Consider the following 55,709-nt stretch of genomic DNA (forward strand, 5'->3'; position numbering starts at 1 on the left):
ATCCGCCAATACATTGAGCAACAACAGACGCCGCATTAGCCGCCGAAAGGACGCCGACGGCGTCCGCGCTATCCTTCTCCGGCCTAAAGGCCGAGGCTTGCCGCGCACCTGGTCAAGAAGAATTGGAAGTTGTGTGTCCGGCGGAAACCGGAGGCGCCATGGTGTCCGCAAACGCTGCCAGCCGCGGCATCGCATCCACGGCATTGCGCCATGTCGCCTGCGCCAGCGCCATCGCATCGATGCCGCGCAATTCCGCCATCACACGGGCTACGCCCGCCACCTCCGCGGGCGAGTTGCGCGCCTTGTGCTGTTCGCCGAACTGATCGTCAGACAGCCACGCCGGCGCCATGTCGGGTGCGTCGGTTTCCAGCACCAGCGCCTCCAGCGGCAGCTCCGTCGCCAGCCGGCGGATCTGCCGCGCACGGCTGAAGGTGACATTGCCGCCGAAGCCGAGCTTCAGGCCCTGCTCGACAAAGCGCCGCGCCTGTTCATTGCTGCCGTTGAAAGCGTGGGCAATGCCGCGCTTCACGCCCAGCTTGCGCAGCTGCGCGCCAACCTGGTCCTGTGACTTGCGCACATGCAGCAGCACCGGCAGGTCAAATTCCCGCGCGATCTTCAGCTGCTCCGCGTAGAGCCAGGTCTGGTGCTCCGCATCCAGCCCCGCGACGAAGAAGTCGAGCCCGATCTCGCCGATGCCGACAAAGCGCGGGTCGCCCATGCTGGCCGCCACCTCGCGCCGCAGCGTGTCAAGGTCGGCCTGGCCGGCGCCGGGCGAGCACAGCGGATGGATGCCGAGTGCATAGACGCAGCGCGCATCGTGGCGCGCTAGCGCGCGCACGGCATCGAAGTTCCAGACGGCCACCGCCGGCACCACGATGCCGCGCACGCCGGCAGCCTCGGCCGCGTCGGCCACCTGCTGGCGGTCAGCGTCGAACTCGCTGGCGTCGAGGTGGCAATGAGTGTCGATCCACATGGGCCGGCCCGGCTCAGCGTTCCTGGTGCAGGTGCCCGTCGCGCAGCCGCAGCACGCGGTCGCAGCGGCCGGCCAGGTCCAGGTCGTGGGTGACGATGATGAAGCTGGTGCCGAGCGTGCGCGACAGTTCCAGCATCAGGTCATAGACGCCGCCGGCGGTGTGGTCGTCGAGATTGCCGGTGGGTTCGTCGGCCAGCACGCAGGCCGGCTGCCCTACCAGCGCGCGCGCGATGGCCACGCGCTGGCGCTCGCCGCCGGACAGCTCGCCCGGGCGGTGCTTCGCGCGCCCGCCCAGGCCCACGCGCTCCAGCATGGCCTGCGCCACGCCGCGCGCGTCATGCTGGGTCAGGCCGCGGATACGCATCGGCATCGCCACGTTGTCCAGCGCGGTGAATTCCGGCAGCAGGTGGTGGAACTGGTAGACGAAGCCCAGCTGGCGGTTGCGCACCACGTTGCGCTCGCGTTCACGCAGCGCCGTGAAGGGCTTGCCGAGCAGCGCGACGCGGCCGGAGTCGGGCTCATCCAGCCCGCCCAGCACATGCAGCAGCGTGCTCTTGCCCGAGCCCGAGGCGCCGACGATGGCAACCTTCTCTCCGGCATTGACGCGCACGTCGACGCCGCGCAGCACGTCCACATCGAGTTCGCCCTGGCGGAAACGCTTGGTCAGGCCCTCGGCCACCAGCACCGGCGAGCCGGTGCGCGGCTGGTCCGCGGCGGGCGTGGGGGTATCGGCGTGCAACACGGCTTCACTCATAGCGCAGCGCCTCCGCCGGGTTGACGCGGGCGGCACGCCAGCTGGGATAGAGCGTGGCCAGCGTGGCCAGCACAAAGGAAATGATGCCGATGGTGGCGATGTCGTTCACGCGGGGATCCGAAGGCAGTTCGCTGATGAAATAGATGTCGCGCGGCAGGAACTGCACGTGCAGCAGCCGCTCGATGAAAGGCACGATAACGTCGATATTGGTGGCGATCAGCGTGCCGCCGGCCACGCCCAGGATGGTGCCGATAAAGCCGATGGCCACGCCCTGCACGATAAAGATCTTCATGATCGAGCCCGGCTGCGCGCCCATGGTGCGCAGGATGGCGATATCGGCCTGCTTGTCGGTGACGGTCATCACCAGCGTGGACACCAGGTTGAATGCCGCCACGGCGATGATCAGCGTCAGGATGATGAACATCATGCGCTTCTCGGTCTGCACCGCGGCAAACCAGTTGCGGTTCTGCTTGGACCAGTCGCGCAGGTAGAGCTCGCCCGACATGGTGCCGGCCAGCTCGTTGGCCACCTGCGGCGCGCGCTGCATGTCCTGCAGCTTCAGGCGCACGCCGGTGGGGCCGCTCAGGCGGAACAGGGTCTCGGCGTCGTGCATGTTGACCAGCGCCAGCGCGCTGTCGAACTCGAAATGCCCGGACGAGAACACGCCCACCACGGTGAACTGCTTGAGCCGCGGCAGCACGCCCGCCGGCGTCATGGTGCCCTGCGGCGCCACCAGCGTGACCTTGTCGCCGACCTGCACGCCCATGGCGTTGGCCAGCTCGTTGCCCAGCGCAATGCCGAAGCCGCCCGGCGCCAGCGCCGTCATGCTGCCGGCCCGGAACTGGTTGCCGATGTCAGAGACCTTGGGCTCCTGCGACGGCTCCACGCCGCGCAGCAGCACGCCGCGCACAGCGTCGTCGCGGGTCAGCATGGCCTGGGCCGCGACGTAGGGCGCGGCGCCGACCACTTCCTTGTTCTGCAAGGCCTCGGCGGCGGTCTTCTGCCAGTCCGGCAGCGCTGACGGGCCGATCACTTCGATATGCGCCAGCACCGACAGCATGCGGTCGCGCACTTCCTTCTGGAACCCGTTCATCACCGACAGCACCACGATCAGCGCGGCCACGCCAAGGGCGATCCCGAACATCGAGATCATCGAGATGAACGAAATGAAGGTATTGCGGCTGGCGCGCTTGCTTGCGCGGGTATATCGCCAGCCGATCTGCCACTCGTAGGGAAAGTTCAAGAGGATTCCTGTTGTTTCGGGAAAGCGCCGGTGCCCCCCCGGGGGCGCTGGCGGCACTCATGCAGCCTTGGCGGGCGCCGTCCCGGTCACGCCACGGCGTCGCCCGGGACTGGCGCCGGCCAGCCGGGAGTTTACAATCTCGCCACCATGATGACGCACCTGACCCTGATTGTGCCCTTTTCCGTCCCACCGGGCGCCGGCGACGACGGCCGCGACGATGTCGTTCCCGGCGCGCTGCTGCGGCAATTGGAGCTGCCGGCGCTCGGAAAGTTGCTGACCCGGGCCGAGCCCGGCCCGCGCGAGCGGCATGAAGACCCCTTCCTGCGCAGCCTGCCGCAGGAGCGCTGGCTGGCCGGCAAGGCGGGGCTGGACCCGGTCCGGGTGCCGCTGGCGCCCTATATGCGGCTGGCCGACAGTGGCGGCGCCGTCCCCGCCAGCTCCGATGGCCAGTCCTGGACCTGCCTGCAGCCGGTGCACATCCATGCCGCGCGCGATCACCTGGTGCTGATGCCGCCCGCCCAACTGGGCATCCGGCCGCAGGAAGCCACCGCCCTGCGCGCCGCCATCGACGCACTGCTGCTGGAATCGGGCATCGCGCTGGAATCGCCCTGCCCGCAGCGCTGGTACCTGCCCGAGGCCGCATTCGGCCCGCTGGAGGCGACCACGCCGCTGCGCGCGGCGGGCCGCAATATCGATATCTGGATGCAGGCCGGCGAGCGCGCCCGCGACTGGCGCCGCCTGCAGAACGAGGTCCAGATGACCTGGCATGACCACCGCGTCAACCAGGCCCGCGAGGCTGCCGGCGAGGCGCCGGTCAATTCGGTCTGGCTGTACGGCGGCGGCGCGCTGCAGCCGGTGCCGCGGCTGGCCGATACGGTGCTGAGCAACGATCCCTTCCTGAGCGGGCTGGCGCTGGCCGCCGGCAGCCGCGTGCTGCCGGTGCCGGCCGGCCTGGCCGGCGCCACCGGGGTGGAGGGCACGGTGCTGGCCATGCTCGACAGCGCCACCGAAGCCCATATCGCCGAAGACTGGGGCCTGTGGCTGGACCGCATGCATGTGCTGGATGCCGACTGGTTCGCGCCGGCGCTGGAAGCGCTGGTGGCCGGCCAGGTCGGCGCCATCACGCTGGTGCTGGGCGGCGAGAACCACTTTGCCGAGTTCACCGTGCGCCGCGCCGACCTGCGCAAGTTCTGGCGCGGCATGGGCCAGCGCGGCGACTGGCGCGCGCTGCTGTCCGACCTCGCCTATGCCGCATAAATCTGCCTGAAGCCGCCTGACACGCGCCGCCCCTACCGAAACATCACCTGCCGCCCCGCCCATGACCCGGATCGCCATCCGCCAGTTTTCCCCCGAACACGCCAGCTCGCTGGCCGCCGCCGGCCTCCACCCCACGCTGGCCCGCATCCTGGCCGCGCGCGGCGTGGCCCGCGCCGCCGAGCTTGCCACCGACTTGCCCGAACTGGTGCCGCCCGCGGCCATGAAGGGCATCGGCCACGCCGCGGCCTACCTGGCTGACGCCATCGCCGCCGGCAAGCGCCTGCTGATCGTCGCTGACTATGACTGCGACGGCGCCACCGCCTGCGCGGTGGGCGTACGCGGGCTGCGCATGCTGGGCGCACAGGTGGAGTACATCGTGCCGAACCGCTTCGAGTACGGCTACGGCCTGACCCCGGAGATCGTGGCACTGGCGGCCAGGCAGCAGCCGGACGTGATCGTCACGGTCGACAACGGCATCGCCAGCGTCGACGGCGTGGCCGCGGCCAATGCGCTGGGCATCGACGTGGTGGTGACCGACCACCACCTGCCTGGATCTGAGCTGCCGCAGGCCGCGGTGATCGTCAACCCGAACCAGCCGGGCTGCGAATTCCCCAGCAAGAACCTGGCGGGCGTGGGTGTGATGTTCTATGTGCTGCTCGCGTTGCGCGCGGAACTGCGCCAGCGCGGCGTCTATACCCAGGCCACGCAACCGCCGCTGCAGACGCTGCTGGACCTGGTGGCGCTGGGCACGGTGGCCGACGTGGTCAAGCTGGACACCAACAACCGCATCCTGGTGGCGCAGGGCCTGCGCCGCATGCGCGCCGGACGGATGCAGCCGGGCGTGGCGGCGCTGTTCCGTGCCGCCGGGCGCGAGGCGGCGCGCGCCAATACCTTCGACCTGGGCTTCGGGCTGGGTCCGCGCCTGAACGCGGCCGGCCGGCTGGCGGACATGTCGCTGGGCATTGAATGCCTGTTGACCGAAGATGCCAACCGCGCCTGGGAAATCGCCCAGGAGCTGGACGGTATGAACCGCGAGCGGCGCGACATCGAGGCCGGCATGCAGCAGGAGGCGCTGCAGATCCTGGAGCAGCCGCTGGCCGGCCCGGATCCGTCGGCACGCTTTACCGTCAGCGTGTTCAACGACACCTGGCACCAGGGCGTGATCGGCATCGTGGCGTCGCGTCTGAAAGACAAGTTCCACCGCCCCACCATCACCTTCGCCCCCGGCGACGAGACCACCGTCAAGGGCTCGGGCCGCTCGATCCCCGGCTTCCACCTGCGCGATGCGCTGGACCTGGTGTCCAAGCGCCATCCCGGCATGCTGCTCAAGTTCGGCGGCCACGCCATGGCGGCCGGGCTGACCGTGCGCGCAGAGCGCTTTGCCGAGTTCCAGGAAGCCTTCGAGGCGGTCGGCCGCGAATGGCTGACCGACGACCAGCTGGCGCGCGTGATCGAGACCGACGGCGATATCGAGGACCAGTGCTTCAGCCCGGAATTCGTCACCCTGCTGGAGCAGCAGGTATGGGGCCAGGGCTTCCCGGCGCCGACCTTCTGCGGCGAGTTCGACGTGCTGCGCCAGAGCGTGCTCAAGGGCAAGCACCTGAAGCTGCAGCTGGGGCGCGGCAGCCAGCGCTTTGATGCGATCTGGTTCAACCACGCCGACTCGCTCGGTGCCAGCGCGCAGGTGGCCTACCGGCTCGACAACAACACCTTCAACGGCGTCACCCGCGTGCAACTGGTGATCGAGCACGCGCAGTAGCGTGCTCCGGGGAGCGTTAGCCCCGTTTAGCCGCGCGACGGCAGGTAGGCCATCGGGTCGACCGGCTTGCCGTTGCCGCGCACCTCGAAATGCAGCTCGCTCGAGCTGGCGCCCATGCGGCCCACGTCCTGTCCGGCCGCGACCGAGGCGCCCTCGGTGACCAGCGGCTGGTCGAGGTTGCCGTAGACGGTCAGCCAGTCGTCGTTGTGCTTGACGATCACCAGCATGCCGTAGCCACGCAGGTTGCCCACGTGGATGGCGCGCCCCGCGGCGGCGGCGCGCACCGTGCCATTGGCTGGCACGGCAATGCGCAGGCCCTTGCTGGCCGGCGGCGCGTAGCCTCCGGTGACGCGGCCATCGGCCGGCCACTGCAGGCGGATGCCGCTGGCGGGCGGCCTGGACGAGCCGCTGTCGACGCGCGGCGTATCGGTCACGGTCTGGTCGGTGCCGGTGGAGGCCGGGGCGCTGCCACCCGGCGGCCGCACGCGGACCAGCTGGCCCACCTCGATCTGGCTGGGGCTGGTGATGTCGCTGTTCCAGCGGGTCAGGTCGCGCACGCTGCGGCGGTGCTTGCGCGCGATCGAATACAGCGTGTCGCCGCGCTCAACGCGGTAGTAGCCGTCCGGCACGGGCCCGCCCGTGGTACCGCAGCCGGCCGCGACCGCGGCCGCGGCGGCCAGCAGCAGGCCCAGCGCGCGGCGCCGGCCTGGCTCGATGTCATGTCTGGTTTGCGTCATTCGTCCCTGTTCTTTGTCTAGCCGGGGAGCGGCTTGCGACCCGTATTATCGCCGCGTGCGTCGCCCGGCACCGGCGGATAGACCGCGCGGCGGCCATTCCGTTCGGTCCGCGGCCCGCCCGAGGCGGCCCGGAAGCCCCGGGTTGCCGCGCCGATCCGCTATAATTCGGGGTTTTCTAAGCGCAGGAACATCATGGAAGCAGAACGCCTCAACGCCATCTCCGGTGCCATCTCCGATCTCCGTTCCCGGACGGAAGATCTACGGGGGTATCTTTGACTACGATGTCAAAGTAGGAAGGCTGGACGAAGTCAACGGTTTGCTGGAAGACCCCGACGTCTGGAACAACCCCAAGCGGGCCCAGGACCTCGGCAAGGAAAAGAAGGCAATCGAGGGCGTGGTAAGCGTGCTTAGCAAGCTCACCGACGACCTCAGCGGTGCCGAAGAGCTGTTTGAGCTCGCCAGGGAAGAAGGCGACGACGACACCCTCGAAGCGATCGAGGCCGACGTCAAGGGCTTCGAGGAGATCGTCGCGGGCATGGAATTCCGCCGCATGTTCTCTGGCGAGATGGACCAGGCCAACGCCTTTATCGACATCCAGGCCGGCGCCGGCGGCACTGAAGCGTGCGACTGGGCCTCGATGCTGCTGCGCCAGTACCTGAAGTACTGCGAGCGCAAGGGCTTCAAGGCCGAGGTGCTGGAAGAGTCCGAAGGCGACGTGGCCGGCATCAAGAGCGCGACCATCAAGATCGAGGGCGAATACGCCTTCGGCTACCTGCGTACGGAAACGGGCGTGCACCGCCTGGTGCGCAAGTCGCCGTTCGATTCGTCGGGCGGGCGCCATACCTCGTTCTCGTCGGTGTTCGTCTACCCCGAGGTGGATGATTCGTTCGAGGTCGAGGTCAACCCGGCGGACCTGCGCGTTGACACCTACCGCGCTTCGGGCGCGGGCGGCCAGCATATCAACAAGACCGATTCGGCCGTGCGGATCACGCACATCCCGACCGGTATCGTGGTGCAGTGCCAGAACGACCGCTCGCAGCACCGCAACCGTGCCGAAGCCATGTCGATGCTGAAATCGCGCCTGTACGAGCACGAGATGCGCAAGCGCCAGGCCGAGGCCGACAAGCTCGAAGCCGGCAAGACCGACGTGGGCTGGGGCCACCAGATCCGCTCCTACGTGCTGGACCAGAGCCGCATCAAGGACCTGCGCACCAACGTGGAAATGTCCAACACCCAGAAGGTGCTGGACGGCGACCTGGACCCGTTCATCGAGGCCAGCCTCAAGCAGGGACTGTAAGGCAGCACCCGCCGTCCGCCCTGCCGGCGCGGCCGGCGGCGGCACAGCATTCCATCCACCGCTGTACCGCCGCCCGCGCCACACCGGCACGGCGGCAGGGCGACATCTCCGACCGGGGCACCATGAGCGAAGCCAATCACCTCTACATCATCACCGGCGCCTCGCGCGGGCTGGGCGCGGCACTGACCAATGCCCTGCTCGTGCCGGGCAACCGTCTGATCTGCGTGGCGCGCAGCCGCAACAGCGAGCTGGAGCGCATCGCCACCATGAGCGGCGTGCCGGTGGCCTGGCACCTGCAGGACCTGTCGCAGGCCGGCCCCGCCGCGACTTGGCTCGCCAGCGTGCTCGATACGCTCGACATCCCGCCGACCAGCGCCACGCTGATCCTGAACGCCGGCGTGGTCGAGCCGATCGGCCCGGTCGCGCGCCTGCAGGAAAAGACTTTGGTGCCGCACCTGCTGACCAACCTGGCGGCGCCGATGACGATGACCGCTGCGTTCCTGGAGCGCACCGAGAAGTTCGACTGCCCGCGCAAGGTGCTGGCTATCTCCTCCGGCGCGGCGCGCCGCCCGGTCGAAGGCTGGAGCGCGTACTGCGCCGGCAAGGCCGGGCTGGACATGTTCATGCGCTCGGTCAACGCCGAGTACGCCCAGGCCGAAGCCCCGCGCACCGTGCGCGCCGTGGCGCTGGCCCCGGGCGTGATCGACACCGGCATGCAGGCCACCATCCGCAATGCCGATTTCGCCCAGGTGCAGCGCTTCCGCGAGCTGAAAGCCAATGAACAGCTGGCGTCGGCCGAGGAAACCGCCGGCCGCATCGTCGCCTACCTGCACCGCCCGGATTTCGGCAGCACCGAGCTGGACGATCTCCGCAACTACTAAGCCGCACCCATCAAAGCCATCTGAATCCGCGCGCGGCAAGCCGCGCGCGATCCGACAAGACATCATGACTGAACCGAACCGCGCCCAGGCCAAGCCAGCCGCCGCAGACACCCCCGCCGTCGACGAGAACAAGATCATCGCGGAGCGGCGCGAGAAGCTGGCCGCGCTGCGCCAGCAGGGCGTGCCCTTCCCCAACGATTTCCGCCCCTCCCACCAGGCCGCCGCGCTGCAGGCGCAGTACGCCGAGACCGAGCAGGCCACGCTCGAGGCCGCGCCGGTCGAGGTCGCCATCGCCGGGCGCATGATGCTCAAGCGCGTGATGGGCAAGGCCAGCTTTGCCACGGTGCAGGACGGCAGCGGCCAGATCCAGTTCTACATCACGCGCGACAAGGTCGGCGAAGAGGTCTACGCGGCCTTCAAGCACTGGGACCTGGGCGACATCATCAGCGCCCGCGGCGAGCTGTTCCGCACCAATAAGGGCGAGCTGTCGGTGCAGGTGCGCGAGCTGCGCCTGCTGTCCAAGTCGCTGCGCCCGCTGCCGGACAAGTTCCACGGCCTGGCCGACCAGGAAATGAAATACCGCCAGCGCTATGTCGACCTGATCGTGTCGCCGGAAACGCGCAACACCTTCCGCGCCCGCACCAACGCGATCTCGTCGCTGCGCCGCCATATGGCCGATGCCGGCTTCATGGAAGTGGAAACGCCGATGCTGCACCCGATCCCGGGCGGCGCCGCGGCCAAGCCCTTCATCACGCACCACAATGCGCTGGACATGCAGATGTTCCTGCGCATCGCGCCCGAGCTGTACCTGAAGCGCCTGATCGTGGGCGGCTTCGAGCGCGTGTTCGAGATCAACCGCAACTTCCGCAACGAAGGGGTGAGCCCGCGCCACAACCCCGAGTTCACCATGATGGAGTTCTACGCGGCCTACACGGACTACCGCTGGCTGATGGACTTCACCGAGGACCTGATCCGCAAGGCCGCCATCGATGCGCGCGGCAGCGCCGTGCTGACGTACCAGGACCGCGAGCTGGATCTGTCCAAGCCGTTCCATCGCCTGACCATCTGCCAGGCGATCCAGAAGTTCGCGCCGCAGTACACCGATGCGCAACTGGCCGATGCCGGGTTCCTGCGCACCGAGCTGAAGAAGTTCGGCGTCAACACCAACGCGCCGCAGTTCCTCAACGCCGGCCTGGGCACGCTGCAACTGGTGCTGTTCGAGGAAACCGCGGAAAGCCAGTTGTGGGAGCCGACCTTTATCGTCGACTACCCGGTCGAGGTCTCGCCGCTGGCGCGCGCTTCGGACACGGTGCCGGGCATCACCGAGCGCTTCGAGCTGTTCATCACCGGCCGCGAGATCGCCAACGGCTTCTCGGAGCTGAACGATGCCGAAGACCAGGCCGACCGCTTCCGCAAGCAGGTCGAGCAGAAGGACGCCGGCGATGAAGAAGCCATGTACTTCGACGCCGACTACATCCGCGCGCTGGAATACGGCATGCCCCCGACGGGCGGCTGCGGCATCGGCATCGACCGCCTGGTGATGCTGCTGACGGACAGCCCGAATATCCGCGACGTCATCCTGTTCCCGCACCTGCGCCGGGAAGACTGATGCAGGCGGCGTCCGGCAGGACGCCCCACTGCGGAAACCGTGAACGCCACCGCCTGCGGTGACCGCCTGCGGTGGGGTTTTTCTTAGGGTCGCGAAAGGCACTCCAGCGTGTCGATTGTTACAACCCGGTCCGCAACCGCGCCGCCAGGACGACCACAACCCATTGAATCGAAAGGATTTTTCCGCCTACATATATTTACAAAAACAAACGGAAAACGGCACCCGCTTCGGCCACACTGGCTCCATCCCATCGCGGCCTTCGCCGCACCGGAGCCACAATGCAGAGCCAAGCCACCTCGCCAGACCACACCCCTGCACCGCTGCCGCCGCAACGCCGGCTGCATCCGCTGATCGGCGCGGCGGCCGTGGCCGTGGTGATCGCCAGCCTGACCGCTGTCGCCGCCGTGACCGGCGTGCTGCCAATCAGCAAGGCCAACCCGGACCTGCAAACGCAACAAGGTCCGCAGGGCCCGCTGCCAGTCACCGCGGAAACCGCGCCCCCGCCGGGCAGCACCACGCGCCCACCGGTCTACGATGACGGCCAGCCGCGCCCGGCCAATCAGGACGCTGCCCGTTCGTCGCAAACCGCACCGCGCACCGCCCCGGCACGCCAGGCCGCGCAGCGCGACAGCGAGCCGCGCGCCAGCCAGCGCGCCGACACCGAGCGCCAAGCTGCCAAGGGCAGCCCCTACGCCGGCCGTATCGTCGCCGTGACGCCGGTCCAGACCCAGAAGCCCAACACCAGCGGCCTGGGCGCGCTCGGCGGCGCTGTGGTGGGCGGCCTGCTGGGCAACCAGGTCGGCAAGGGCAACGGCCGCATCGTCGGCACCGTGGTCGGTGCCGTGGGCGGCGGCGTAGCCGGCAACCAGATCGAGAAGGCGGTCAGCAAGGACACACATTACGAAGTCCGCGTACGCATGGACGATGGCAGCCATCGCAGCTTCACTTACGAGCAGAACCCTGGCGTGCAGGTGGGCCAGCGCGTGCACCTGGAGAATGGTGCGCTGGTGACCGGGTGACCGCCCACAGCACGCGCCGGCGCATTTAGTGTGCCGTTACAAACCATGGCCGGCTTGTCGCCGGCCTTTTTCATGGTCGCTTTGCTATGATTCTTGGGCGCCACCTCCCGGTGAACCGGAGTCCATACCATGCAGCCAGCCACCCACAACACTTGCAGGACCTGGCAACGGCTTCTCCCACTGGCCGGCGCGCTGCTGCTGGCGCTGTCGCACCACGCGGCGTTCGGGCAGGAACTGCTTGTGCTCGGCGGCCTCCAGTCGACGGAGTCCCTCGGCGAGCGCAGCTACGGCTACGCCTACTCCTACCAGCACAACCTCGGCGAGAACTGGTACGCGACCTTCACCTACCTGAATGAAGGCCATGTCACCAACCATCACCGCGACGGCCACAGCGTCCAGCTTTGGTGGCGCTACCTGGCCCTGGACCGCCGGCTGACGCTGGCCCTCGGTGCCGGCCCTTACCGCTATTTCGATACCACCGACCAGCGCTCGGACGGCACCTACGACAACCACCACGGCTGGGGCGCGCTGCTGAGCGCTGCGGCAACCTGGTATGTGAACGGTGGCCCCTGGATGCTGCAGGCGCGCTACAACCGAACACAGACGTCGTCAAGCATCAAGACCAACACGTTGCTGGTGGGCGTCGGCTACCAGCTCGATCGCGGTGACCGCGGCGGGCCGGTGGTGCCGCCGCCGGGCCGGACAGACAATGTCACGCAGAATGAGCTGACGGCGCTCCTTGGCGGAACCATCGTCAACAGCTTCGATCCACAGACTTCTTTCGCCAAAGCGGTGGAATACCGGCGCGGGCTGTGGCAATACGTGGACGGCACCATCAGCTACATCAACGAAGGAGAAAACGCGGTGCTGCGCCGCAACGGCGTGGCCGCGCAGGCGTGGCTCACGCGCGCGTTCTTCCACGACAAACTGACACTCGGGGTCGGCGTGGGCCCGTACTACGCCATCGACCTGAGCCAGAAAGGGTTGAGCGCAGCCAGCTCGCCGTCGCGATGGTCTGGCCTGATGTCGATGTCGGCCAGCTACCGGCTCGGCGACCACTGGCTGACGCGGCTGACATGGAACCGCACCATGACCGGCTACGACCACGATACCGACGTGATCCTGGCGGGCGTCGGCTACCGCTTCTAAGCAAACAGGCCGGCGGAGCCGGCCTGTTTCAGGGGAGTTCTTGCTTATTGGGATTCTTCGATCCAGGCAGCCTGGATCGCTTCCAGGATCTTCTCGCCGGAACGCTCCGGCACATCGGCAAAGCCATCCAGTTCCAGCACCCAGCGGCGCAGGTCGGTGAATCGCACCGACATGGGATCCACATCGGGATACTTGTCGTACAGGGCTGCCGCGATATCGTAGGTATCGGTCCACTTCATGGGGTTATTCTCCGCTGAGGTCTGCCGGGCCGCTCAGTGGCCTTCCTTGGCGTGGTTGATGGTGTACTTCGGGATCTCGATGGTCAGGTCTTCCTCATCGACGATGGCCTGGCACGACAGCCGCGAATTCGGCTCCAGCCCCCAGGCCTTGTCGAGCAGGTCTTCTTCCTTCTCTTCAGCCTCGTTGAGCGAGTTGAAACCCTCGCGCACGATCACGTGGCAGGTGGTGCAGGCGCACGATTTCTCGCACGCATGCTCGATCGCGATGCCGTGCGAGAGCAGCGCATCGCAGACGCTGACACCCGTCTCGGCTTCAATCACCGTCCCATCCGGGCAGTATTCGACGTGGGGCAAAACTATGATCTGTGGCATCTCGTGTCCTGGTATCTGTAATGCGGTGCAGGCGTGGTGATCAGCCCAGCTCCTGCACCTTGCGCCCCGCCAGCGCGCTCTTGATCGAGCGGTCCATGCGGCGGGCAGCGAATTCGTCGGTGCCGTGCGACAGCTTTTCCACCGCGGCGTGGATGGCGTGGTGGTCGTCGCCGGTGGCGATCTCGCGCACCGTGGCCATCAGCGCTTCCACCGCAGTGCGCTCCTCGGCGGACAACAGGTCGCCATCGGTTTCCAGCGCGCGCTGCGTGGCCTCGACCAGCCGGTCGGCTTCCACGCGCTCTTCGGCCAGCGCGCGGCTCTTCATGTCGTGCTCGGCCTCGCGGAAGCTGTCCTGCAGCATGCGCGCGATATCGTCGTCGGCCAGGCCGTACGACGGCTTGACCGTGACCGAGGCTTCCACGCCCGAATGGGTCTCGCGCGCGGTCACGGACAGCAGGCCGTCGGCGTCGACCTGGTAGGTCACGCGGATGCGCGCCGCGCCCGCCACCATCGGCGGGATGCCGCGCAGCTCGAAGCGCGCCAGCGAGCGGCAGTCGCTGGCCAGCTCGCGCTCGCCCTGCAGCACGTGGATCGCCATCGCGGTCTGGCCGTCCTTGAAGGTGGTGAATTCCTGCGCGCGCGCCACCGGGATGGTGCTGTTGCGCGGGATGATCTTCTCGACCAGGCCGCCCATGGTCTCGACGCCCAGCGACAGCGGGATCACGTCGAGCAGCAGCCAGTCTTCGCCAGGGGCATGGTTGCCGGCCAGCAGGTTGGCCTGCATCGCGGCGCCCAGCGCCACCACGCGGTCCGGGTCCAGGTTGGTCAGCGGGGTCTGGCCGAAGTAGTCGCCCACGGCCTTGCGGATCGATGGCATGCGCGTGGCGCCGCCCACCAGCACCACGCCCTTGACGTCATCGGGGGTCACACCGGCGTCGCGCAGCGCCTTGCGCACCGGCGCCAGCGTTTTCTGCACCAGGTGTGCGGTGATCTGTTCAAAGGTTTCGTCGGTCAGAGCCAGGTGAACGATCTCGCCGGAATCGAGCACGGCATCGATCACGGTACTGTCCGCTTCCGACAGCGCTTCCTTGGCCGCGCGCGCGCGCACCATCAGCAGGCGCATGTCCTGCGCCGACAGCGGCTGCAGGCCGGCCTGCTCGACGATCCAGCACAGCACGCGCTGGTCGAAATCGTCGCCGCCGAGCGCCGAGTCGCCGCCCGTGGCCATCACTTCGAACACGCCCTGCGTCAGCTTGAGCACCGAGATATCGAAGGTACCGCCGCCCAGGTCGTAGACCGCGTAAATGCCTTCCGACGCATTGTCCAGCCCGTAGGCAATAGCCGCCGCGGTCGGTTCGTTCAGCAGGCGCAGCACTTCCAGGCCGGCCAGGCGCGCGGCGTCCTTGGTCGCCTGGCGCTGGGCCTCGTCGAAGTACGCCGGCACGGTGATGACCGCGCCGACCAGGTCGTCGCCGAGCGTGTCCTCGGCGCGCTGGCGCAGCGTGGCGAGGATCTCGGCCGAGATCTCGACCGGGCTCTTCACGCCGGCCGCGGTCTTGATCTGCAACATGCCGGGCGCGTCGACGAAGTCGTATGGGCTGTGCTCGATATTGGCGATGTCGCGCAGGCCGCGGCCCATGAAGCGCTTGACCGAGACGATGGTGTTCTTGGGGTCGCGCACCGCTTCATCCTGGGCCCGGTAGCCGATATGCGTGGTGCGGTCCGGCAGGTAGCGCACGACCGACGGCAGCAGCGCGCGGCCGCGTTCGTCGCCCAGCACTTCGGGAATGCTGCTGCGTACCGCGGCCACCAGCGAGTTGGTGGTGCCGAGGTCGATGCCGACGGCCAGGCGGCGTTGGTGGGGCGCCGGCGACATGCCGGGTTCGGAAATCTGGAGCAGTGCCATGGTAATTCTTCGCTGTCTTGTGCGGCAGGGGAAGCCGCCATGCGGGCGGATCTCGCGCCGGGCGCCATTTTGTCACGGGCCCGGCAAACGTGCCGGTCAGTCTTCCAGCCGGTCGATGGCCTCGCTGGTATCGTGTTCGATCTTCTCGATAAACATCAGTTGCCGCACCGCGCCGCCGGCCGCCTCGTTGTCGCCGGAATCCAGCAGCGCGCCCAGTGTTTCGTGGCGCTCGCGCTTTTCCTGGCGCAACTCGCGCAGCAGCGCATCGAGCCGGTCCACTGCGCGCTCTTCCACCGCTTCCTGCAGCGCTTCGCGCCATTCCATCTGCTGCATCAGGAAGGCCGGCGTCATGACCGTGTTGTTCTCGGCCTGCACATCGACGCCGCGCAGCTTCAGCAGGTAGGTCGCGCGCCGCAACGGCTGCCGCAGCGTACGGTAGGCTTCATTGGCATGCGCGGCCCACTGCATGGCCACGCGACGCTCGGCGTCGCCCGCCTTGGCAAAGCGGTCCGGATGTGCCTGCGACTGCACGGTGCGGTATGCCGCATCCAGCGCGGCCTCGTCGACACCGTACTGCGCCGGCAGGCCGAACAGCGCAAAAAAATCGTCTTTCAACTGCTTCCCCAAGAAAAAGGAGCGGCCGCGCCGCCCCTTTGTCCATTGCCGCCACGGTGCCGCTCAGGCGGGCTTGCGTGCCCACTCGGCCGGCGGTTCGTTGCGGTCGCACTTCAGGCAGTTCACCCGCATGCCGATCATGCCGGCGCGGCCCTGCTCGCTTTGCGTCCATGGCCGCGACTGCCACGGCGGGTCGTGCCGCATATGCTGGCCGTGCCCGCATTCGAGTTCGGCCACCCAGTGGCCTTCCTCGTCCCGGCGGAACCCGACGATGCTGCGCTCCACCGGGGCTTGCTTGCGCTGGCTTGCTCAGACCGTGAAAGACTCGCCGCAGCCGCACTCGTCCTTGACGTTGGGGTTGTTGAAGCGGAAACCTTCGTTCAACCCTTCACGTGCGTAGTCGAGTTCGGTGCCGTCGATATACGGCAGGCTCTTGGCGTCGACGATGACCTTGATGCCGTGCGATTCGAACACCGCGTCTTCCGGCAGCAGCTCGTCCACGTATTCCAGCTTGTAGGCCAGGCCCGAGCAGCCGGTGGTCTTCACGCCCAGGCGCAGGCCCACGCCCTTGCCGCGGCGTTCCAGGTAGCGGGCCACATGCTTGGCCGCCTTCTCGGTCATGGTGATCATCGTTGCGTCTTCCTTCGTCGATGCCGTGGTCAGTGCGACAGAATCAGGCAGCCTTCTGCTCGGCGCCGTGCTTCTTCTTGTAGTCTTCGACGGCGGCCTTGATCGCGTCTTCGGCCAGGATCGAGCAGTGGATCTTCACCGGCGGCAGCGCCAGTTCTTCGGCGATCTGGGTGTTCTTGATCTCCAGCGCCTGATCCACGGTCTTGCCCTTGACCCACTCGGTCACGAGCGAGGACGAGGCAATGGCCGAGCCGCAGCCGTAGGTCTTGAACTTGGCGTCTTCGATCACGCCAGCCTCGTTGACCTTGATCTGCAGCTTCATCACGTCGCCGCAGGCCGGCGCGCCGACCATGCCGGTGCCGACCGCATCGTCGTTCTTGTCGAACGAACCGACGTTGCGGGGGTTTTCATAGTGGTCGAGAACCTTGGTGCTGTATGACATTTTGCTTACCTCTTGCGTATCTTTGCGGGGGTATTGCTTTTTGATCTGTGGCGGGCGCGTCAGTGCGCGGCCCACTGGATCGAATTCAGGTCGACGCCGTCCTTGAACATCTCCCACAGCGGCGACAGGTCGCGCAGCTTGCCGATCTTGCTCTTGAGCAGTTCGATGGTGTAGTCGATTTCCTGCTCGGTGGTGAAGCGGCCCACCGTGAAGCGGATCGAGCTGTGGGCCAGTTCATCGTTGCGGCCCAGCGCGCGCAGCACATACGACGGCTCCAGCGAGGCCGAGGTGCAGGCCGAACCCGACGACACCGCCACGTCCTTGATCGCCATGATCAGCGATTCGCCCTCGACGAAGTTGAAGCTGACATTCAGGTTGTGCGGCACGCGTTGTTCCAGGTCGCCGTTCAGGTAGACCTCTTCCATGTCCGACAGGCCGTTCCACAGGCGGTCGCGCAGCATGCGGATGCGTTCGTTTTCGGTCGCCATCTCTTCGCGGGCGATGCGGAAGGCTTCGCCCATGCCGACGATCTGGTGTGTGGCCAGCGTGCCCGAGCGCATGCCGCGCTCATGGCCGCCGCCGTGCATCTGCGCCTCGATGCGCACGCGCGGCTTGCGGCGCACGTACAACGCGCCGATGCCCTTGGGGCCGTAGGTCTTGTGGGCCGAGAATGACATCAGGTCGCACTTCAGCTTGTTCAGGTCGATCGCCACCTTGCCGGTCGCCTGCGCGGCGTCGCAGTGGAAGATGATGCCCTTCTCGCGGCAGATCTCGCCGATCTGCTCGACGTCCTGGATCACGCCGATCTCGTTGTTGACCAGCATCACCGAGACCAGGATCGTGTCCGGGCGCAGTGCCTGCTTGAACACTTCCATGTCGAGCAGGCCGTTTTCCTTCACGTCCAGGTAGGTCACTTCAAAGCCCTGGCGCTCCAACTCGCGCGTGGTGTCGAGCACGGCCTTGTGCTCGGTCTTCAGGGTGATGAGATGCTTGCCCTTGCCCGAATAGAAGTTCGCGGCACCCTTGATCGCCAGGTTGTTCGATTCGGTCGCGCCCGACGTCCACACGATCTCGCGCGGGTCGGCGCCGACCAGTGCGGCCACCTGCTCACGCGCTTCTTCCACCGCGCGCTCTGCTTCCCAGCCGTACGCATGGCTGCGCGAGGCGGGGTTGCCGAACTGCTCGCGCAGGTACGGAATCATCTTGTCCGCCACGCGCGGGTCCACCGGCGTGGTGGCCGAGTAATCCATGTAGATGGGGAAATGTGGGGTGCTCATCGTTATGACTGCCTTGTTAGGGACCGCTGATCGCTGTTTTGCTGTCGTTGCCTGGGCACGCTCAGGACTGCGCCAGGCTGAAAACTGAATTCACCATTCTGGCCCGGACCGGCTTTTCCTGCTTGTCGGCCTTGCCGCGCGCAGCGGTCGCGACCGGCTGCGCGGCGTCTTCGCGCATGTCGTGCAGCACGGCAGGCTGGCGCTCGCGCTGCTGGTCCACCAGGTTCTTGAGGGAAACGGAGTCGAGGTACTCGACCATCTTCTGGTTCAGCGTGGCCCACAGTTCGTGGGTCATGCAGCGCCCGGAGCCGTCATCTCCGTTACAATTGCCCTTGCCGCCGCATTGGGTGGCATCCAGGGGCTCGTCCACGGCGATGATGATGTCCGCCACGGTGACGTCTTCGGCCTTGCGCGCCAGACTGTAGCCGCCGCCCGGGCCGCGCACGCTTTCAACGATCTCGTGCCGGCGCAGCTTGCCAAACAGCTGCTCCAGATAGGACAACGAGATCTTTTGCCGCTGGCTGATGCCGGCGAGCGTGACCGGTCCCTGGTCCTGGCGCATGGCCAGGTCGATCATCGCAGTGACCGCGAAGCGGCCTTTGGTGGTCAGTCTCATGGTGCAGGGCTCTGGGGGTGATGCCAATACTTGATCGTTTCCGTCAAGTATAAAGGTACCCGACTAATTCAGTCAACTACCCTGCCGCACCGCACCACGTCCCCATCACGCTTCGCGCCCGCCTGCGGCCGTCTCCGGGCCTGCCACGCGCGGCGGCATCACCAGCGACAGCGGGTGCGTCAGGATGCGCCGCCGCACGGCCGCGCTCAGTTCGGCGCGGTCCACGCGCCGCAGGTTGCGTGACCGCAGCGCCATATTGAACGCCAGCGCGAAGCTCACCGCCACGTTCAGCATCCCCATCAGCGCAATGCCCGCCACCGCCAGCCACAGCGACGGCATGCGCAGCGCATCCATCCCCAGCACGCCGATGGCCGCGCCGACCGAGCCGGTCGACAGCGTCACATGACGCACTTCCATATGCGGCCCGAAGAAGCTCAGGATTTCCGGCCCCAACCCCAGCAGCAAGCCCAGCGACACATTGGCGACAATGCCCGACAGGTTACGCTTCCAGAAATCCGCCAGCCGGGTGGCGCCGCGTGCACCCAGCACGTAGCGCAGGCGCCGGTTGTAGGCCATCACGTCATGCACGCGGTGCAGCGCGAACCAGTTGTCGGCCCAGCCCGCAATCAGGCTGGACAGCCACAGCAGCACGCCGGTGAAGGCGGCGTAGAGCGGTGTCGGGCCCAGGATCGAGAACGATTCGATGGTGGCAATCGCCTTGGCCGGCGTGATCAGGTTGGCGCTCAGCAGCTTGTGCGCCAGCCACTGGATCCCCAGCGCCACCGGGAACACCACCGCCAGGTTGCCGACAATCGCCGCCGCGTTGGAACGGATCATGGCGATGGTGTCGTCGACGAATATCTCGCGCCCTTCCGGCCGCCCTGCCCCGTCCAGCCGGTGCGCCAGCGCGGGGCCGGTCATGGCCGGCTGCTTGGTCGCCAGCGTGAAGTGCGCAAAGTGGATGGCCAGGAAGCTGCCGGCGTAGTTGAGCGAGGCCAGCAACCCCTCACTGAACTTGTCCAGGTGCAGGCCGTAGATCAGGAACTTCAGGTACACCGTGGCGACCGAGACCAGGCCGCCGCCGGCTGCGGCGCGCACCAGTTCGGCGTATTCCTTGCGGTCGCGCGTGATGTAGTGCTCGCCGGTCTCGGCCGAGCGCTCCACCACCTTGCGCGCCAGCTGCGCGAACGAGGTGCCGGCCAGGTGCGAGATGCTGCGCCGGGCCTGGGTCGATCGGATCAGTTCCGCCACCAGGTGCGCATGCATGCCGGGCCGGTGGGGCTCGACCCAGGCCGCCAGCAGCAGCTCGATGCGGCTGAGCTGCACCTTCATGCGCTCGATCTGGAACACCACCTCGATCGATACGCCGTTTTCTTCCAGGTCTTCATACACATGGCGGATCGCGGCATGGCAGCCGTCCAGCAGCGCGCGGAAATAGTTCAGGCGATGGCCGAAGCTGTTGTCGTCATGGCGCAGGCCCTCTTCACGCAAGGCCTGGACGGCCTCGTCCAGGCGGAAGAACGGCGTCTCGTCCACGCGCCCGGCCAGGCGCGAACGGATCGCCTGGCTCAGGCCGGTGGCGCGCACCTGGCTGACCAGCACCGCGATGCTGGTGGCCAGCGTCTGGCCCAGCGCATCGCGATAGTGCGCCATGCCCGCCGCTTCGCCCTTGGTGCTGCCGGCCTGCAGCACGCGCGCCAGCCGGGCCAGCAGCTCATCGTCGACGGCCTCGACCCACTCCGCGTCTTTATCACCGACGAACACCAGCGCAAACAGCCCCGCCATGTCGCTGCGGTTGGGCGGCGGCGGCAGGAAGCGGTTCTGCAGCCGGCCCACCATCTCGCTGACGAAGCCCGGGTGCAGGGCCACGCCGGTATCGCAGAACAGTCCGGTCGGGTCGTTCTCGCGCACCAGGCTGCGCACGGTCAGGGCAAAACGTTCGGCCCAGTCGGGATGCCGCTCCAGCACCTGCAGCAGGTAGCGCAGCCGCACATGCTCGGGGTGGCTGCGGTCCGTGCCGGGTTCCTGGCTGCCGGCATCGGCGCCCAGCCCGCCATCGCGGCGGATCCAGAAGCCCAGCTCGATCAGCCAGCCGTTGCGCTCGGCCAGCGGGGCCTCAGGATCGGCCGCGGCCAGGATGGCGTCGAGCTGCAGGCTGGCATTGCGCGATTCGCGCCATTTGCGGAACAGTTTGCGAAGCATGGATTCTCGTGGGATCGGGCCGCCGGCCGCGGCGCTCGTGGCGTCGCGGCGCGGGCCGCAGAAAAGGCGACGGGGCGGGTGCCCGGATCAGCCGGCGTTGCCTTGCAGGCGCTGGCGCAGCTCGGCCACCAGGCCCTCGCAGGCATCTTCGATGTAGTCGAGCACGCGCTCGAAGCCATCGCCTTCGCCGTAGTACGGGTCCGGCACCTCGTCGGCGTCGTGGCGGGTGGCGAAGCTCATCAGCAGGCGCAGCTTTTCGCCGGCATCGGGGCGCAGCCGCGCCAGGCCGGCCAGGTTCTCGCGGTCCATCGCCAGGATCAGGTCGAAGCGATCGAAGTCCGGCAGCCCGACCTTGCGCGCGCGCAGCGCGGACAGGTCATAGCCGCGCTGCAGCGCGTGGCGCTGGGTGCGGGGATCGGGCGCGCGGCCGAGGTGGTATTCATGCGTGCCCGCCGAATCCAGCTCCACCAGCGCGTCCAGCCCGGCCTCCGCCAGCTTGGCGCGCAGCACGCCCTCCGCCGTCGGGGAACGGCAGATGTTTCCCATGCAACACATCAGGATGGCGTATGTCTTCATCGGATCACAACTTGGCGGGAGTGGAATGGCAGGCGCACCGGCCCTCGGCAGGGCCGCCGGCCGGACAGCCCGCAATTCTACCCGCAGCCCTTCAGGCCAGTTGCTTGGCCAGCCGCTCGCCGTGCGCAAACCCGGCCACTTCCGCGGCTTCGCGCGATTTATAGTGCTCGGTGATGCGCGAGGTCTCGGTCAGCGTGCCAGCGGCGCGGATATTGGTGCCGGGGCGGCAGACGCGCACGGTGTAGGACCATTCGCTCTGTGAGCGCTGCCTGACCTGGACCTGCACTTCGTGGGTTTCATAGACCTTCTTCTTCCATTCACCGATTTCGGTCATTGTGGTTCTCCACGGAAAATGGGGGTGCCTGGCTAGTTGACCTCGCCGGCGTCGATCGCCCGCATGGCGCCGGCCTCCGCCAGCGCGATGGCCCCTTCGGGCGTGGGCGCATCGCCCGCAATCGCCTCGAAGCTGGGGCCGGAAGGCTCGCCGAAGGCATCGGCGATGCGCATCTGCGCCGCAAACCCGCCGGCGGCATTCGGGACCGCGCTGACCACGACCGCGTAGCCGCCGTATTCAAACTGGCGTTCCATCGTAGCTCCTTGTCGTTCGCCATCAAGGCAGCTTGGCCGCCACCACCTCCAGCTTCTGGATCGGCGGCGTCCCCATGAACAGCTCCGGCGCCCTGGCCATCAGCGCCGCGGCAACCTTGCCGCCGAGGTGCGCCTCGCGCGCTGACTCATCGGGGAAGGCATCAAAGATGCCGAACATCGACGGGCCCAGCCGCAGCGCGAACCAGGCCGTGGTGCCGGCCTCCTGCTCCACCAGCGCGAGCCCGTCGCGCAGGAACTGCTCAACCTCCTGCTCCTTGCCCGGCCTGGCCTCCAGCGGTACCCACAGCCCAAGTTTTACCATGATGCGCCTCCCGGATCAGGTGTGACGCATTTCACTATAGGCCAGCCGGAGCCGGCACCACGCGTATCAGGCGGGCGGCAGCGCGCCATCTCCGCTGGCGCCGAACACCTGTGCCTTGAGCTTGGCCAGCTGGTCGCGCACCTGCGCCGCCTGCTCGAATTCCAGGTTGCGGGCATGGTCAAGCATAAGCTTCTCCAGGCGCTTGATTTCCTTGGAGACCTGCTTCTCGCTCATGTCCTCGTAGCGGGCCTGCTCCTGCGCCGCCAGCAGCTCGGCCTTGGCATCGCTGACGCTGTAGACGCCGTCGATGATGTCCTTGATGCGCTTGACCACACCGCGCGGCGTGATGCCGTTGGCCTCGTTGAAGGCGATCTGCTTGGCGCGGCGGCGCTCGGTCTCGCCAATGGCCTTCTTCATCGACTCGGTCATGCGGTCCGCGTACAGGATGGCGGTACCGTTGACGTTGCGCGCGGCGCGGCCGATGGTCTGGATCAGCGAGCGCTCGGCGCGCAGGAAGCCTTCCTTGTCCGCATCGAGGATTGCCACCAGCGACACCTCGGGAATATCCAGGCCCTCGCGCAGCAGGTTGATGCCCACCAGCACGTCGAAGGTGCCCAGGCGCAGGTCGCGGATGATCTCCACGCGCTCGACGGTGTCGATGTCCGAGTGCAGGTAGCGCACCTTGACCCCGTTCTCGGACAGGAACTCAGTCAGCTGCTCGGCCATGCGCTTGGTCAGCGTGGTCACCAGCACGCGTTCGCCGGCCTCGACGCGGGCGTGGATCTCGGACACCAGGTCGTCCACCTGCGTGGTCGCCGGGCGCACCAGGATGATGGGATCGACCAGCCCGGTCGGACGCACCACCTGCTCCACCACCTGCCCGGCATTCTCCTGCTCGAACTGCGCCGGCGTGGCCGAGACAAACATCACCTGGCGCATCTTGCGCTCGAATTCGTCGAACTTCAGCGGCCGGTTGTCCAGCGCCGACGGGAGCCGGAAGCCGTACTCCACCAGCGTGGTCTTGCGCGCGCGGTCGCCGTTGTACATGCCGTTGAGCTGGCCGATCAGCACGTGCGACTCGTCCAGGAACATCAGCGCATCCGGCGGCAGGTAGTCGACCAGCGTCGGCGGCGGATCGCCGGGGCGTGCACCGGACAGGTGCCGCGAATAGTTCTCGATGCCCTTGCAGAAGCCCAGCTCGGACAGCATTTCCAGGTCGAAGCGGGTGCGCTGCTCCAGCCGCTGCGCCTCCACCAGCCGGTTTTCCTTGTGGAAGAACTCGAGGCGCTCGCGCAGCTCCGACTTGATCGCCTCGATCGCGCGCAGCACGGTCTCGCGTGGGGTCACATAGTGGCTCGACGGGTAGACCGTGAAGCGCGGGATCTTCTGGCGCACGCGGCCCGTGAGCGGGTCGAAGAAATGCAGCGACTCGACTTCGTCATCGAACATCTCCAGCCGCACCGCCATCTCGGCATGCTCGGCCGGGAAGATATCGATGGTGTCGCCACGCACGCGGAAGGTGCCGCGCTGGAAGTCGGTCTCGTTGCGGGTGTACTGCATCGCGATCAGGCGCGCGATCACGTCGCGCTGGCTGATCTTGTCGCCGGCCCGCAAGGTGAGAATCATCTGGTGGTATTCGGTCGGGTTGCCGATACCATAGATCGCCGAGACGGTTGCCACGATGATGGTGTCGCGGCGCTCCAGCAGGCTCTTGGTCGCAGACAGCCGCATCTGCTCGATATGCTCGTTGATCGACGAGTCCTTCTCGATAAACAGGTCGCGCTGCGGGACGTAGGCCTCGGGCTGGTAGTAGTCGTAGTAGCTGACGAAGTACTCGACGGCGTTGCGCGGGAAGAATTCACGGAATTCCGCATAGAGCTGCGCCGCCAGCGTCTTGTTCGGGGCAAACACGATGGCCGGCCGCCCCATGCGGGCAATCACGTTGGCCATGGTGAAGGTCTTGCCCGAGCCCGTGACGCCCAGCAGCGTCTGGAACGACAGGCCGTCGTCCACGCCCTCCACCAGCTGCCGGATGGCCTCCGGCTGGTCGCCGGCGGGCGGGAACGGCTGGTACAGCTGGAACGGGGAGCCGGGAAATGTGACGAATTTGTCTTCGTCCAGGGCCGGCGCGGCTTCGGCAAGGTTCGACATAAGGGGCGTGGTGGCTGGAGAGGTAGCGGTACGAGTAAGGAAAGAAATAACGAAAGAAGGCGCGGCGAGATTAGGGAAAAACCTCAGGAAAACGGGCGGATACGCTAGAATCTTGGGGTTGACAGCCCCCGCTTCAAGCCACTTCCCGCCGGAAGGGAACGGGGCCTGCCAGCCGCCAGCGCAGTCCGAAGCATTCTACGCCTTCCCGTTTTCATTCATTGCCGACCACGAGATTCCAAATGAGTTTGTTTTCTGCCGTCGAGATGGCCCCGCGCGACCCGATCCTGGGCCTCAACGAAGCCTTCAATGCCGATACCCGCCCGACCAAGGTCAACCTGGGCGTTGGCGTGTACTTCACCGACGAAGGGAAAATCCCCCTGCTGCGCGCCGTCCAGGAGGCAGAAAAGGCCCGTCTGACCACCGCCACCCCGCGTGGCTACCTGCCGATCGAAGGTATCGCCGCCTATGACCAGGCCGTGCAGACGCTGCTGTTCGGCAAGGAATCGCCGCTGATCACCGAAGGCCGCGTAGTGACGGCACAGGCACTCGGCGGCACCGGCGCGCTGAAGATCGGCGCCGACTTCCTGAAGCGCCTGTACCCGGACGCCAAGGTCGCCATCAGCGACCCGAGCTGGGAAAACCACCGCGCACTGTTCGAATCCGCCGGCTTCCCGGTGGTCAACTATGCCTACTACGACGCCCCCAGCCACGGCCTGAACTTTGCCGGCATGGTGGAATCGCTCAAGTCGTTCCCGGCCAACACCATCGTCGTGCTGCACGCCTGCTGCCACAACCCGACCGGCGTGGACCTGTCGCCCGAGCAGTGGAAGCAGGTGGTGGAACTGGTCAAGGAACGCAACCTGATCCCGTTCCTGGACATGGCCTACCAGGGCTTTGCCGACGGCATCGATCCGGACGGCGCCGCCGTGCGCCTGTTCGCGGACTCCGGCCTGCCCTTCTTCGTGTCGAGCTCGTTCTCGAAGAGCTTCTCGCTGTACGGCGAGCGCGTGGGCGCGCTGTCGATCGTCACCACCAGCAAGGAAGAAGCGCAGCGCGTGATGTCGCAGGTCAAGCGCGTGATCCGCACCAACTATTCCAATCCGCCGACGCACGGCGGCACCGTGGTCGCCAGCGTGCTGAACAGCCCGGAACTGCGCGCCATGTGGGAAGAAGAACTGGCCGAGATGCGCGACCGCATCAAGCTGATGCGCCATGCGCTGGTGGACAAGCTGGCCGCCAAGGGCGTGCCGGGCGACTTCTCCTTCGTCAAGGCACAGCGCGGCATGTTCTCGTACTCGGGCCTGACCTCGGCCCAGGTGGATCGCCTGCGCAATGAGCACGGCATCTACGCCGTCGGCACCGGCCGCATCTGCGTGGCCGCGCTGAACAGCCGCAACATCGACGCCGTCGTCGATGCAATCGCAGCTGTGATGTAAAAGCCCTTTGAAATCGCCACACCGCAACAAGTGGCGACTGGCGCAAGCGTCACAAAGCAATGCACAAAAAGCGGCTTCGGCCGCTTTTTGCATTTGTTTGCAATTTTTCAGCCAAATGTCATCCAGAAATCAGCCTTTTACCTTATTGTTTTCCGCAGCAATGGATGTACTTTAAGGTATATGCTGCAGAGCAAGATCGTTAGCACGGTCGTTCGGTTAAGGGCATAATCGGCGCCACGATCCACGGTGTATTGTCAGTACATTAGTACCTGGTAGTACGTACCTCATAGCTAGACCCCAGGCAGAAAAGGCATGCTCTACCAATTGCATGAGTTCCAGCGTTCGATCCTGCACCCGCTGACCGCGTGGGCCCAGGCGACGGCCAAGACCTTCACCAACCCCCTCAGCCCGCTCTCGCTGGTTCCCGGCGCACCCCGCCTGGCTGCCGGCTATGAACTGCTGTACCGGCTCGGCAAGGAATACGAAAAACCGGCATTCGACATCAAGTCGGTGCGCTCCAACGGGCGCGACATCCCCATCGTCGAGCAGACCGTGCTCGAGAAGCCCTTCTGCAAGCTGGTGCGCTTCAAGCGCTATGCCGACGACCCGGATACCATCAAGCTGCTCAAGGATGAGCCGGTGGTGCTGGTGGCCGCGCCGCTGTCGGGCCACCATGCCACGCTGCTGCGCGACACGGTGCGCACGCTGCTGCAGGACCACAAGGTCTATGTGACCGACTGGATCGACGCACGCATGGTGCCGGTGGAGGATGGCACGTTCCGCCTGTCCGACTACATCTACTACATCCAGGAATTCATCCGCCACATCGGCGCCGAGAACCTGCATGTGATCTCGGTGTGCCAGCCCACGGTACCGGTGCTGGCCGCGATCTCGCTGATGGCCTCGGCCGGCGAGAAGACGCCGCGCACCATGACGATGATGGGCGGCCCGATCGACGCCCGCAAGAGCCCCACCGCGGTCAACTCGCTGGCGACCAACAAGTCGTTCGAGTGGTTCGAGAACAACGTCATCTACACCGTGCCGGCCAACTACCCCGGCCACGGGCGCCGCGTCTACCCGGGCTTTTTGCAGCATGCCGGTTTCGTGGCGATGAACCCGGACCGGCACCTTTCCTCGCACTATGACTTCTACCTGAGCCTGGTCGAGGGCGATGCGGACGACGCCGACGCCCACGTGCGCTTCTACGACGAATACAACGCGGTGCTCGACATGGCCGCCGAGTATTACCTCGACACCATCCGCGAGGTGTTCCAGGAGTTCCGCCTGGCCAACGGCACCTGGGCCATCGACGGCAATCCGGTGCGGCCGCAGGACATCAAGAGCACCGCGCTGATGACCGTCGAGGGCGAGTTGGACGACATCTCCGGCGCGGGCCAGACCGCCGCGGCGCACGACCTGTGCGCCGGCATCCCGAAAGCCCGCAAGCAGCATCTGAATGCGGAACACTGCGGCCACTACGGCATCTTCTCGGGCCGGCGCTGGCGCGAGGAGATCTACCCGCAGCTGCGCGACTTTATCCGCAAGTACCACCAGGCCTCGGCCACCAAGTAAAAAAACGCCCGCGATCGCGGGCGTTTCTTCTTGCGGGGCCGGGCCGGGAGGTTCAGTGCTTCTTCAGGTAGCTGAGCAGCATTTCCGAGTGCAGCTCGGCAAAGCGCTCATGCTCCTGCTGCGAGGCCACGTCGCGGCCGATCACGGCACTGATGGTGTAGCGGTTGGACAGCACGTAGTAGCCCAGCGCGGAAATCGTCAGGTAGAACTGCGGCACGTCGATATTGTCGCGGAACACGCCTTGTTCCTGCCCGCGCCGGATCACGTCGGCCAGCACATCCACCACCGGGTTGATCAGCTGCTGCAGCTGCGCCGACTTCTTCAGGTGCCGGGCCTCGTGCAGGTTCTCGCTGTTGACCAGGCGGATGAACTCCGGATGCTCGTAATACCAGTCCCAGACGAAGCGCGCCAGCGTGCGCACGCCCTGGACCGGGTCTTCGTCAACGAGGTGCAACTGCTCCTCGTCAGCGCGGAAATTGGCGTATTGCTTCTCGAGCACCGCCAGGAAGAGGCCTTCCTTGCTGCCGTAGTAGTAGTACAGCATGCGTTCGTTAGTCTCCGCACGCCGGGCAATCTGGTCGACGCGGGCGCCGGCCAGACCCCCCTTGGCGAATTCCTCGGTGGCCGCAGCGAGGATGCGTCGGCGCGTCCCTTCCGGGTCGCGTTTGGTCTTGGGCTCAGTTGACATGGGGTGGCTGGTCGATCGTTGCGCGGATTATGGCATAGGCCGGAATGCGGCAATCCGGCGGTGCGCGCATCATCGCCGTTTCTGCCCGCCGGCGAAATCGGGGATAATCCTTGCGGCGCGATGGCTCGCAGGGGTTCACAGAGATCCCGGTGCCGCAGGGTCGCTGGCCTATTGTCCGCCGCAGGGTTCGGCTGTTATGTCGCCAAACCCTCACAGTGCCCCGCAAATTTCGTGTCTTGACCGTTCTGATCCGGCCTTGGTCCCTGTTTTGTCCCCTGATTTCCTGCCCGTAGTCGTGAATCCCGCCGTCAAGTCCCTCGCCGACCGCATCGAAGCGCTGCTGCCCCAGACCCAGTGCACCAAATGCGGCTTCAACGGCTGCCGCCCCTACGCTGAAGCCATGGCCAACGGCGAAGCCGCCTGCAACCGCTGCCCGCCCGGCGGCGCGGAAGGCATCGTGCGCCTGGCCGCGGTGCTGGGCACCGAACCGCTGCCGCTGGACCCGGAACGCGGCAGCGAACAGCCGCGCGCGGTGGCCCGCATCGACGAGAGCCTTTGCATCGGCTGCACGCTTTGCATCCAGGCCTGCCCGGTCGATGCGATTGCCGGCGCCGCCAAGCAGATGCATACGGTGATCCCTGACTGGTGCACCGGCTGCGACCTGTGCGTGGCGCCCTGCCCGGTCGACTGCATCGACATGGTCCCGGTCACCGGCGAACGCACCGGCTGGGCCGCGTGGTCGCAGGCGCAGGCCGATGCCGCGCACGCGCGCTACCTGGCGCGCAATGCGCGGCTGGTGCGCGAGCGCGAGGAAAACGACGCGCGCCTGGCCGCCAAGGCCGCCGCCAAGCTGGCCGCGGTGCAGGCCGAAGCGCCGGAGAACGATGCCGAGCGCGCCGCGCAGGAACGCAAGCGCGCCATCATCCAGGCCGCGATCGAACGCGCCCGGCAGAAGCAGCAGGCCGCGCAACCGCGCAACACGGAAAATGTCTCGGCTGCGGTGCAGGCCCAGATCGACGCCGCCGAAGCACGGCGCGCGCGCGCAGGGCTTACCAGGCCTGGATCCGACCAGAACGCCAATACCGACCCAGAAGAAAAATGAACGCCGCCAAGTGCCGTGCCATCTTTGAGACGCTGCGCGAAACCAACCCTGCCCCGGCCACCGAACTGGAATACAGCTCGCCGTTCGAGCTGCTGATCGCCGTGCTGCTGTCGGCGCAGGCGACCGACGTCGGCGTCAACAAGGCCACGCGGCGGCTGTTCCCGGTGGCGCATACCCCGCGGCAGATGCTGGACCTGGGCGAAGCCGGCCTCAGCGAGTACATCAAAACCATCGGGCTGTACAAGACCAAGGCGAAGCACGTGATCGAAACCTGCCGCATCCTGGTCGAGCGCCACGGCGGCAAGGTCCCGCCCGAGCGCGAAGCGCTGGAGGCACTGCCGGGCGTGGGCCGCAAGACCGCCAACGTGGTGCTCAACACCGCGTTCGGCGAGCCCACCATCGCGGTGGACACGCACATCTTCCGGGTAGCGAACCGCACCGGGCTGGCGCCGGGCAAGACTGTGCAGATCGTCGAGCAAAAGCTACTCAAGTGCGTGCCGCATGAGTTCCTGCACGATGCCCACCACTGGCTGATCCTGCACGGCCGCTACGTCTGCAAGGCGCGCAAGCCCGAGTGCTGGCACTGCGTGATCGAGCCGCTATGCGAGTTCAGGGAAAAGACGCCGGCGCCGCAGTTGTGACCCGAGGCTAGTCCGGCTCGTGCGCCAACACCAAGGCCAGCTGTAGCGCCGTGCGCGCGACCACCTCCACATCGGGCGCGTAGCCGTGTGTGATCCAGCGCAGGGCGATGTGGACCACCCCGCCCGCCACCCCCGCCGTCAGCAACGGATCCAGCTTGCGTCCCGGCGGCAGCAGCGCTTGCGCCAGCAGCCCGCCGAATTCATCCAGCGACTCCGCCAACGCCCCGTCGACCAGCTTGCTGACGCCGCGGATTTCCACCAGGAACACCCGCGCTGAACGCGGCTCGCGCTGCAGCGCCCCGAAATAGGCGCGCAGCATGGCCAGCGCGCGTTGCTGGCCATCGCCTCCGCCCCCCTCGCCCGCCAGGGCGAGGGTGTGCAGCAAGCGGTGGGTCACTGTTTGAAACGATGCCAGCAGCAAGGCCTCGCTGTTGGCGAACGACTCATAGAAATACCGTTCGGTCAGGCCCGCGGCCTCGCACACGGCCTTGACGGTGGCGTTCTGGTAGCCGCGCTCGCCGTAGACCTGCACGGCCGCGGCAATCAGCTGCACACGGCGCTGGGCACGTCGTTCTTCGGCTTCGGCGCCGCGGTAGCGGCGCGCGGGGGTGAGCTCGGTCGTCATGTGCGCCATTATGACATTCCCTATTGTCAGATTACTTGCCGGATCGCTTCTGACAATCTATGTTGTCAGAAGTGCCACTCGTCCGGATCCGCCATGACCGCCCCAAGTTCCGATGACGCAGTCCTCGATGTCCTGATCGTAGGCGCCGGCCTGTCCGGCATTGGCGCCGCGCGCCAGCTGCAAATGCGCTGCCCCGGCAAGCGCTACGCCATCCTGGAGGCGCGCGAGGCCATGGGCGGTACCTGGGACCTGTTCCGCTACCCCGGCATCCGCTCGGATTCGGACATGTACACGCTGGGCTACCGCTTCAAGCCCTGGCGCGGCGCCAAGGCCATCGCCGACGGGCCGTCGATTCGCGCCTATATCCGCGAAACCGCCGAAGAGGCCGGCATCACGTCACATATCCGCTTTGGCCATCGGGTCGTCAGCGCGGCATGGGACAGCGCCGCAGCCTGCTGGACGGTCGAAGCCAAACGCACGGCGGACCACAGCCGGCTGCGCCTGCGCGCACGCTTGCTCTATGTGTGCGCGGGCTATTACAGCTATGCCGAGGGCCACCGGCCCGAATTTGCAGGCGAAGAACAATTCCGCGGCAGCATGGTGCATCCGCAGTTCTGGGACGAATCGCTCGACTACGCCGGCAAGCGCGTGGTGGTGATCGGCAGCGGCGCCACGGCGGTCACGCTGGTGCCGGCCATGGCGAAGAGCGCCGCGCACGTGACGATGCTGCAGCGCTCTCCCACCTATATCGTGACGCGCCCCGGCGAGGACGCCATCGCCCACAAGCTGCGCCGCATCCTGCCGGAGCGGCTGGCCTACGCCGCCACGCGCTGGAAGAACGTGCTGCTGGGCATGATGTTCTTCCAGCTGGCGCGGCGCCGGCCGGATCGCGTCAGGCAGCGCCTGATCGGCATGGCGGCAGCGCAACTGACGCCAGGCTATGACGTCGGCACCCACTTCACGCCCCGCTACAGGCCGTGGGACCAGCGCCTGTGCCTGGTGCCCGACGGCGACCTGTTCCGCGCGATCCGCGACGGGCACGCATCGGTGGTGACCGACACCATCGACCGGTTTACCGAAGACGGCATCGTGCTGGCCAGCGGCAAGACGCTGGCCGCGGATGTCGTGGTGGTGGCCACCGGCCTGAAGCTGAACATGCTGGGCGACATTGCGCTCACTGTAGACGGCCAGCCGCGCCGCCCCGCCGAATGCCTGGCCTACAAGGGGATGATGCTGAGCGATGTGCCCAACCTGGTGCTGGCCTTCGGGTACACCAATGCCTCGTGGACGCTCAAGGCCGACCTCACAGCCGAGTACGTCTGCCGCCTGCTGCGTCATATGGATCGCCACGCCCACCGCATTGCCGTGCCGCGCGCCCCCGCTGACGTTGAGCCGACCCCGTTCCTGGATTTCACCTCCGGCTACGTGCAGCGTGCCGCCACCGTGCTGCCCCGGCAAGGGCATCGCAAGCCATGGCGCGTGCACCAGAACTACCTGAAGGACCTGCTGACGATTCGGCACGGGCGCGTCGCAGACGGCGTGTTGCAGTTCGATGTCCCGCCTCCCTCTCCCCTGGCACACCGGGCGCACCGGGACAGCCAGGACACCACGAACAAAAACACGGTGCCGGCCGTTGCCGCCAGCGAGGTGCAATCATGACCATCGTCCTGACCGTCTTCGCGGTGCTGATCGGGCTGATCCTGGTGCTGGGCGCGTCGCTGTATCTGTACACGTGGCGCACCGCCCGGCGCATCGAAGCCGCCATGCCGCCGCCCGGCCGCTTTGTCGAGGTGCCCGGCGCGCGGCTGCATGTGGTGGAGCGCGGCCAGGGCCCGGCGGTGCTGCTGGTGCATGGCTTGTCTGGCCAGCTTGAGAATTTTAGCTACGGCATGATCGGGCCGCTTGCCGAGCACTTCCGCGTGATCGCCGTCGACCGCCCCGGCGCGGGCCACTCCACACGCACGCCGGGCAGCGCCGCGGACCTGCCGGCGCAGGCCGCGGCGCTCGCCGCGCTGTGCGACAAGCTTGGCCTGGAGCGTCCGCTGGTGGTGGGCCATTCGCTGGGCGGTGCCATTGCGCTGGCGCTGGCCATCCACCACCCCGATCGCGTGGGCGGGCTGGCACTGATCGCGCCGCTCACGCACCCGCCCAAGGCGATCTCGCCGGTGTTCCAGGCCATGACCGTGCACAGCGCGTGGCTGCGCCGGCTGATGGCATGGACGCTGGTGGTGCCGATGTCGATACGGCGGCGCGAAGCCGTGATGGACATCGTATTCGGCCCGGACCCGGTGCCGGACGACTTCCCGACGCGCGGAGGCGGCCTGCTGGCGCTGCGGCCCTGCCACTTCCTGGCCGCGTCCGAAGACCTGATCGGTGCCGCGCATAGCCTGCCGGCGCTGCTGCACCGCTATGGCACGCTGCGCGTGCCGGTCAGTATCCTCTACGGCCGCGAAGACCGCATCCTGGACTTTGCCGAGCATGGCGAAGCGCTTGTCGCCAAGGTCCCCGGCGCCACGCTGACATTGGTCAGCGGCGGGCATATGCTGCCGGTGACCGCCGTCGATACCAGCGTCGATTTCGTCCGCGACACCGCCGCCCGGCTGCATGTACCCGCGCCGGCCCAGGCGCAAGTCGCCTGATCCACGGAGCCCCGCCCATGGCCACCACCACCGGTTCCAACCCCTACAAGCAGGATGTCTTCACCGCGTTCCAGGCCGTTCGCAAGCTGATGGCGAATGGCAACGACACGGAGCAGGTGTTCCGCATCATGCGCGCACTCAACGGGCCGTCCATGCCCCGCAACTTCAGCCGCCTGCTGAGCACACCGGACGGGCGGCGCATGGTCTACCAGCGCGTCGAGCTGGCGGAGCGCCTGTCCGATCCCGCCTACGTGGCCAGGTTCGCACCGGGCACGGTGGGCGCGGCCTATCGCGCCTTCCTGGAACAGACCGGCTACAGCGCTGACGGGCTGGCCAAGGTCTCGAACCTGGACCAGGAGCCCGTGGTCGAGGACGCCTACATGTGGTTCGGCCGGCGTACCCGCGACATCCACGACATCTGGCATGTGCTTACCGGCTACCGGGCCGATGAGAGCCTTGGCGAAGCCGCACTGGTGGCATTCAGCTATGCCCAGACCGGCGGCAAGGGCTGGGCCTTCATCGCCATCGCGGCGTCGCTGAAGAGCCTGCGCGTGAGCGGCAGCCTGGCCTTTGCGCGGGCCGTGCTGGAGGGCTACCGGCTGGGCCGCCGCGCCCAATGGCTGTTGGGCGAGGACTACGAGAGGCTGCTGCATGAACCCATCGACGCGGCCCGCGCGCGGCTTGGCATTGCCGAACCCCAGCGCTACCTGGCCTGCAATCCCGTGCAGGAGTGGACGGCCTGAAGCCGCCGCCGCGCGCCAGACAAAAAAAAGCGACCACGGCGGGTCGCTTTTTTGTCTGGCACCGTTGGTGCGCAGCGCGTTCAGACGATGCGGCAGGCTTCGTCGAACGACAGGCGCGGGCCGCGCGGGAACAGCTTGTCGGCCTCACCGTAGCCCAGGTTGCACAGGAAGTTGACCTGCCACTTGCCGTCAGGGAAGAAGGCCGCGTTGACCTTGTCGGCATCGAAGCCGCCCATCGGGCCGCAGTCCAGGCCCAGCGCGCGCGCCGCCAGGATGAAGTAGCCGCCTTGCAGCGAGCTGTTCATCAGCGCGTCGCGGGCGATCTTCTCGGCGTTGCCGGCGTACCAGGAACGGGCGTCGGCATGCGGAAACAGCTTGGGCAGCTGGTCGTGGAAGGCGGTGTCGAAGGCGATGATGGCCGTCACCGGCGCCGAACGGGTCTTGTCGACGTTGCCGGCCGACACGCAGTCCACCAGGCGCGCCTTCTCGGCAGCGCTCTTGACAAACACGATGCGCGCCGGGCTGCTGTTGGCAGCGGTCGGGCCGAACTTCATCGCTTCATAGATCTGGTGCAGCACGGCGTCGTCCACGTGGCGGTCCTGCCACACGTTGTGCGTGCGGGCTTCGGTGAACAGCTGCGCCAGCGCGGCGTTGTCGATCTGGGACATGCGCTTCTTTCCTGTACGAGATTTAAGAGAAGGCGCGATTGTACCCAACGCCTTGTGCGCCCCACGACAGCGCCTTTGAGCAACCCGTTCAATTCCCTTGCATATCGGCGCGGGCCGGCGCCGGCGCACTGCCCCGGCGGGTCAGCCACAGCACGCCGGCCAGGATCAGCCCGCCGCCCACGGCCTGCGCCGCGCCGATATGCTCGCCCAGCAGCAGCGCCGCCAGCAGCACCGTGACCACCGGCTCCAGCGTCGACAGCATCGACGCCTGCGCTGCGCCCAGCCGCTGCAGGCCGGCGAAGAAGGTCAGGATCGCCAGCACCGTCGACAACAGCGCGATGGCTGCCAGCGCCAGCCAGCCGCCGGCAGTGGCCGGGAACTGCGGCGGCGCGCCCGCCCCCATCCGCAGCAGGCCGACGGCGCCGTAGACCAGCGCCGCCGCGGTGCAGATCACCGTGGTGGTGGCGATCGGGTTGACGCCGGCAGTCACGCGCGCGCCGACGATGATATAGACCGAATAGATCACCGCCGCCGCCAGCCCCAGCGCGATCCCCAGCGGTGAGCCCTCGCCGCCGCCGACGGTCAGGCCGGCGCCCACCGAACACAACACCAGCGCGATCACCGCGGCAGTGGTCAGCCGCTCCTTCAGGAAGACCGCCGCCAGGATCGTCACGAACAGCGGATACAGGTACAGCAACAGCGCCACCAGGCTGGCCTGCGCATGGTTGAGCGCGCTGAAGAAGCAGAACGACTGGCCGACATAGCCGATGCCGCCCATCGCCGCCAGCGCCAGCACGCGGCGCCACGGCGGCAAGGCGATGCCGCGCGTGCGCATCACCCAGGCCAATGCCGCGGCGGCCAGCATGAAGCGCACCAGCAGCAGCCCGTAGACATCCGCGCCGGCCGCGTAGGCAAAGCGCGCGAAGATCGCCATGGCGCCAAAGGCGCTGGCCGACAGCGCGATCAGCAGCACGCCGGCCAGCTTGTCGCGGGCGTGGTCCGGGGCGGTTTGGGCGGAAGCGGTCATCGAGCGGGCGGAAAGTCGGCGATCCCGCATTCTACTTGGCGCCGCTTGCAACAAGCGGCGCCGCCAGCGCGGGCCGCGGCCCTCGTTTACAATGTCGCCACCATGTTTAATCCCTCCCGAGAAGAAGTCCGCCGGTTCTTCTGCGATGCCTGGCAGAAGCAGCTCACAGGCGGCGTGCTGACCCCGCTGGAAGCCATCGCAATCGACTGGATCGGCGAGCACCCCGAGTACCACGGCCTGCTGCGCGACAGTGAAGGTGCGCTGTCGCAGGACTACACTCCCGAGCAAGGCCAGACCAACCCCTTCCTGCACCTGTCGATGCACCTGTCGATCTCCGAGCAGGTCTCGGTCGACCAGCCGCGCGGCATTCGCCAGGCCTATGAGGCGCTGGCGCGCCGGCTGGATTCCCCGCACGAAGCCCAGCATCAGGTGATGGAATGCCTGGGCGAAATGCTGTGGCAGGCACAACGCACCGGCCAGCCGCCCGACGGCGACCACTACGTCGATTGCGTGAAGCGCCGCGCCAACCGCTAAGTCCGGTACGCGAGACGCATCAAGTGCTGCGTACAATTCGTCACAACCCTCCGATGGGTGCGTGGTAGGCTTTGGGGTCCGCATTTCCCTAGCCGCGTTGCCGTCATATGGCGGCGCGGTGCCCGCAAACCATGCCCCGTATTGCCCTCCCCCGCCGGCGCCGGCTCGCGCCCGCCGGCCGCGCCGTTGCCCCGCTCTGCCTGTCGCTGATGCTGGCCTGGCCGCTGGCCGGCCACGCCGGGGTGGCGCTGCTGCAGCCGCCGCGCGTGATCGACGGCAACCAGCCGCTGACGCTGACGCTGGTGGTCAGCGCCGACGACGCCACGCGCCGCTACCGGATTCCCGACACGCTCGAAGTGACCGCCTCGGGCGACCTGCAGGCGCCGGTGCGGCTGGTGCTGTGGCGCGAAGTCTCGGGCCCGGCCGTGGTCAACCTGCGCCGCGGTGAGCACCGCGCGATCCGCTACACGGTGGCGCTGCCCCCGGCCCTGCGCGGCCAGGTGCGGCTGGATGCCACCGGCATCGACGCCGCGCCGGTACTGGTGACGCTGAACCGCCTGCCGCAGCCCGGCGAACCCGCCACCGCCGCGCCACCGGTCGCCGGCAAGGCACCGGCAGCGAACGGCACCGAGCCGGCCACCGACGCCGCAGAGCCGGCGACCGCTACCGCAGCCGTGCCGGTCTCCCCGGTCACCACCGCGGGCGCCGCCGCACCCGCGCCGGCCGACCTGCGCGACAGCGCCCGGCTGTCGTTCCATGACCCGATGTATTTCATGGTCGGCGCGCATGACGGCGCCAACGCCAAGTTCCAGCTGAGTTTCAAGTACCGCCTGTTTCAGGGCGAGGACCCGGCGTCGAAGCGCCTGTTCGACAACCTGTACGTGGGCTACACGCAGTTTTCGCTGTGGGACCTGTCCGAGCAGTCCAAGCCGTTCCGCGACACCAACTACCGGCCCAGCCTGTTCTATTACCTGTCGGATACCGGCGTGCGCAACAACGTCATCAGCCGGCTGTCGCTGGCGGCCGGCCTGGAGCATGAATCCAATGGCCGCAGCGGCGACGAATCGCGCAGCATCAATACGGTCTTCGTCAAGCCGACCTTCTACTTCGGCGACCAGAACGACTGGCACTGGCGCGTCGCGCCCAAGCTCTATGCCTATGTGGAAAAGGGCGACAACCCCGACATCGCCCACTACCGCGGCTTCATGGACCTGGGCATTGCCTACGGGCGCCCGGACTCATGGGAGTTCTCCGCCACGCTGCGCAAGGGCACGCGCAAGTGGTACGGCAGCGTCGACGCCCAGCTGACCTACCCGATGGCGCGGCTGATCCCCGGCACCGCGGGCTACCTGATGGCGGGCTACTTCGTCGGCTATGGCGAGAGCCTGCTGGACTACAACCACAAGCTGCCGTGGCAGTTCCGCATCGGCTACGCGCTGTCCCGCTGAACCCGCTGAACGGCCAGACCGCTCAGCCGGCCAGCGGCTTGCCGCTGGCCTTGAGCCGCGCATTGGCCACCGCGGCGGCAAACTGGCCGTGGCCATGCCAGCCAGTGGCGCAGCCCAGTTTCTTGCCGTTCTGAAAGAACATGAACACCGGGATGCCATGCAGGCCAAAGCGCCGGCCCAGCCCGGGATGCGCGTAGACGTTGGCATGCAGCCAGTGCAGCGCCAGCGCGCGGACCGGTTCGGGGTTGGCCAGCATGGCCTTCTTGGCCATCTCGCAGTTGAAGCAGTCCACCCCCCAGAAGAACACGCACACCAGCGCGTCGCCGGCCCCGGCTATGGCGGCGTCGATGATGCCGTCATCGACCTCGCGCATGCCGAACGCCTCGAAGGCGCGGTGGTCGAGGTGGGGGGCCGGGGACGACTGCGCCGAGCCGGCGCCTGGTTCAGTGGTCATGCTCGCTCCAGAATGACAAACGCCCGGGCCAGCCGGCACCGGGCGTCAGGTCGCAATCCAGGATGGCACGCCGCCGTCCCGGGCCGGCTTACTTCGGTGCCGCCACCGTCACCAGCGCCGGCCGCAGCACGCGCTCGGCAATGGTGTAGCCGCGCTGGAGCACGGTCACCACGGTATTGGGTTCCTGGTCCGCCGGCACCATCGAGATGGCCTGGTGGCGGTGCGGGTCGAATTTCTCGCCCACCGGGTTGAGTTCAACGATCTTGCCGCGCTCAAAGGCGGCCGCCAGCTGGCGCGCGGTCAGTTCGACGCCTTCGCGCAGCTTGGCGATATCGCCCGAGCCGTCGGCCAGCGCGGCCTGCAGGCTGTCCATCACCGGCAGCAGGTTGTCGGCGAAGTTCTCGATGGCGAACTTGTGCGCCTTGGCGACATCGTCCTGCGCCCGGCGGCGGATGTTCTCGCCTTCGGCAACGGCGCGCATATACAGGTCGTAATGCTCGCGCGCCTTGGCTTCCAGGGCGGCCAGCTGGGCCGCCACGTCATCCACGGCAGCGGTTTCCGGCGCACCGGTTTCCTGGCTGGCGTTGGCCGCCTCTTCGCCCGCGGGCGTAGGCGTCTGGGTGGTTGGCGTCTGCTTCTGTTCTTCCATGTCGATCCGTATCAATGCATTGTCGCGGCCCGCCGTGGGCCTGGCCGCGGGTGGTAAATCGGCGCGTGTTCCGTGCAGGTGGTGGCAAGGCGCAGGTTTTCAAGAGTGGCGCTGGCGTGACGCGGAAACACACGGTTACAAAGGCCACCCATATGCAATCGACGCCTTATTGCTTTGCTGCATCGCACTCACTAAGATTCTCAGTAAGAAAAATGACAAAAATGTCGGGGGTCCTGGAGATGGTTCAACTTTGTGCCTCTTCCGAAAGGTTGGCCATGCATAAGCTGCCAGTCGTGACGCTCTGCCTTGTGGCCGCCTTGGCGGTCATGACCGTCTTTATCTGCCTTTCCGGCGCATTCACCTCGCGCGATACGGAGTATGGCAGCGGCAAGGCGGTGTTCAAGCACTACATCGTCCCTATCGTCAGTCAGGAAGTCACGCAGGAATAAGCGCCACCTGACCCTGTGCCCACTGCGCGGCGGCACCGGAGCTTCCCGGTGCCGCCGCGTTGTCATTTCAGCTCTTTAGGTGGTCGATGCGGCGCCGGTCCCGCTTGGTCGGGCGCCCCTGGATCTGCGCGGACGGCTCCGGCTGCAGGCGCCGGCGTTCGGCATCGGCCAGCCGGCGGGACTGGCTTTCGGCACTTTCCTCGTATAGCGTCTGCGCCACCGGCGCCGGCCCGCGCGCCGCGGCGATGCTCTTCACCACCAGTTCCCAGCGCTGCTGATGCGCTTCCAGCACCACCATGTCGCCGGGCTTCACCTCGCGCGAGTTCTTGCATGGCTGGCCGTTCACGGTCACCTTGCCGCGCTCCACCGCTTCGGCCGCCAGCGAGCGCGTCTTGAAGAAGCGCGCGCACCACAGCCATTTGTCGATGCGCTGGCGCGCATCCGGCGCAAAGTCGACATTCATGCCGCCGCTCCCCGGGTCTGGGCGCGCGTGCGCCGTGCTTCCAGTTCGTGCGGATGCGGCGTGGCCAGCGGCCAGCCCTGCAGGTGCTGCAGCGCGATCTCGGCCATGGCCGCGACCCACGGATCGGCATCATTCAGGCACGGGATGAAGTGGAAATCCTTGCCGCCCGCGACCTTGAACTCGGTCTGCCCTTCCATGGCGATTTCCTCCAGGGTCTCGATGCAGTCGGCCGGAAAGCCCGGGCAGAAGACGTCGACCCGGCCCGCGCCGACCTTGCCCAGCTCGGCCAGCGTCGGCGCGGTGTACGGCTGCAGCCATTCCGCCTTGCCAAAACGGGACTGGAACGTCACCTGATACTGGCCCGGCTGCAGGCCCAGCGCCTCGCCCAGCAGCCGGCCGGTCTTCAGGCATTCGCAGTGATAGGGGTCGCCCAGCTCCAGCGTGCGCCGCGGCACGCCGTGGAACGACAGGATCAGCTTGTCGCCGCGGGCAAAGTCCGGCATGCCGTGCCGCGCCCAATAGGCGCCGACCTGCTGGTGCAGCGCCGAGATATAGGCCGGGTGGTCATGGAAATGCTTGACCAGCCGCAGCTCGGGCTGGTTGCGCCACTGGCCCAGCACCCGGAACACCTCGTCGAAGGCCGTGGCCGTGGTGGTGCCCGAGTACTGCGGATACATCGGCAGCACCAGCACCTGCTCGCAGCCCTGCCGGCGCAGCGCCTCCAGCACCGAGGCGATCGACGGGTTGCCGTAGCGCATTGCGCACGCGACCGTCACTTCATGGCCATGCTGGTTCAGCAGCCGCTGCAGCGCATGGGCCTGGCGCTCGCTGTAGACCAGCAGCGGCGAGCCCGTCATATGGGCCTCGCGCAGCCAGATCGATTCATACTTCAGCGCCGAGGCGCGCGATCGCAGCGGCAGGATCACCCCATGCAACAGCGGCAGCCAGGCCACGCGCGGGATCTCAACCACGCGCGGGTCGGACAGGAATTCCTTCAGGTAGCGCCCCACCGCCTTGGGCGTGGGTGCGTCCGGGGTGCCCAGGTTGACCAGCAGGATCGCCGTGCGCGGCGCGTGGCCGTGCTGGTAGGCCGGTTCGGGAGAAAACGTCATGTCGCTTCCGGGTTGGCACGGTGCCGGGATGGCGCCGGTGCGGCGCACCGGCGATTGCCGCGCTCGGTAGGAATGGAACTGCTTGTCAGACCAGCCAGTCTTTGCACTAGTTCTGGCTCAGGGCGCTCGACAGCAAGCGCGCGGTGATGTCGACGATGGGGATCACGCGCTCATACGCCATGCGCGTGGGGCCGATCACGCCGAGCGTGCCGACGATCTGGCCGTCAACCTCGTACGGGGCGGTGATGACCGCCATGTCTTCGATCGGCACCAGCCGGCTTTCGCCGCCGATAAAGATCTGCACGCCCTGCGCATGGCTGGACACGTCCAGCAGCTGCAGCAGGCTGGTCTTGTGCTCAAACACGTCGAACAGGCGCCGCAGCTTGTCCATGCTGGAGGCCAGGTCTTCCACTTCCAGCAGCTTGCGCTCGCCGCTGATAAAGACGTGGTCGTCGTCCTCGTCCTCGGCGACGCTGCCGGCCTCGACCGCGGCCTGCATCAGCTGCGACATGTCGCGGCGCAGGTCCTGCAGTTCCACCCGCAGGTGGCCGCGCACCGTGTCGAAGCTCATGCCGGCATAGTGCGAGTTGAAGAAGTTGGCCGCCTCGATCAGCTGGGCCGGCGTGTATGACAGCTCGGTCTGGATGATGCGGTTCTGCACGTCGCCCTCGGGGCTGACGATGATCAGCAGGATGCGCTTGTCCGACAGCCGCATGAATTCGATCTGCCGGAACGCCTGCGCGCGGCGCGGCGTCATCACCACGCCGGCGAAGTGCGACAGGTTGGACAGCGTGCGCGCCGCCGCCGTGATCATGCGCTGCGGCCCCAGTTGCTGGCCGCCGAGCTGGTCCTGGATCTGACCGGTCAGCTCGGCCAGGTCGGCGTTGTGCTCCAGCGGCTTGGCCGTCAGCATCGAATCGACGAACAGCCGGTAGCCGCGCGGGGTCGGGATACGGCCGGCCGAGGTGTGCGGGCTGGCAATAAAGCCCATTTCCTCCAGATCGGACATCACATTGCGAATCGTCGCAGGCGACAGGTCCAGCCCCGAGTACTTCGACAGGGTGCGGGAACCGACCGGCTGCCCTTCGGCAATATAGCGCTCGATCAGGGTCTTGAGCAGCGTTTTGGAGCGTTCATCCATGATGCCCCGATTTTACGCAAGTTTTGGACCTTCTGGCGGGCGGCCTGGGCCGCCCGTCCGCGCCTGCTGACAACCGTCATGGCGGTATGGTCTAATCCACGCATGTCCGCCCCCCCGAAAGCCAGCGCCGTGCGCACTTCGTTCAAGACCGTCGCCCTGGTGGGCCGGTACTCCACTGCCGGCATCGAAGGGCCGCTGGAGGAGATCGCCTCTTATATCCTGCGCAACGGGCAGGACGTGGTGTTCGAGCGCGAAACCGCGCTGGCCACCGGGCTAACCGGCTACCCTGCCCTGTCCGCCGAGGAGATCGGCCGGCAGGCCGACGTGGCCGTGGTGCTGGGCGGCGACGGCACGCTGCTGGGCATCGCCCGCCAGCTGGCCGGCTACGACGTGCCGCTGATCGGCGTCAACCACGGGCGGCTGGGCTTCATGACCGACATCGCGCTGGAAGACGCGCACACCGTGCTGCCCGACATGCTCGACGGGCGGTACGAGGCCGAGACCCGCCTGCTGCTGGAATCGCGCGTGGTGCGCGACGACATGGACATCTTCTCCGCGCTGGCCCTGAACGACGTGGTGGTGAACCGCTCGGGCATCTCCGGCATGGTCGAGCTGGCGGTGTCGGTGGACGGCCATTTCATGTACAACCAGCGCTCGGACGGGCTGATCGTGTCGACCACCACCGGGTCCACCGCCTACGCGCTGTCCGCCGGCGGCCCGATCCTGCATCCGACGCTGTCGGGCGTGGTGCTGGTGCCGATCGCCCCGCACGCGCTGTCCAACCGCCCGATCGTGCTGCCGCACGACGCCGAGGTCACCATCGAGGTGGCCAGCGCGCGCGACGCCAGCGTCAACTTCGACATGCAGTCGCTGACCTCGCTGCTGCCGGGCGACCGCATCGTGGTGCGGCGCTCCGAAAAATCCATCAACCTGCTGCACCCGGTCGGCTACAACTACTACGCCACGCTGCGCAAGAAGCTGCACTGGCACGAGTATCCTTCCGAAGACAATCGCCTCTGAGCCAGTATCAAGCCGCCCCTCAAGCCTGAGCCCGAACCCATCGGACCGACTACCTTCCACGCCACGATGCTGCGCAGCCTGTCCATCCGCGATTTCGTCATCGTCGATACGCTCGACCTGGACTTCACCACTGGCTTCACCGTCTTCACCGGCGAGACCGGCGCCGGCAAATCCATCCTGATCGATGCCCTGGCGCTGGTGCTGGGCGAACGCGCCGATGCCGGCGTGGTGCGCGAAGGCGCCCCGCGCGCCAGCGTCAGCGCCACCTTCTCGACCCACCCGGCACTGGATGCCTGGCTGGCCGAGCGCGAGCTCAACAGCGAAGCGGAAGACGGCGTGCATACCGTGCTGCTGCGCCGCACGGTCGATGCCGGCGGCCGCAGCAAGGCCTTTATTAACGGCGCCGCCGCCACCCTGGCGCAGCTGCGCGAAGTCGGCGACCAGCTGGTCGACATCCACGGCCAGCACGCGCACCAGCTGCTGCTGCGCCCCGACGCGCAGCGGCTGCTGTTCGACGCCCACGCCGGCCTCACCCAGCAGGCCGGCGCCGTGGCCGAGGCCTGGCGCGCCTGGCGTGCCTGCGTGCGCCAGCGCGAGGCGGTAGAACACCAGTCGCGCGAGATGCAGCTCGAACGAGAACGGCTGGAATGGCAGGTCGGCGAACTGGACAAGCTCAACCCGCAGCCGGGCGAATGGGAAGAGATCCAGTCCGAGTACAACCGGCTGTCGCATGCCGCCGGCCTGATCGACGGCAGCCGCGTCGCGCTCGACGCACTGTCCGAGGCCGACGGCTCGGTGCTGTCGGCGCTGAATACCATCGTGCACAAGCTGCAGCAGCTTGCCGATGTCGATCCCGCGCTGCGCGACGTGCTGGCCGCGCTCGAGCCTGCGCAGATGCAGGCCGAGGAAGCCGCGCACTCGCTCATGCGCTATGTCGACCGGCTCGAACTCGATCCCGAGCGGCTGCAGGCCGTGGACGAACGCATGCAGGCGCTGCACGCCACCGCGCGCAAGTACCGCCTGCCGCCCGAGCAACTGCCCGACGAGCTGGTGGCCCGCCGCCAGCAGCTGGACGACCTGCAGGCCGCGCAGGACCTGAACAAGGTGATGGCGCGCGAGGCCGCGGCCAAGGCCGCCTACCTGACCCTGGCACAGCATCTCAGCCACGCCCGCAAGCAGGCCGCGCAGGCGCTGTCCGCCGCGGTCACCGACGCCATGCAGGGCCTGTCGATGGCCGGCGGCAGCTTTGTCGCCGCACTCAATGCGCTCGACGAAGGCCAGAGCCATGGACTGGAGCAGGTCGAATTCCTGGTCGCCGGCCATGCCGGCGTGAGCCCGCGGCCACTGGCCCGGGTGGCCTCGGGCGGCGAACTGGCGCGTATCAGCCTGGCGATCTCGGTGATCACCAGCGAGGCCTCGCCCACGCCCACGCTGATCTTCGACGAGGTCGATACCGGCATCGGCGGTGCGGTGGCCGAAGTGGTCGGCCGGCGCCTGCAGGAGCTCGGCCGCGCGCGCCAGGTGCTGTGCGTGACGCACCTGCCGCAAGTGGCGGCGCAGGCCGGCACCCACCTGCTGGTCAGCAAGGAAACCACCGATGCAGGCGACGGCTCGGTCACACGCTCGCGCATCCGGGTGCTGGACCCCGCCGGGCGCGTGGTCGAGACCGCCCGCATGCTGGGCGGCGCCACTGTCACCGCCACCACGCTGCAACATGCGGAAGAAATGCTGGCGCAAGGCATGGCCGGCGGCCAGGGCAGCCAGCCCGCACGCGGCACGGGCGGCAAGGATGGCCGGCGCAGCCGCCGCGCCGCCGGCTGAAAGCCGCCCCCGCACGTGCGCCAATCCATATACTGACAGGAGCTTCACCATGACCCGCCAAGCGCAAGCCGGCCTCCGGCAACGCCCGCGCGCATCGCTGCGCGCCGTGCTGGCCATCGCCACCGCCGCATCGGCCGCACTGCTGGCGCTGTCCGCCTGCCAGGCCCAGCCTAAGTCCTCGGCCCCGCCGCCGGGCAGCATCAGCGACGACCGTTCCCTGGGCGACATCATGGTGCGCTTCAAGCCGCCCGCGGTGAACCTGTCGGAGGACGCCGGCAAGCTGCTGGCCGAGATCAAGGGCCCGATCCGCTACGTGGTCAAGCGCCCGATGTCCGGCGGCGTCTGGCTGGTCACCGCGATCTCGCCGTCGGCGGATGCCACCCTCGACCAGGCGGTCGAGACCCTGCGCGCCACGCCCCGCATCGAGACCGCCGAGCCCGACCGCGTGCTCAAGCCCAACCGCAACATTCCCACCAGCCGCGACATGCCGCAGAGCTGAGCCCGGATGCACGACAGGACTTAAGCCTTCGGTTGCCCTTGCGCAACCACGCTGGATCGTATTCGCTACATAACAAGCCCCTCGCGCGCTACGCCCCAGGAGGAATACATGCCGCAACCCGCGCAGTCCGACTTCCGTAGCAGCCCCGTGACCCGCCGTTGGCGGGCCATTGTCTTCGCCGCCGCTGTGTGCGGCGTGATGCCGGCCAGCGCGGCACTGGCTGCCGGCGCCCATGCCGCACCCGCCTACACTGGCCAGATCATCGTGCGCTGGCGTGACGGCGCCAATGGCACCGCCAGCGATGGCAGCAGCAAGACGCCTGCAGCCGCGGCGGATGCGCTCAAGCAGCTGAGCGAGCGCACCGGCATTGCCGTCACGGCGCGCCGCGCCATGGGCGGCAACCTGCACCTGCTGCAGGTGCCCGACGCACTCGCTGCCGACCCGGAAGCCGCGGCGGCCCGGCTGCGCCAGGACCCACGCATCGCCGATGCCGTGCCCGACCGCTGGCTGAAGCTGCACGACACCCTGCCCAACGATCCCGAGTTCATCTCGCGCCAGCCTTACCTGATGGGTACCGGCACGGCGGTGGGCGGCGTCAACCTGCCGCGCGCGTGGGACCGCAGCCGCGGCAGCAGCGGCGTGGTGATCGCGGTGGTGGACACCGGCATCCTGCCGCACCCCGACCTGGCGGCGCGCGTGTTGCCGGGCTACGACTTCATCAGCAGCAGCACCATTTCCAATGACGGCGACGGCCGCGACGCCGATGCCACCGACGCCGGCGACAATGTCCCGGCCAACTTCACCTGCCCGGGCAGTTCAACGCCCACGCAGACGGCGACCAACAACAGCTGGCACGGCACGCGCGTGGCGAGCGTGCTGGGCGCGCAGACCAACAATGCGCAGGACATCGCGGGCGTCGACTGGAACGCGCGCATCCTGCCCGTGCGCGTCTCGGGCCGCTGCGGCGCGCTGCTGTCCGATACCGTCGACGCCATGCGCTGGGCCGGCGGCTTGTCGGTACCCAACGTGCCGGCCAATGCGACGCCGGCGCGCGTGGTCAATATCAGCCTCGGCGGCGGCACCTGCAGCAGCATTGAGCAACAGGCCGTCAACGACCTGAACGCGCGCGGCGTGGTGGTGGTGGCCGCCGCCGGCAATGAGCGCGGCGCGGTGGAAGCGCCGGGCGACTGCAGCGGCGTGATCGCGGTCACGGCGCATGCCAACGACGGCGAGAATGCCAGCTATGCCAACGTCGGCCCGCAGGTCGCGATCAGCGCGCCGGGCGGCGGATGCGGCAACTCGCAGGTAGTCAATGGGCAGTGCACGACCACGCCCTCGGTCATTCGCACCTTGAACAACGATGGCAAGACTGGCCTTGGCAACTATGTCGTGACGTCATCCGCGGGCACCAGCTTCGCCGCGCCGATGGTTTCGGGCGTGGTGGCCATGATGTTCGCGGTCAATGGTTCGCTGACTCCGGCCCAGGTCACCGCAGCGCTGAAGGCTTCGGCACGCCCGCATCCGTCCGGCACCTATTGCACCACCAATCCGGGCGTCTGCGGCGCCGGCCTGCTCGATGCCGACGGCGCACTGGCGGCCGCGGCGGGCACACCACCGGCGCAGGCTGCGCCGGCACCGGGCAATGGTGGTGGCGGTGGCGGCGGCGCCATTGCGCCCTGGACCGCGATACTGCTGGCGCTGTCCGGCCTGCTGGCCTTCGCGCTGCGGCGTCGCCTGTAACCCCGGCGCCCGGCCGGCTCAGGCGTCGTCGCCGCGGGCCGGGCGACGCGCCAGCCACCACTCCTGCAAGACCCAGCACAGCAGGCCGGCCACGGCGCCGGCCGCGTGCGCGAGGCGCACCACGCCAAATCCCCAGGCCGGTTCGAACACCACCGGCGCCAGCCACGACTGTTCCACCCAGACCTTGGCCAGCACGCCCAGGCATAGCAGCACGCCGGTGACGCGCGCCAGGCCCGATGCCCGCAACAGCGCGAGCGCGCCCCACAGGGCCAGCCCGTGCAAGGCGCCGGAGAGCCCGCCATACCATGCAATCGCCGGCGCGCGCAGCAGCACCACCTGCACGCCGATGCCGCAGGCAACCAGCACCAGCAACAGGGTGTGCGCACGCGCCGCGCGCGCGGCGATGGCCAGCACGCCGGTGGCCGCCAGCGCGTCGGCCAGCCAGTGGTGTCCATCCAGGTGCACCCACATGGCGGTGGCCAGGCGCCACCACTGGCCGTCCAGCCGCACGGCATCGCGCAGGTAGAGGCCATGCGCATGCCACCATGGCATGAAGGTGAACCAGGCCGACAGCGCCCACACCAGCGCGATCGCCGCCAGCAACCCCGGCCACGATGCCCCGGCCGGTGCCGGCGGAACTGCCGCGTCAGGCCTCACCGAACACGGCCTGCCACAGCGCGCGCACCTGTCCGGTCTGCTGCGCCACCGACGCGGGCGCGACGCGCGCATGCGCCTGCCCCTCGAGCCGCAGCTGGTGCTGGCGCGCGCGGAACAGCCGGTAGGCATCGCCCACCGCCAGTGCCAGCGTCGCGTCGATCAGGCCCAGCTCGCCCGCTTCGCGCAGCAGCGCGATATTGCCCGCATTGCGCGTGAGCTGCGGGTGCGCCCGGCTGTGCAGCAGCACCAGGTACTGCACCGTGAATTCGATATCGACCATGCCGCCGCGATCGTGCTTCAGGTCGAACAGGTCGGTCGGGTTGGGATGGCCTTCGGCGACCTTGCGGCGCATCTGCACGATCTCGTCGCGCAGCGCGGCGGCATCGCGTTCCTGGCACAGCACCTCGCCGCGCAGCGCCTCGAAGCGGTCACCGATGGCGGCGTCGCCGGCGCAGAAGCGCGCGCGCGTCAGCGCCTGGTGTTCCCACACCCAGGCGGTGTTGTCGCCTTCGCGCAGCTGGTAGCGGCGGAACGCCTCGAAACTGGTCACCAGCAGGCCGGCCGCGCCGTTGGGGCGCAGCCGCGTGTCGACGTCGAACAGCGCACCGGCGGCGGTATGGCTGGTCAGCCAGGTAATCAGCCGGCGCGCATAGGCGGCGTAGACGTCGGGCGCGCGCTCATGGTCGTCGTCGTACAGGAAGATGATGTCCAGGTCCGAGGCATAGCCCAGTTCCTTGCCGCCCAGCCGGCCGTAGGCGATCACCGCGAAGCGCGGCGTGTCGCGGTGGCGCGTGGCCAGCTGGCGCCAGACCGTTGCCAGCGTGGCCTCGAGCATGGCATCGGCCAGGTCGGACAGGCGGTCGGCCACCTGCTCCACCGTCAGCATGCCCTGCAGGTCCTGCAGCAGCACTCGGAAGGTCTCGACATGATGCTCGCGCCGCAGGATGTCCATCTGCTGCTCGATCTGGCCTTCGGCGGCCAGCAGCCGTTCATGCAGGCGCTTGCGGAAGGCGGCCCAGTCGGGCGCGCCGGCCAGCGCATCGCTGTCGAGCAGTTCGTCCAGCAGCTGCGGGTGCCGCGTCAGGTAGGCCGCGGCCCAGCGCGAGGCATGCAGCGTCTGCGCGACGCGGTCCATCGCCTGCGGATACTCGGACAGCAACGACAGGTAGGAGGCGCGGCGGCTGATCGCCTCGAGGAAGTCGATAAAGCGCGCGATGGTGCTGTCGGCGTCGTCCTGGCGCGCGGCCAGGTCCAGCGCGCGGTTCACCAGCTGATCGAAGCGCGCGCGGCTGGACTCGGACAGCGCGCGGTAGCGCAGCGACGAGGCGATCGCGCGCAGCCGGTCCAGCAGCCCGTTGCAGTCGGTGAAGCCGGCGGCCTGCAGGCGCTGACAGGGCGCGGCGTCATCGTCGCAGGCCGCGTCGTCCTGCTTCTGTTCCAGGTTGTCCTGCGCTTGCGCGGCGTTGTCGTCGAACACGATGCCCGGCCACAGCGCTTCGCACGGGGCGGCATCGGGATCCGAGAAGGTGGCTTCGAACTGCTGCGCCACCGGCTCCTGCAGCGCCGCGAGGCGCGCCAGCAGTTCCTGCCAGTCGGCGCAACCCATCATCCGCGCCACCGCCAGTTGTTCGTCGGGCGAAGTCGGAAGGTGGTGGGTCTGGGCGTCGTCGCGGTACTGCAGCCGGTGTTCGAGCTGGCGCAGGAAACGGTAGGCATCGCCGAGCTGCTCGGCCTGGCCGGCGGGCAACAGCCCGCGATCGACCGCCACCGCCAGCACTTCCAGCGTCGGGCGCACGCGCAGCACCGGGTCCTGGCCGCCGCGGATCAGCTGGAACACCTGCGCCATGAATTCGATCTCGCGGATGCCGCCGCGGCCCAGCTTGATATTGAACGAACGCTGGTTGACGCCGTGCCCCGCCAGCCCGCCGCTGCGCTTGGCGGCCTCGCTGCGGATCTGCGCATGCAGCGAGCGGATGGCGGCGATCACGCCATAGTCCAGGTAGCGACGGAACACGAAGGGCGTGGTCAGCCGCGCCAGCAGGCTGGCGGTGCGCTGCGCGTGCGGCGTGTCGAGCGCCGACACCACGCGGCCCTTGATCCAGGCATAGCGCTCCCACTCGCGCCCCTGCACCACCAGGTATTCCTCCAGCATGCCCAGGCTGCACGCGAGCGGGCCGGCATCGCCGTTGGGGCGCAGCCGCATGTCGACGCGGAACACATAGCCATCGGCGGTCACCTCGGCCAGCAGGTTGATCAGGCGGCGGCCGAGACGAATGAAGTACTCGTGGTTGGACAGGCTGCGCGAGCCGCCCTGGGTCTCGCCGTCCTCGTCATAGAGAAAGATCAGGTCGATGTCGGACGAGACATTGAGCTCGCGCCCGCCCAGCTTGCCCATGCCCACCACCACCAGCTCCTGCACCTCGCCGCTTTGGGCGCCGACCGGGCGCCCGAAGGTGGCGGCCAGGTCGTCGCCCAGCATCGCCAGGCCATGCTGGATCGCCAGCTCGGCCAGGTCGGTCATGGCGCCGGTGACCTCGCCCAGCGTGGCCAGGCCGCGCAAATCGCGCTCGATCACCGCGCACATCACTTCGGCGCGCAGACGGCGCAGGGTGCGTTTGGCGGATTCCTCGGCATCGGCCGAGGGCTCGTGCAGCGCCTGCAGCCGCGCCTGCATCCAGGCGCGCGTCAGCGGCTGGGCGGCCGCGGCGGCCAGGACGGCCGGCAAATCCGGCCGGGCCTGCAGCACGCGGCGCGCGTAGTGCGAATACGCAGCCGAGTACAATACGTGGCCGCCCGCTTGGCCAACCCCGTCAGCCGGCTGCAGCGCCTGCGCCGCGGTGATGGCAAAGGCGCCGGCAGCCATGGTGCCGGGGCCCGGCCCTGGCTGCGCATTCGCTGGATTGGCCGGATCCGGTGTGGCGCGCGCGCCATGTTGGTCAGCAGCGTCGCCAGCGGCGGAACTCGTCGGTTCAGAGGCAGTCATTCCAGTATTTGAAATGCGAGAAAAGGTGCGGCCCGTGGTTCGCCCCGCGGTTCACCCGATGCTCGCGTCCTGTTGTCCGCGCAGCGGGCGCGCCATCGTCGCTATTGTCGCGTTGGGTGCGCGCAGCTTGCGCGTTCTTGTTTCAGCCGGCCGGGCACCAGATTGGAGAGCGGCTAGTATTGTCGGATAATCTGCGCATGTCCAGCCGCGCCCCACCACCCGCTGATGGTTCCCCCCCCAATTGCGGCGCGGGCGGGCCGGAGGCCGCCTCCACCCTGGCCCCGCCACACGCCGTGAATCCCCCGGCCAACGATGCCGCCAGCGCCCGGCGCAGCGGTTCCGCCCGCGCACGCGCGGGCACGTTCCTGCGCGCCTGCGCGCGCGGCGTGGCGGCAGCCGTGCGCCACCCGTTCTGGCGCGGGCTGGGCCGCGCGCTGGTGCGGCTGGCACTGGTGCTGGCCGCGCTGGCGCTGGTGGCGGGCCTGCTGATCCGCTTCGTGCTGTGGCCACAGGCATCCACCGCGCGCCAGTGGCTGGAAGAGCGCGGCTCGGTGGCGCTCTCGGCCAAGGTCAGCATCGGCGCGCTCGATACCTACTGGGACGGCTGGCACCCAGCCTTCCGCGCCCGCGGCCTGCGCGCCGTGGACCCCGAACGGCGCGTGCTGCTTGCGGCCGCCACGCTCGACGGCAAGCTGTCGTGGCGTTCGCTGTTCAGTATGAACCTGCAGTTCGTCAGCCTAGGCGCGACCAGCACCGACATCCTGGTGCGGCGCACGCCCGAGGGCAGGCTGCTGGTGGGCGGCATGGTGGTGGACGCGACCGGCGGCCAGCAGGACGACGACCGCTTCCTGGGCTGGCTGATGTCGCAGGGGCGCGTGGCGCTGTCCGACGGCAAGCTGCGCTGGCTGGACGAAAAGGCAGGCCTGCCGCAGCTCGATATCGGCGAGATCCGCCTCGATACCCGCCGCGATGGCGTGCGCCATACGCTGGAACTGGAAGCGCGCTCGCCGGCGCTGGGGCCGAGCCCCCTGGTAGTGCAGTCCACCTTCCGCAACGACTACCTGCACAGCGCCGGCAACTGGCGCTACTGGACCGGGCAGGCCAGCTGGGACCTCGGCCAGCTGCAGTTGCCGGTGCTGCAGCGCTACCTGGCGATGTTCGAGCGCGTCGCCAGCGGCACCTTCAGCACCGACGGCAGCATTGAATTCCGCCAGGGCCGCATCGTGCGCAGCCAGACCCGGCTGCGCGCCAGCGGCGTCGACCTGCAGCTGGCCGGCGCCTCCGCCCCGCTGCGCCTGGCCAATGCGCAGGCCTTCCTGCTGCACCGGACCGAGCGTGACGGCAGCAACCTGCTGACCGTCGACACCCTGCTCTGGCAACCCCTGCCCGCCAGCGACGATGAGGGCACCCCCGCCGACAGCACCTGGCGCGAAGGCATGCGCAAGGTCACCCTCGGCTGGGCCACCGCCAATGACGGCACCCTGCGCAAGTTCTCGCTGAAGGCGCCCACGCTGGACCTGAACACGGTGCGCGCGGTGTCCAGCTCGATGCCGCTGGACACCGCGGTGCTGCGCCGGCTGCGCGCGCTGCAGCCGGCGGGCCACATCGACAACCTGAACGTGACCTGGAGCCGCGATCGCGCCGGCATGCTCGAGCGCGGCGGCGGCAAGCCGCTCTACAGCGTGCAGGGCACGCTGCGCGACGTCTCGGTCAATGGCCAGCCGGCCGTGCCCGCGATGGACGCCAGCGGTCACCCGCGGCTGGGCACGCCCGGCTTCTCGCACCTGTCCGGCACCTTCTCCTTCGATGACCAGCAGGGCAATGCCCGCTTCGAAGGCAATGACGCGGCACTGGTGCTGCCCGGCCTGTTCGAGGAGCCGCGGCTGCCGTTCGACCAGATCGGCGGCGAAGTGCACTGGACCCACACCGGCGGCAAGCTCGCGGTCACGCTGGACGGCGTGCGCTTTGCCAATGCCGATGCGGCCGGCTCGGTGCGCGGCACCTGGCGCGCAGGCGGCGACGGTGTATCCGGCATCGCCAACCTGACCGGTGACATGACCCGCGCCCAGGTGGCGCGCGTGCCGCGTTACCTGCCGCTGAGCATTCCGGCCGGCACCCGGCACTACCTGGCCGGCGCGCTGGCGGGCGGCGAAGCGGCCGGCGTGAGCTTCGTGCTGCGCGGCGACCTGGCGCATTTCCCGTTCCGTGCCCCGCACGAGAAGGCCGGCGAGTTCCGCGTCGAGGTGCCGATCGAACACGTCAGCTACCAGATCGCCCCGCATGAGACCGCGAGCGGCACCACCGCCGGCGTACAGGCGTGGCCCACGTTCACCGACATTGCCGGGCGGGTCGTGTTCGACCGCGGCGGCATGACGTTCCTGGCGAGCCGGGCCACGGTCCAAGATATCCCCGGCGTCACGCTACAGGACGTCAAGGGCCGCATCGACGACCTTGGCCCGCACGGCAAGCTGGTGATCGACGGCGGCGCCAGCGGACCGGTGCAGGGCTTCCTGCGCTACATCAACGCTTCGCCGGTGCGCGAATGGACCGCGCACGTGGCCGATGCGGCGCAGGCCAACGGCAACGGCGAGCTCAGGCTCAAGCTCGACATGCCGCTGGAACACGCCAATGCCGCCAAGGTGGACGGCCGCTTCCGCTTCCCCGGCAACGAAGTCGTGCTCAGCCCGCAGTTGCCGCAACTGGGCCATGCCAACGGCACCATCACGTTCAACGAACACGGTTTCGGGCTGGAGAACATGCGCGCCCGCTTCCTCGGTGGCGAGATCCGGCTCGGCGGCGGCACCCAGCCGGACGGCGCCACGCACGTCACCGCCAGCGGCAGCGTCTCGGCCGCGGGGCTACGCGAGGCTGCCGCGGGCTCGGCGCTGGCGCCGGTGGCCGCGCGGCTCGAAGGCAGCACCAGCTACAGCGCCGTGATCGCCACGCGCGAGCGCCAGCTGCAGGTGCAGCTGAGCTCCGAACTGAATGGCATGGCGAGCGGCCTGCCCGCGCCCTTGGCCAAGGCCGCGGCGCAAGACCTGGCGCTGCGCGTGGACCTGCGCCCGGCCAGCGCCCCGGGCCGCGCCGGCGCCAGCGAACTGGTGGTGCAGCTGGGCCATGCGCTGAACGCGCGCTACCTGCTGCGCCGCGACCAGGGCGGCGGCATCGACGTGCTCGCCGGCGGCATCGGCGTGCAGCAGGCGGCGCCGCTGCCTGCGGCCGGTGTCAGCGCCGCGGCCACCTTCGACCAGCTCGATATCGATGCGTGGCGGGCGGCCTTCGGTGGCGGTGCCGGCACCGCGGGCCCCGCTGAGGCGCCCTCGCCCTTCCTGCCTGGCCGCATTGCGCTGCGCGCGCGCGCGCTGCACGCCATGGGCCGCACGCTGGATGAGGTGGTGCTCGACGCCAACCGCGAGGCCGGTGGCTGGAACGCTAAGATCGACTCGCGCCAGGTGGCCGGCGCGGTGCAGTGGCGTCCGGCCGGGCCCTCGGCCACCGGGTCGCTGCAACTGCGCCTGGCGCGCCTGAACGTGCCCGATGCCAGCGACGAGCACAACGTGGTGGACGCGCTTGCCAGCAGCATCGACGAGCTGCCCGCGATCGACCTGGTGGCCGATCAGTTCATGCTGCGCGGGCATGACTTCGGCAAGCTTGAGGTCAAGGCCCATACCGGCACCAGCGCTGCCGACCCGGTCTGGACCCTGGACAAGCTGCAGATCGAGCAGCCCGGCGCCACCCTGACCGGCAGCGGCAGCTGGCGCGTGCCGCGCCGGCTGCGCGCCGACGCCAATGCCGAGCGCCGCACCCTGTTGTCCTTCACCATCGACGTGCGCGATGCCGGCGCCACGCTGGACCGGCTGGGCCTGGCACACACGCTGAGCGACGGCAAGGGCAAGCTCGAAGGCCGCGTGGCCTGGCGCGGCTCGCCGCTGTCGATCGACTACCCGACGCTGTCGGGCAAGCTGTCGCTGGACCTGGAGAATGGCCAGATCCTGAGCGTGGACCCCGGCGCGGCGCGGCTGCTGGGCGTGCTCAGCCTGCAGGGCCTGCTGCGCTTTGCCACGCTGGACTTCCGCACCCTGTCGGGCCGCGGGCTGGTGTTCGACCGCATTGCCGGCACCGGCACGATCGAGAACGGCGTCGGCACGATCCAGGACTTCGAGCTCAGGAGCCCGCAGATCATGGCCAGCATGAGCGGCACCGCCAACCTGCTGCGCGAGACCCAGGACCTGCGCGTGGAGGTGGTGCCGCGCATCAACGCCACCTCCACCTCGATCGCGGCCGCCTTCATCAACCCGGTGCTGGGCATCGGCACGCTGGCCGCGCAACTGCTGTTTGCCGACGAGTTCTCCAAGGTGTTCACCCAGCACTACCGCATCAGCGGTAGCTGGGCTAACCCGCAGATCGGCAAACTGGAGGACAATAAGGCGCAAGCCCCGACCTTCCAGAACCGCGCCGACCCCGCCTTCCCGCGCTGAGGAAAACAACGCCCGCCCCGCCTATGACTGCACCCGCCGCCCCCGCCCCGTTCCGCGTTGCCGCCATCCAGACCGTGACAGGCACCTCGCTCGATGCCAACCTGGCGCGCGCCGGCGCGCTGATCGCCGAGGCCGCCGCCGGCGGCGCCGCGCTGGTGCTGCTGCCCGAATACTTCTGCATGATGGGCCGCTCCGAATCGGACAAGGTGGCGGTGCGCGAGCATGACGGCGACGGCCCGGTGCAGCAGTTCCTGGCCGATACGGCACGCCGCCACGGCATCTGGCTGGTCGGCGGCACGCTGCCGATGTGGTGCGACGACCCGGCGCGCGTGTACAACACCTCGCTCGCCTTCAACCCGCGCGGCGAGCGCGTGGCGCGCTACGACAAGATCCACCTGTTCGGCTTTACCCGCGGCACTGAAAGCTACGACGAGTCGCGCACCATCCTGGCCGGGCGCACGCCGGTCAGCTTCGATGCGCCCTGCGGCCGGGTGGCGATGTCGGTG

General features: G+C 68.1%; 53 protein-coding genes (1 of these 53 running past the window's edge). 23 read left to right on the plus strand and 30 right to left on the minus strand.

What is annotated here, in order from left to right:
* Window positions 1-112 precede the first annotated feature (112 nt).
* From AC1Q7H_RS18395 to AC1Q7H_RS18405, 3 genes are read right to left on the minus strand one after another with little or no spacing between them, the layout of a single operon-like run.
* A complete protein-coding gene (locus tag AC1Q7H_RS18395) occupies window positions 113-973 on the minus strand; it encodes a TatD family hydrolase (protein WP_013956132.1) in 861 nt (286 codons plus the stop codon).
* Window positions 974-986: 13 nt separating this feature from the next.
* Window positions 987-1,727: a lipoprotein-releasing ABC transporter ATP-binding protein LolD gene (lolD, locus tag AC1Q7H_RS18400; protein WP_013956131.1), complete on the minus strand. Its 741-nt coding sequence runs from the start codon at window positions 1,725-1,727 to the stop codon at window positions 987-989.
* Window positions 1,720-2,970: a lipoprotein-releasing ABC transporter permease subunit gene (locus AC1Q7H_RS18405; RefSeq protein WP_013956130.1), complete on the minus strand. Its 1,251-nt coding sequence runs from the start codon at window positions 2,968-2,970 to the stop codon at window positions 1,720-1,722. Before AC1Q7H_RS18405 ends, lolD begins: the two co-directional genes overlap by 8 nt.
* Window positions 2,971-3,117: 147 nt before the next feature.
* Here AC1Q7H_RS18405 and AC1Q7H_RS18410 point away from each other — a divergent pair, with 147 nt between their 5' ends.
* Both AC1Q7H_RS18410 and recJ read left to right on the plus strand, forming a co-directional pair.
* Complete coding sequence (locus tag AC1Q7H_RS18410; RefSeq protein WP_153955636.1) at window positions 3,118-4,227, plus strand: hypothetical protein; 1,110 nt, start codon at window positions 3,118-3,120, stop codon at window positions 4,225-4,227.
* Between the two features lie 61 nt (window positions 4,228-4,288).
* Complete coding sequence (gene recJ / locus AC1Q7H_RS18415; protein ID WP_153955635.1) at window positions 4,289-5,986, plus strand: single-stranded-DNA-specific exonuclease RecJ; 1,698 nt, start codon at window positions 4,289-4,291, stop codon at window positions 5,984-5,986.
* A 26-nt stretch (window positions 5,987-6,012) separates the two neighbouring features.
* Here the strand turns inward: recJ and AC1Q7H_RS18420 are convergent, their stop codons facing one another.
* Window positions 6,013-6,723: a peptidoglycan DD-metalloendopeptidase family protein gene (locus tag AC1Q7H_RS18420; RefSeq protein ID WP_013956127.1), complete on the minus strand. Its 711-nt coding sequence runs from the start codon at window positions 6,721-6,723 to the stop codon at window positions 6,013-6,015.
* Between the two features lie 192 nt (window positions 6,724-6,915).
* Here AC1Q7H_RS18420 and prfB point away from each other — a divergent pair.
* The 5 genes from prfB (at window position 6,916) to AC1Q7H_RS18445 (ending at window position 12,678) form a co-directional block, all read left to right on the plus strand.
* Window positions 6,916-8,020, plus strand: a protein-coding gene (gene prfB, locus AC1Q7H_RS18425; protein WP_099045607.1) for a peptide chain release factor 2 whose coding sequence is annotated in 2 segments (ribosomal slippage) — window positions 6,916-6,996 and window positions 6,998-8,020 — 1,104 coding nt in all. Because the reading frame shifts where the segments join, the coding sequence is not laid out codon by codon here.
* 122 nt (window positions 8,021-8,142) lie between these two features.
* Window positions 8,143-8,901: an SDR family oxidoreductase gene (locus AC1Q7H_RS18430; RefSeq protein ID WP_013956125.1), complete on the plus strand. Its 759-nt coding sequence runs from the start codon at window positions 8,143-8,145 to the stop codon at window positions 8,899-8,901.
* Between the two features lie 64 nt (window positions 8,902-8,965).
* A complete protein-coding gene (gene lysS / locus AC1Q7H_RS18435; protein ID WP_013956124.1) occupies window positions 8,966-10,510 on the plus strand; it encodes a lysine--tRNA ligase in 1,545 nt (514 codons plus the stop codon).
* 278 nt (window positions 10,511-10,788) lie between these two features.
* The gene (locus tag AC1Q7H_RS18440; RefSeq protein ID WP_153955634.1) at window positions 10,789-11,529 is read left to right on the plus strand and encodes a glycine zipper 2TM domain-containing protein; all 741 of its coding nucleotides are present in this window, start codon (window positions 10,789-10,791) and stop codon (window positions 11,527-11,529) included.
* A 129-nt stretch (window positions 11,530-11,658) separates the two neighbouring features.
* Window positions 11,659-12,678 carry a hypothetical protein gene (locus AC1Q7H_RS18445; protein ID WP_153955633.1) on the plus strand — a complete coding sequence of 340 codons (1,020 nt, stop codon included), beginning with the start codon at window positions 11,659-11,661 and terminating at the stop codon, window positions 12,676-12,678.
* A 44-nt stretch (window positions 12,679-12,722) separates the two neighbouring features.
* Here the strand turns inward: AC1Q7H_RS18445 and iscX are convergent, their stop codons facing one another.
* The 15 genes from iscX to uvrB form a co-directional block, all read right to left on the minus strand.
* Window positions 12,723-12,917, minus strand: a complete 195-nt coding sequence (iscX, locus tag AC1Q7H_RS18450; RefSeq protein ID WP_013956121.1) for a Fe-S cluster assembly protein IscX — start codon at window positions 12,915-12,917, stop codon at window positions 12,723-12,725.
* Between the two features lie 33 nt (window positions 12,918-12,950).
* Window positions 12,951-13,289, minus strand: coding sequence for an ISC system 2Fe-2S type ferredoxin (gene fdx / locus AC1Q7H_RS18455; RefSeq protein WP_013956120.1), 339 nt, complete (start codon window positions 13,287-13,289; stop codon window positions 12,951-12,953).
* A gap of 40 nt (window positions 13,290-13,329) precedes the next feature.
* Window positions 13,330-15,195 (minus strand): Fe-S protein assembly chaperone HscA, encoded by a 1,866-nt coding sequence (gene hscA / locus AC1Q7H_RS18460; RefSeq protein ID WP_013956119.1) that lies wholly within the window; start codon window positions 15,193-15,195, stop codon window positions 13,330-13,332.
* 96 nt (window positions 15,196-15,291) lie between these two features.
* Entirely contained in the window at window positions 15,292-15,810 is a 519-nt protein-coding gene (hscB, locus tag AC1Q7H_RS18465) for a Fe-S protein assembly co-chaperone HscB (protein WP_153955632.1), read from the minus strand.
* A 63-nt stretch (window positions 15,811-15,873) separates the two neighbouring features.
* Window positions 15,874-16,095 (minus strand): DUF3565 domain-containing protein, encoded by a 222-nt coding sequence (locus AC1Q7H_RS18470; RefSeq protein WP_010809023.1) that lies wholly within the window; start codon window positions 16,093-16,095, stop codon window positions 15,874-15,876.
* 24 nt (window positions 16,096-16,119) lie between these two features.
* Window positions 16,120-16,440 carry an iron-sulfur cluster assembly protein IscA gene (iscA, locus tag AC1Q7H_RS18475; RefSeq protein ID WP_010809024.1) on the minus strand — a complete coding sequence of 107 codons (321 nt, stop codon included), beginning with the start codon at window positions 16,438-16,440 and terminating at the stop codon, window positions 16,120-16,122.
* 43 nt (window positions 16,441-16,483) lie between these two features.
* A complete protein-coding gene (iscU, locus tag AC1Q7H_RS18480; protein WP_010809025.1) occupies window positions 16,484-16,882 on the minus strand; it encodes a Fe-S cluster assembly scaffold IscU in 399 nt (132 codons plus the stop codon).
* A 59-nt stretch (window positions 16,883-16,941) separates the two neighbouring features.
* Complete coding sequence (locus tag AC1Q7H_RS18485) at window positions 16,942-18,165, minus strand: IscS subfamily cysteine desulfurase (protein ID WP_269148715.1); 1,224 nt, start codon at window positions 18,163-18,165, stop codon at window positions 16,942-16,944.
* A gap of 55 nt (window positions 18,166-18,220) precedes the next feature.
* Complete coding sequence (gene iscR / locus AC1Q7H_RS18490; RefSeq protein ID WP_013956116.1) at window positions 18,221-18,775, minus strand: Fe-S cluster assembly transcriptional regulator IscR; 555 nt, start codon at window positions 18,773-18,775, stop codon at window positions 18,221-18,223.
* 105 nt (window positions 18,776-18,880) lie between these two features.
* Window positions 18,881-20,977 carry a site-specific recombinase gene (locus AC1Q7H_RS18495; RefSeq protein WP_492381537.1) on the minus strand — a complete coding sequence of 699 codons (2,097 nt, stop codon included), beginning with the start codon at window positions 20,975-20,977 and terminating at the stop codon, window positions 18,881-18,883.
* Between the two features lie 87 nt (window positions 20,978-21,064).
* Window positions 21,065-21,553, minus strand: coding sequence for a low molecular weight protein-tyrosine-phosphatase (locus AC1Q7H_RS18500; protein WP_013956114.1), 489 nt, complete (start codon window positions 21,551-21,553; stop codon window positions 21,065-21,067).
* A 91-nt stretch (window positions 21,554-21,644) separates the two neighbouring features.
* Window positions 21,645-21,887 carry a hypothetical protein gene (locus tag AC1Q7H_RS18505; protein ID WP_013956113.1) on the minus strand — a complete coding sequence of 81 codons (243 nt, stop codon included), beginning with the start codon at window positions 21,885-21,887 and terminating at the stop codon, window positions 21,645-21,647.
* A gap of 32 nt (window positions 21,888-21,919) precedes the next feature.
* A complete protein-coding gene (locus AC1Q7H_RS18510) occupies window positions 21,920-22,141 on the minus strand; it encodes a hypothetical protein (RefSeq protein WP_013956112.1) in 222 nt (73 codons plus the stop codon).
* Window positions 22,142-22,163: 22 nt separating this feature from the next.
* The gene (locus tag AC1Q7H_RS18515; RefSeq protein WP_013956111.1) at window positions 22,164-22,463 is read right to left on the minus strand and encodes a putative quinol monooxygenase; all 300 of its coding nucleotides are present in this window, start codon (window positions 22,461-22,463) and stop codon (window positions 22,164-22,166) included.
* A gap of 66 nt (window positions 22,464-22,529) precedes the next feature.
* Window positions 22,530-24,614: an excinuclease ABC subunit UvrB gene (uvrB, locus tag AC1Q7H_RS18520; RefSeq protein ID WP_013956110.1), complete on the minus strand. Its 2,085-nt coding sequence runs from the start codon at window positions 24,612-24,614 to the stop codon at window positions 22,530-22,532.
* A gap of 239 nt (window positions 24,615-24,853) precedes the next feature.
* Here uvrB and AC1Q7H_RS18525 point away from each other — a divergent pair, with 239 nt between their 5' ends.
* On the plus strand, window positions 24,854-26,050 hold the full coding sequence (locus tag AC1Q7H_RS18525; RefSeq protein ID WP_114134620.1) for an amino acid aminotransferase: 1,197 nt from the start codon (window positions 24,854-24,856) through the stop codon (window positions 26,048-26,050).
* A 312-nt stretch (window positions 26,051-26,362) separates the two neighbouring features.
* Window positions 26,363-27,622 carry a polyhydroxyalkanoate depolymerase gene (locus AC1Q7H_RS18530; protein WP_153955630.1) on the plus strand — a complete coding sequence of 420 codons (1,260 nt, stop codon included), beginning with the start codon at window positions 26,363-26,365 and terminating at the stop codon, window positions 27,620-27,622.
* A 52-nt stretch (window positions 27,623-27,674) separates the two neighbouring features.
* On the opposite strand, the gene AC1Q7H_RS18535 is transcribed toward AC1Q7H_RS18530, so the two are convergent.
* A complete protein-coding gene (locus AC1Q7H_RS18535; protein WP_013956107.1) occupies window positions 27,675-28,310 on the minus strand; it encodes a TetR/AcrR family transcriptional regulator in 636 nt (211 codons plus the stop codon).
* A 295-nt stretch (window positions 28,311-28,605) separates the two neighbouring features.
* Between AC1Q7H_RS18535 and rsxB the strand changes: the two genes are divergently transcribed.
* Both rsxB and nth read left to right on the plus strand, forming a co-directional pair.
* Window positions 28,606-29,412 (plus strand): electron transport complex subunit RsxB, encoded by an 807-nt coding sequence (gene rsxB / locus AC1Q7H_RS18540; protein ID WP_211982129.1) that lies wholly within the window; start codon window positions 28,606-28,608, stop codon window positions 29,410-29,412.
* Window positions 29,409-30,053: an endonuclease III gene (nth, locus tag AC1Q7H_RS18545; protein ID WP_011614905.1), complete on the plus strand. Its 645-nt coding sequence runs from the start codon at window positions 29,409-29,411 to the stop codon at window positions 30,051-30,053. Before rsxB ends, nth begins: the two co-directional genes overlap by 4 nt.
* A 7-nt stretch (window positions 30,054-30,060) precedes the next feature.
* Here the strand turns inward: nth and AC1Q7H_RS18550 are convergent, their stop codons facing one another.
* Window positions 30,061-30,687, minus strand: coding sequence for a TetR/AcrR family transcriptional regulator (locus AC1Q7H_RS18550; RefSeq protein WP_153955629.1), 627 nt, complete (start codon window positions 30,685-30,687; stop codon window positions 30,061-30,063).
* An 84-nt stretch (window positions 30,688-30,771) separates the two neighbouring features.
* Between AC1Q7H_RS18550 and AC1Q7H_RS18555 the strand changes: the two genes are divergently transcribed.
* From AC1Q7H_RS18555 to AC1Q7H_RS18565, 3 genes are read left to right on the plus strand one after another with little or no spacing between them, the layout of a single operon-like run.
* Window positions 30,772-32,337, plus strand: a complete 1,566-nt coding sequence (locus tag AC1Q7H_RS18555) for a flavin-containing monooxygenase (protein WP_153955628.1) — start codon at window positions 30,772-30,774, stop codon at window positions 32,335-32,337.
* Window positions 32,334-33,317 (plus strand): alpha/beta fold hydrolase, encoded by a 984-nt coding sequence (locus AC1Q7H_RS18560; RefSeq protein WP_492381538.1) that lies wholly within the window; start codon window positions 32,334-32,336, stop codon window positions 33,315-33,317. Before AC1Q7H_RS18555 ends, AC1Q7H_RS18560 begins: the two co-directional genes overlap by 4 nt.
* A 17-nt stretch (window positions 33,318-33,334) precedes the next feature.
* Window positions 33,335-34,060 (plus strand): Coq4 family protein, encoded by a 726-nt coding sequence (locus AC1Q7H_RS18565; protein WP_153955626.1) that lies wholly within the window; start codon window positions 33,335-33,337, stop codon window positions 34,058-34,060.
* Between the two features lie 80 nt (window positions 34,061-34,140).
* On the opposite strand, the gene AC1Q7H_RS18570 is transcribed toward AC1Q7H_RS18565, so the two are convergent.
* Both AC1Q7H_RS18570 and AC1Q7H_RS18575 read right to left on the minus strand, forming a co-directional pair.
* Entirely contained in the window at window positions 34,141-34,728 is a 588-nt protein-coding gene (locus AC1Q7H_RS18570) for a malonic semialdehyde reductase (RefSeq protein ID WP_013956100.1), read from the minus strand.
* 88 nt (window positions 34,729-34,816) lie between these two features.
* The gene (locus tag AC1Q7H_RS18575; protein ID WP_153955625.1) at window positions 34,817-35,755 is read right to left on the minus strand and encodes a DMT family transporter; all 939 of its coding nucleotides are present in this window, start codon (window positions 35,753-35,755) and stop codon (window positions 34,817-34,819) included.
* A gap of 102 nt (window positions 35,756-35,857) precedes the next feature.
* Between AC1Q7H_RS18575 and AC1Q7H_RS18580 the strand changes: the two genes are divergently transcribed.
* On the plus strand, window positions 35,858-36,289 hold the full coding sequence (locus tag AC1Q7H_RS18580; protein WP_013956098.1) for a DUF1841 family protein: 432 nt from the start codon (window positions 35,858-35,860) through the stop codon (window positions 36,287-36,289).
* A gap of 131 nt (window positions 36,290-36,420) precedes the next feature.
* Window positions 36,421-37,737: a phospholipase A gene (locus tag AC1Q7H_RS18585; RefSeq protein WP_153955624.1), complete on the plus strand. Its 1,317-nt coding sequence runs from the start codon at window positions 36,421-36,423 to the stop codon at window positions 37,735-37,737.
* Between the two features lie 22 nt (window positions 37,738-37,759).
* Here AC1Q7H_RS18585 and AC1Q7H_RS18590 read toward each other — a convergent pair whose 3' ends face one another.
* Together AC1Q7H_RS18590 and grpE are read right to left on the minus strand one after the other, a co-directional pair.
* A complete protein-coding gene (locus AC1Q7H_RS18590; protein WP_211980877.1) occupies window positions 37,760-38,191 on the minus strand; it encodes a thioredoxin family protein in 432 nt (143 codons plus the stop codon).
* Window positions 38,192-38,279: 88 nt separating this feature from the next.
* Window positions 38,280-38,840, minus strand: a complete 561-nt coding sequence (gene grpE / locus AC1Q7H_RS18595; protein WP_013956095.1) for a nucleotide exchange factor GrpE — start codon at window positions 38,838-38,840, stop codon at window positions 38,280-38,282.
* A gap of 275 nt (window positions 38,841-39,115) precedes the next feature.
* Here grpE and AC1Q7H_RS18600 point away from each other — a divergent pair, with 275 nt between their 5' ends.
* Entirely contained in the window at window positions 39,116-39,289 is a 174-nt protein-coding gene (locus AC1Q7H_RS18600; RefSeq protein WP_013956094.1) for a hypothetical protein, read from the plus strand.
* Between the two features lie 67 nt (window positions 39,290-39,356).
* Here the strand turns inward: AC1Q7H_RS18600 and AC1Q7H_RS18605 are convergent, their stop codons facing one another.
* The 3 genes from AC1Q7H_RS18605 to hrcA form a co-directional block, all read right to left on the minus strand.
* Window positions 39,357-39,752: an RNA-binding S4 domain-containing protein gene (locus AC1Q7H_RS18605; protein WP_492381539.1), complete on the minus strand. Its 396-nt coding sequence runs from the start codon at window positions 39,750-39,752 to the stop codon at window positions 39,357-39,359.
* Window positions 39,749-40,864: a ferrochelatase gene (gene hemH, locus AC1Q7H_RS18610; RefSeq protein ID WP_492381540.1), complete on the minus strand. Its 1,116-nt coding sequence runs from the start codon at window positions 40,862-40,864 to the stop codon at window positions 39,749-39,751. The genes AC1Q7H_RS18605 and hemH overlap by 4 nt, the downstream gene beginning before the upstream one ends.
* 106 nt (window positions 40,865-40,970) lie before the next feature.
* Entirely contained in the window at window positions 40,971-42,005 is a 1,035-nt protein-coding gene (hrcA, locus tag AC1Q7H_RS18615) for a heat-inducible transcriptional repressor HrcA (protein WP_492381541.1), read from the minus strand.
* 102 nt (window positions 42,006-42,107) lie between these two features.
* Between hrcA and AC1Q7H_RS18620 the strand changes: the two genes are divergently transcribed.
* From AC1Q7H_RS18620 to mprA, 4 genes are all read left to right on the plus strand, one after another.
* Complete coding sequence (locus tag AC1Q7H_RS18620) at window positions 42,108-43,025, plus strand: NAD kinase (protein WP_013956090.1); 918 nt, start codon at window positions 42,108-42,110, stop codon at window positions 43,023-43,025.
* 66 nt (window positions 43,026-43,091) lie between these two features.
* Window positions 43,092-44,846, plus strand: coding sequence for a DNA repair protein RecN (gene recN, locus AC1Q7H_RS18625; protein WP_492381542.1), 1,755 nt, complete (start codon window positions 43,092-43,094; stop codon window positions 44,844-44,846).
* A 49-nt stretch (window positions 44,847-44,895) separates the two neighbouring features.
* A complete protein-coding gene (locus tag AC1Q7H_RS18630) occupies window positions 44,896-45,345 on the plus strand; it encodes a hypothetical protein (RefSeq protein ID WP_013956088.1) in 450 nt (149 codons plus the stop codon).
* A 108-nt stretch (window positions 45,346-45,453) separates the two neighbouring features.
* The gene (gene mprA / locus AC1Q7H_RS18635; RefSeq protein WP_013956087.1) at window positions 45,454-47,085 is read left to right on the plus strand and encodes an MprA protease, GlyGly-CTERM protein-sorting domain-containing form; all 1,632 of its coding nucleotides are present in this window, start codon (window positions 45,454-45,456) and stop codon (window positions 47,083-47,085) included.
* An 18-nt stretch (window positions 47,086-47,103) separates the two neighbouring features.
* Here the strand turns inward: mprA and rrtA are convergent, their stop codons facing one another.
* Complete coding sequence (gene rrtA, locus AC1Q7H_RS18640; protein ID WP_211980875.1) at window positions 47,104-47,742, minus strand: rhombosortase; 639 nt, start codon at window positions 47,740-47,742, stop codon at window positions 47,104-47,106.
* Window positions 47,732-50,605 carry a bifunctional [glutamate--ammonia ligase]-adenylyl-L-tyrosine phosphorylase/[glutamate--ammonia-ligase] adenylyltransferase gene (gene glnE / locus AC1Q7H_RS18645; protein WP_492378359.1) on the minus strand — a complete coding sequence of 958 codons (2,874 nt, stop codon included), beginning with the start codon at window positions 50,603-50,605 and terminating at the stop codon, window positions 47,732-47,734. The genes rrtA and glnE overlap by 11 nt, the downstream gene beginning before the upstream one ends.
* A 317-nt stretch (window positions 50,606-50,922) precedes the next feature.
* On the opposite strand from glnE, the gene AC1Q7H_RS18650 reads away from it, so the two are divergent.
* Window positions 50,923-55,203 carry a YhdP family protein gene (locus tag AC1Q7H_RS18650; RefSeq protein WP_492381543.1) on the plus strand — a complete coding sequence of 1,427 codons (4,281 nt, stop codon included), beginning with the start codon at window positions 50,923-50,925 and terminating at the stop codon, window positions 55,201-55,203.
* A 23-nt stretch (window positions 55,204-55,226) separates the two neighbouring features.
* Window positions 55,227-55,709 carry the 5' portion of a carbon-nitrogen hydrolase family protein gene (locus AC1Q7H_RS18655; protein WP_013956084.1) on the plus strand. The gene runs 348 nt beyond the window's last position, so only the first 483 of its 831 coding nucleotides appear in the window; the start codon lies at window positions 55,227-55,229; its stop codon lies beyond the right edge, outside the window.

The sequence above is a fragment of the Cupriavidus sp. GW823-FHT06D04 genome (assembly GCF_058795055.1).

Excerpts from the sequence above, each read along its gene's own strand:
- AC1Q7H_RS18395 (WP_013956132.1), bottom strand. The coding sequence starts at position 973 with ATGTGGATCGACACTCATTGCCACCTCGACGCCAGCGAGTTCGACGCT.
- lolD (WP_013956131.1), bottom strand. The coding sequence starts at position 1,727 with ATGAGTGAAGCCGTGTTGCACGCCGATACCCCCACGCCCGCCGCGGAC.
- AC1Q7H_RS18410 (WP_153955636.1), top strand. The coding sequence starts at position 3,118 with ATGATGACGCACCTGACCCTGATTGTGCCCTTTTCCGTCCCACCGGGC.
- recJ (WP_153955635.1), top strand. The coding sequence starts at position 4,289 with ATGACCCGGATCGCCATCCGCCAGTTTTCCCCCGAACACGCCAGCTCG.
- AC1Q7H_RS18420 (WP_013956127.1), bottom strand. The coding sequence starts at position 6,723 with ATGACGCAAACCAGACATGACATCGAGCCAGGCCGGCGCCGCGCGCTG.
- AC1Q7H_RS18430 (WP_013956125.1), top strand. The coding sequence starts at position 8,143 with ATGAGCGAAGCCAATCACCTCTACATCATCACCGGCGCCTCGCGCGGG.
- lysS (WP_013956124.1), top strand. The coding sequence starts at position 8,966 with ATGACTGAACCGAACCGCGCCCAGGCCAAGCCAGCCGCCGCAGACACC.
- AC1Q7H_RS18440 (WP_153955634.1), top strand. The coding sequence starts at position 10,789 with ATGCAGAGCCAAGCCACCTCGCCAGACCACACCCCTGCACCGCTGCCG.
- AC1Q7H_RS18445 (WP_153955633.1), top strand. The coding sequence starts at position 11,659 with ATGCAGCCAGCCACCCACAACACTTGCAGGACCTGGCAACGGCTTCTC.
- iscX (WP_013956121.1), bottom strand. The coding sequence starts at position 12,917 with ATGAAGTGGACCGATACCTACGATATCGCGGCAGCCCTGTACGACAAG.
- fdx (WP_013956120.1), bottom strand. The coding sequence starts at position 13,289 with ATGCCACAGATCATAGTTTTGCCCCACGTCGAATACTGCCCGGATGGG.
- hscA (WP_013956119.1), bottom strand. The coding sequence starts at position 15,195 with ATGGCACTGCTCCAGATTTCCGAACCCGGCATGTCGCCGGCGCCCCAC.
- iscA (WP_010809024.1), bottom strand. The coding sequence starts at position 16,440 with ATGATCACCATGACCGAGAAGGCGGCCAAGCATGTGGCCCGCTACCTG.
- iscU (WP_010809025.1), bottom strand. The coding sequence starts at position 16,882 with ATGTCATACAGCACCAAGGTTCTCGACCACTATGAAAACCCCCGCAAC.
- iscR (WP_013956116.1), bottom strand. The coding sequence starts at position 18,775 with ATGAGACTGACCACCAAAGGCCGCTTCGCGGTCACTGCGATGATCGAC.
- AC1Q7H_RS18495 (WP_492381537.1), bottom strand. The coding sequence starts at position 20,977 with ATGCTTCGCAAACTGTTCCGCAAATGGCGCGAATCGCGCAATGCCAGC.
- AC1Q7H_RS18500 (WP_013956114.1), bottom strand. The coding sequence starts at position 21,553 with ATGAAGACATACGCCATCCTGATGTGTTGCATGGGAAACATCTGCCGT.
- AC1Q7H_RS18505 (WP_013956113.1), bottom strand. The coding sequence starts at position 21,887 with ATGACCGAAATCGGTGAATGGAAGAAGAAGGTCTATGAAACCCACGAA.
- AC1Q7H_RS18510 (WP_013956112.1), bottom strand. The coding sequence starts at position 22,141 with ATGGAACGCCAGTTTGAATACGGCGGCTACGCGGTCGTGGTCAGCGCG.
- AC1Q7H_RS18515 (WP_013956111.1), bottom strand. The coding sequence starts at position 22,463 with ATGGTAAAACTTGGGCTGTGGGTACCGCTGGAGGCCAGGCCGGGCAAG.
- uvrB (WP_013956110.1), bottom strand. The coding sequence starts at position 24,614 with ATGTCGAACCTTGCCGAAGCCGCGCCGGCCCTGGACGAAGACAAATTC.
- AC1Q7H_RS18525 (WP_114134620.1), top strand. The coding sequence starts at position 24,854 with ATGAGTTTGTTTTCTGCCGTCGAGATGGCCCCGCGCGACCCGATCCTG.
- AC1Q7H_RS18530 (WP_153955630.1), top strand. The coding sequence starts at position 26,363 with ATGCTCTACCAATTGCATGAGTTCCAGCGTTCGATCCTGCACCCGCTG.
- AC1Q7H_RS18535 (WP_013956107.1), bottom strand. The coding sequence starts at position 28,310 with ATGTCAACTGAGCCCAAGACCAAACGCGACCCGGAAGGGACGCGCCGA.
- nth (WP_011614905.1), top strand. The coding sequence starts at position 29,409 with ATGAACGCCGCCAAGTGCCGTGCCATCTTTGAGACGCTGCGCGAAACC.
- AC1Q7H_RS18550 (WP_153955629.1), bottom strand. The coding sequence starts at position 30,687 with ATGGCGCACATGACGACCGAGCTCACCCCCGCGCGCCGCTACCGCGGC.
- AC1Q7H_RS18555 (WP_153955628.1), top strand. The coding sequence starts at position 30,772 with ATGACCGCCCCAAGTTCCGATGACGCAGTCCTCGATGTCCTGATCGTA.
- AC1Q7H_RS18560 (WP_492381538.1), top strand. The coding sequence starts at position 32,334 with ATGACCATCGTCCTGACCGTCTTCGCGGTGCTGATCGGGCTGATCCTG.
- AC1Q7H_RS18565 (WP_153955626.1), top strand. The coding sequence starts at position 33,335 with ATGGCCACCACCACCGGTTCCAACCCCTACAAGCAGGATGTCTTCACC.
- AC1Q7H_RS18570 (WP_013956100.1), bottom strand. The coding sequence starts at position 34,728 with ATGTCCCAGATCGACAACGCCGCGCTGGCGCAGCTGTTCACCGAAGCC.
- AC1Q7H_RS18575 (WP_153955625.1), bottom strand. The coding sequence starts at position 35,755 with ATGACCGCTTCCGCCCAAACCGCCCCGGACCACGCCCGCGACAAGCTG.
- AC1Q7H_RS18580 (WP_013956098.1), top strand. The coding sequence starts at position 35,858 with ATGTTTAATCCCTCCCGAGAAGAAGTCCGCCGGTTCTTCTGCGATGCC.
- AC1Q7H_RS18585 (WP_153955624.1), top strand. The coding sequence starts at position 36,421 with ATGCCCCGTATTGCCCTCCCCCGCCGGCGCCGGCTCGCGCCCGCCGGC.
- AC1Q7H_RS18590 (WP_211980877.1), bottom strand. The coding sequence starts at position 38,191 with ATGACCACTGAACCAGGCGCCGGCTCGGCGCAGTCGTCCCCGGCCCCC.
- grpE (WP_013956095.1), bottom strand. The coding sequence starts at position 38,840 with ATGGAAGAACAGAAGCAGACGCCAACCACCCAGACGCCTACGCCCGCG.
- AC1Q7H_RS18600 (WP_013956094.1), top strand. The coding sequence starts at position 39,116 with ATGCATAAGCTGCCAGTCGTGACGCTCTGCCTTGTGGCCGCCTTGGCG.
- AC1Q7H_RS18605 (WP_492381539.1), bottom strand. The coding sequence starts at position 39,752 with ATGAATGTCGACTTTGCGCCGGATGCGCGCCAGCGCATCGACAAATGG.
- hemH (WP_492381540.1), bottom strand. The coding sequence starts at position 40,864 with ATGACGTTTTCTCCCGAACCGGCCTACCAGCACGGCCACGCGCCGCGC.
- hrcA (WP_492381541.1), bottom strand. The coding sequence starts at position 42,005 with ATGGATGAACGCTCCAAAACGCTGCTCAAGACCCTGATCGAGCGCTAT.
- AC1Q7H_RS18620 (WP_013956090.1), top strand. The coding sequence starts at position 42,108 with ATGTCCGCCCCCCCGAAAGCCAGCGCCGTGCGCACTTCGTTCAAGACC.
- recN (WP_492381542.1), top strand. The coding sequence starts at position 43,092 with ATGCTGCGCAGCCTGTCCATCCGCGATTTCGTCATCGTCGATACGCTC.
- AC1Q7H_RS18630 (WP_013956088.1), top strand. The coding sequence starts at position 44,896 with ATGACCCGCCAAGCGCAAGCCGGCCTCCGGCAACGCCCGCGCGCATCG.
- mprA (WP_013956087.1), top strand. The coding sequence starts at position 45,454 with ATGCCGCAACCCGCGCAGTCCGACTTCCGTAGCAGCCCCGTGACCCGC.
- glnE (WP_492378359.1), bottom strand. The coding sequence starts at position 50,605 with ATGGCTGCCGGCGCCTTTGCCATCACCGCGGCGCAGGCGCTGCAGCCG.
- AC1Q7H_RS18650 (WP_492381543.1), top strand. The coding sequence starts at position 50,923 with ATGTCCAGCCGCGCCCCACCACCCGCTGATGGTTCCCCCCCCAATTGC.